The organism is Halomonas qaidamensis, from assembly GCF_025917315.1.
GTDB classification, from domain to species: Bacteria; Pseudomonadota; Gammaproteobacteria; order Pseudomonadales; family Halomonadaceae; genus Vreelandella; species Vreelandella qaidamensis.
The window spans coordinates 115,343-173,013 of record NZ_CP080627.1 but is presented as its reverse complement, the minus strand read 5'-3'; the positions used below and the strand labels follow the sequence as shown (position 1 = coordinate 173,013).

Genomic DNA, 57,671 nt, shown 5'->3' with positions numbered 1-57,671 from the left:
AAGTCGATACCTTTATCAAGCAGTAGCTTAGCAAGCATTTCGCCCTGGAAAGCATCCGATGGCACGGTACGGAAAACTAAGTCGTTGTCATCCAGCTCAGAAACGGCGGGCGCCGTTGACGCAGGTGAGACCATCAACACACCGCCTGGAATTGCTGCGTTATTAGCAGCAGCAATCGTTGCCCCAGTACATAAAGCGCCGACAATCGCGGTGACTTGCTCAGAGTTCACCATACGATCTGCAGCGTTAGAGGCAGCTGATGCATCCGAACAGGTGGTATCCCCAGAAGGCATCTCCAATGTTTGCCCGCCTAAGATACCGCCCTGCTCATTGATCTGCTCGACGGCAAGCTGAGCACCCGCAAAAATAGGTGGTGTCAGGCTTTCAATTCCCCCGGTAAAACCGCCCAAGAAGCCAACTTTGACCTCCGCCTGGGCCATGCCCGCTAAAGCAAGAGATGAGGCCGCAACGGCGGTGGCTAATGCGCGCTTATTAATCATATTATTTGTCGCTCCCAGTATGTTGAGTGCCCCGACGGTCCAGCGCGGGACTTCTCTTAATCTGGAACCGGAACGCTAAAAACACAAGCAACGCTTTCTAACGTTCTTCCGTCTCATCAGCATTTTGGCGACGCTCAGCCAGCTGTTTTTGGTAACGCTTATTGCGGTACAGCCTTATTAACGCGATCGTCAGTGCGGCAGCAACCATGACAGCCAGCACACCCCCTTGCCAGAGGCGAGCTGCATCGCCCATTACAGTTTCCAAAGTAATAATCAGCATTAAACCCAGCGCCTGCGACCCAATGGCCAGCGCCCGCAGCATGTCGAAAGCGGGTTGAGGCATAGACATCTCCGTAATTTTTAACGTGCGTGGTATGGTTTACCAGTGTACCTGTTTAACGGAAAAATCATGAATGCGATTGCCATTGGCCCACTGCTGATCTCCACCCCTCGGCTATATGCCTTAGGCTGCGCGCTACTGTTATTACTGGTTAGCCGCTACCTGCTGGGGTTAACGCCTTCACAGCATGGGCGCTGGTTCAACGGGCTAATGGTGATATGGCTGCTGGGAGCGCGGATTGTTTTTGTAGCGCTCAATTGGGAAAGCTACAGCGCAGCACCGCTGGAAGCACTGAAAGTATGGCAACCCGGCTACAATGCGCTGGGTGGCTTAATTGCAGGGTTAATTTGGACAGCCTGGGCGCTACGTAAGCGACTATTGGCGCTCATCGGCGGCCTTGCCATGTTGGTCGGCACGACAAGTCTGTGGCTGGTCTTGGTAACGCTTGCCCCCTTAGGCAATGACTTCGCCATTGACGCACTACCAGAGATCACCCTGGAAGATATGGACGGCAATGCGGTGAATCTCTCTTCGCTGACTGAAAGCGGCGACCTGATTATCGTTAACTTATGGGCTACCTGGTGTCCTCCTTGCCTGCGCGAAATGCCGTTGCTCGAAGAAGCAGCAAAGCGTGAGGGCGTGAGCGTGGTAGTCGCTAACCAAGGCGAAGACTTACTGCCGATAGTGCGCTATCTAGACGAGCAGAGGCTGGATTTTCGCTACGCACTGCGTGATCCGAGCCAAACGCTAATGGCACAATTTCAAGCTCCAGGCCTGCCCACTACAGTGCTTTTTGACCGACAAGGCAACACGTTGGATGTACACGTAGGAGAATTAACCCGCGCACAGCTGGAACAATGGTTGGAAGATTGACCACGATAGACCTTAATCCCCCCGCTCCTTTGCGTTAGAATCCCTCGCCCTGTTGCCACCGGCGACCTGCCCCGGTGGCGTACAACCTGTTTCTGTAGACTTCCTCGAGGCATCATGAGCGATTTTTCTCCCGGCCAGCGCTGGATTAGCGACGGCGAGGCTGAGCTTGGACTCGGCACCGTGCTTAACTGCGACGCCCGTAGCGTTACCATTTTGTTCAGTGCCAGCCAGGAAACCCGTACCTACAACACCCGCCAAGCGCCCTTGACCCGCGTCATGTTTGGCAGCGGCGACCGCGTAATTTCTGCTGATGGCTGGCAGATGATCGTAGACGATAGCAAAGAGACCAATGGCTTAATCACCTACATTGGTGAAGATAGCAGCGGCCTTCCTCGTGAGCTCTCTGAAGCAAAGCTTGCCGACACCATGCAGTTTGATCAGGCGCGCGATCGACTGTTGACCGGCCAAGTTGACCGCAATGACTGGTTTGACCTGCGCTTTCGCACGCTGCACCACTATCAGCGCATCGAGCAGCACAGCGCTCTGGGCTTTGCGGGGCCGCGCATCGACCTGATTCCTCACCAGCTGTATATCGCTGACGAAGTGGCAGGTCGCCATGCCCCGCGCGTACTGCTTGCAGACGAAGTTGGGCTGGGTAAAACGATTGAGGCGGGCCTGATTCTGCACCGTCTGCTTCTGGCTGGCCGAGTAGAACGCGCGTTGATATTGGTGCCAGACAGCCTTACCCACCAATGGCTGGTCGAGCTGTTACGCCGTTTCTCACTCAATGTTAGCCTGCTGGATGAGCACCAAAGTCTCGCCCACGGCAGTGCCAATCCATTTGAAAGCGCCCAAATTGTATTGGCTAGCCAAGGTTGGCTGTTCGCCAATATTCACCGCCAAGAGCAGGCCCAGGCGAGCCAGTTTGATTTATTGATCGTCGATGAAGCCCATCATCTTGACTGGAGCCCTGATGGCAGCGGCCCAGGCTATCAGTGTGTTGAGCAGCTTGCTGCTGATATTCCTGGCTTATTGCTGCTGACGGCTACGCCAGAACAGATGGGTGTTGAGAGTCATTTCGCTCGCTTGCGCTTGCTAGATGCCGAGCGTTACCACGATATCGAACGCTTTAAAGACGAAGAACATCATTACATCGCTGTCGCTCAAGCCATTGATGCCTTGGATGAGCTACCCGATAACGGCGAGGCGCGTAAACGGGTCGATAATGTAGCGGACGACCGTGACAGCCAGGCGTTGCTAGCAACGTTGTGCAACCCTGAGGCAAGTGCTGAACAGCAAGATGCTGCCCGCGCTCAGTTGCGCGATGCGCTGCTTGATCGTCACGGTACTGGACGAGTCATGTTCCGCAACAGCCGCCGGCATGTGGGAGGGTTCCCGGAACGTCGTTTGCACCTTGCCCAGCTGGAACTGCCATCGGCCTACCGGCGCGTGCTGCGCCGCTTAGAACGCGATGATGATTACCTGGATGAACTGCTGATTGAAACGGGCATGGATCATCCCGACGTGTTGATTTATCCAGACAGTATGTATCGCGAGCTCAGCAATGATCCGCTTAACACCGAATCCTGGTGGCATATCGACCCACGGGTAAACTGGCTACTGGAAAAGCTGAGTGACGATAGCGAAAGTGGCTTCGCCAACGATAAAGTACTGATTATTGCTCACCATAGAGAAACCGCTGAAGGACTTGCCGAAGGACTGCGCGTCCTAGGCGGCTATCACGCACCGGTGTTCCACGAAGGATTATCGCTGGTGGAGCGTGACCGTGCCGCAGCGGCATTTGCTGATGAAGAAGACGGCTGCCAAGTGCTGGTATGCTCTGAAATCGGCTCAGAAGGCCGCAACTTTCAGTTCTGCCGCCACTTGGTGATGTTTGATATGCCCCAGCACCCCGACCAGCTGGAGCAGCGCATTGGCCGCCTCGACCGGATAGGGCAGCGCCACGCCATTGAACTTCATGTCCCCACCTTCACTGGCAGCCCAGGCGAACGGCTACTGCGCTGGTATCATGAGGGCATGGACGCGTTCAGTGCTCCTCACGGCATTGGCAGCGATCTGTATGATGCCTTTGGTGATGCTTTGGCTGATGCCCTACTCGACGATGAAATGCTTGATGAAATCATCGACGAAACCCGCCAAATGTTCACCGCGAAACTGGCTGAGCGGGATGCTGGCCGTAACCGGCTGTTAGAGCTAAACGCCTGTCGCCCTGCCCGTGCTCAGCAGGTCATTGAGGCGGTGCGTGAGTTGGACGAAGATCCAGCGTTGCCACGTTTTGTAGAGCGCGCCCTGGATATTTTTGGGGTAGATAGCCAAGACATTGGCAATGGCCTACTTTATTTGCAGCCTAGTCAACACATGCTGGACGGCTTACCAGGGCTGGTGAAGGGGGAAGAGGGCTTTTCAGCCACTTATAGCCGCGCACTGGCACTTGCACGAGACGATATTCAGCGGCTCTCTTGGGAGCACCCGCTGCTGCGCGAAATGATGGAGCGTATATTAGATGGCACTATGGGTAATACGGCGCTTGCGCTACTGCGCCATCCAGCGATTCCCAGTGGCCGCTTAATGGCTGAGTTGGTGTTCCGCACCCACTGCCCTGCCCCCAAATCACTCCACCTCAACCGCTTCTTGCCGCCTACTGCTGTGCGTGTCCTGCTTGATGAATCAGGCGCAAACCTAACTAGCAAGATCTCCTTCACCGGACTTGGCAAAAACCTGCAGAAAGTGAACAAGTCGCTGGCAAGGGACTTGATCAAAAGCCGCCATGACCAACTGCGCGGCTTGCTTATTCAGGGTGAAGGTGAAGCTGAACGTGAGTTACCCAGCATCGTAGAAAGCGCTGAAACACGCATGCGTGCCCAACTTGATGCAGAACTTGCTCGCTTAACCGCCCTGGCAGAGCACAATCCAGCGGTTCGTAGTGAAGAACTGGAGGCATTGAAGCAAGAACGTAAAGCACTTAGCGACGCAATAGAAAACACCCGCCTGCGGCTCGATTCCGTGCGGGTGATTATCACTGTCGACCCCAATGCCTGACCCTGAAAAACTAAAGAATGGCCTCTAACGCCTTATCGAGTGTCGGGTATTGAAAGGTAAACCCGGCCTCGATCAGACGTGCAGGTCGCATATCAGCCCCAGTCAGCAACAGCTGTGACATCTCTCCAAAGCCCGCTTTTAGTACGAAAGCGGGTACGGGGAAAACTGCCGGCCGGTGAAGCTGCTTAGCCAACGTTTTCGTGAACTCAGCATTTGTTACCGGATGCGGCGCACTGCCATTAAACGCGCCTGAAAGCGTTGATTCGTTCATCAAAAACATAATCGCTGCCACCAGATCGTCACGATGAATCCAGGGCATAAACTGTTTGCCGCTTCCAAAACGCCCACCGAGTCCGAGCTTGAATGGTGGCAGCATTTTCTGCAGCGTACCGCCCCCTGCTTCAAGCACTAACCCAATACGCAGTATCGCTAAGCGAACGCCCATCGCCTCGATCGGTTTTGCCGCCGCTTCCCACTGCGCACAAAGACGATGAGCGAACTCATCGTTTGGCGACGTTGTTTCATCCACCACCTTGTCGCCTTGATCTCCGTAATACCCCATCGCAGAGCCGCTAATCATCACGCTGGGTAACGCTTGTCCGTTAGCTTCCAGCTGCTCACAGAGCGTAATTAGCTGCTGAGTGCTGTCGACCCGAGAACGGATCAGTGTCTCTTTTTGGCTATCACTCCAGCGCTTTGCCGCAATTGACTCACCGGCAAGGTTAATCAACGCCTCCGGTGGCGTGTCCATAAATGCCTGGGCACTATCACGTATGTCGCAGGCCTTAGGCAACCGATCACGCACTTGGTGGGGCGTTCGGGAAACGACTTGTACCTCGTGCCCTTGAGCGAGAAGTTGTTGGCAGAGTCGCTGGCCAACAAAGCCGCTACCTCCGGTGATTAATACCCGCATGATGTCACTCCTATGGCCTGACTGAGAGGGGTAGCGCGTGCCTGTGCCGACGTTAAACTGCCCTCTTGGGGATAACCGCAGTTTAAATGATCATTGCATAGCGTTTTATTGTACGATATCTATACACAAGCACTACACCTTGATCATTACACATTTAATTAGCCGCTGCGAGTTCCTATGTCTGAACGATTACCTGTGCCTTCAATGCTCTCTGATGCCCATACAGTAGCGATTATTGGTGCAGGTTTATCTGGCCTGGCCTGTGGTCACCAGCTTGCCAGTCAAGGAATCAATGTGACGCTATTTGATAAAGCACGCGGACCAGGCGGCCGTATGTCAAGTAAACAACGTCCTGGAGCGACACTAGACCTGGGCGCACAAGCTTTTACCACTCGCGATAAACGGTTTGCCGAAAAAGTCGCCGAGTGGCAAGCCGTCGGCTGCGTTGCTATTTGGCCAACGTTACGTTATCAGGCTAGCGCATCCGGCTGGCAAACACACAATGACGATCAGCTGCGTTACACCGGCGCACCACGTATGAGTGCCTTAACCCGTTACCTAGCCGATACGCTTAGTGCTCTTCCTAATGCAGCTATTACGCTTGAAACCCACATTACTGGGTTAGATAAAACGGCTGCTGGCTGGAAGTTACACGATAGCCACGGGTCAATACATGGGCCTTTTGACCTGGTGGTTATTAGCGCTCCGCCGCCACAAGCCAACACATTATTAGCCGCGTGGGAACCAACATTAGCCGCTGCCTGCGAAGCAAAGCCACAACGAGGATGCTGGGCAGGTTGGGCTATTTTTGAAGAACCACTACCGACAATAGAAAAAGTGGCCTCGGCTTGGCATACCGTTCACACTCATCACCCTGCACTGCGGCTAGTGTCGCGCAATCACACTAAGCCAGGTCGTGAGCTACAGCCAGAAAGTATCAGCCTACTTGCCCAGTTAGACTGGAGCGATAACCATATCGAGAGTGACAACGACACCGTTGCCCAACAGCTGCTGGAAGCTTTCATGTCGCTGCTGCCAGAACAAACCGCACTGCCTAAGATCGTTGAGATAGGCGCGCATCGCTGGCGTTATGCCCAACCAGCCCAGGCAGGCCAACAATCATACTTGTACAGCACACGTGGATTAGCACTTTGCGGGGATAGCTTCAGGGGCAGTCGTGTAGAAGATGCTTGGTTATCTGGCGACGAATTAGGAAGAGCCCTATTAGGCCAGTCGGTCTAAAATTAGAAAGAAAGCTTAACGTTTATGAGCACGTGGGAAAGGTTGTACCCAGAAGCCACAAGTTGTACAAAGGTGGCTATAATAGCGTGACGCTATCTACATGATTAATACTACATGCTTAGTAGCTTCCCAACTATGTGGCAGATCGCCGGTTAGGCGCTGATACAACGCCACGGTAATTATTGACAGACCCCTGCAGCAATTGCTGCAGGCAACCAAGAGGCAATGGCGCCCATGAGTAATAAGGCGACCCACCCACCCGACACCCCACTTTATCCTATCAGGGAAGTTTCCCGTTTAACGGGTGTTAACTCGGTCACACTACGTGCCTGGGAGCGTCGCTACGGTTTAATCCGCCCACAGCGCACCCCAAAGGGACATCGGTTATATGCGCAAGATGATATCACCCGTATTGAGCGAATTTTACAATGGCTGAACCGCGGTGTACCGGTTAGCCAGGTAGCCGATTTACTTGATCAACCAGAAACCGTGGAAACGCCCACCCAGGATGCAGGCGACTGGGCCAGCCAACGTCAACAGCTTCAACTAACCATTGAAGCGGTTGATCTCCCAAAATTGGAGACGCTTTATCATCAAAGCTTAGCGTTATATCCATTAAGTATTGCTATTAACGAACTTTGGCAGCCGGTGATTCTATCGTTGGAGGCCAAATGGGCAGACCAGCCTGATGAGCTTGTGCGCCGCACCTTTGAGGCTTTTTTGCGGAGCCAGGTAGGCATCCGCTTGCATTATGCTAATCAGGCAACGCGCGGGCCGCTCATTTTGTTAAGCGCCATGCCCGAAGACCCCGGCCTATTGTGGGTGTTGATGTGTGCATTAATGGCTAGCGAACAAGGCTATCGCGTACAAATGTTTGATCGTTCGTTGGCGCTGAAGGAACTACCTAACGCGGTGTCTCGACTGCACTCATCAATGGTATTACTTTCCAGCGGCCAGCGTGAAAGCGATGACTACATTCGCCAAACACTTCCCAAGGCAGCAGAAACGTTAAATGTGCCGATTGGCGTTTGCGGTGAAGTAGCAAAGCTCAGAAAGAACGACTTACGTGACGGCCCTGTACATATGCTGGGCGATGATTTACCGCAAGCCATCGCACGGCTTCGCCCCCTGCTTCGCGAGTCGGGGATCCTTTGAGGCATTGCCCTTTTGAACACCGAAGATTGAGCGCTATTGAATATCACCGCGGGTAAGGATATAGCATGAATTTGCAGCTTGTTTGGCTGCGTAGTGACTTACGCATTCACGATAACTCCGCGCTTGCCGCTGCTGCTGCCAAAGGCCCCGTGGTAGCCGTATTCCTGCGCAGCGTAGCTCAGTGGCAAGAACATGGACATGGTGCTAACAAACTCGACTTCTGGTCTCGCGGCGTGGCTGCGGTTAAAGCATCGCTGAATGGGCTGAACATTCCACTCCTACACCGCGACATCGACCATTACGATGAAGCGGCTAGCACACTAGTGGATATCGCCCGCACGTATCAGATAACCCAGCTTCATTTTAATTACGAATATGCATTGAATGAGCAGCGCCGCGATCATGCTGTGCTTGAGGCGTTTGAAAAAGAAGGGATAACCGCCCAAGGCCACCACGATGCCGTTGCTTTTGCACCTGGCAGCTTGCTAACGGGAAAAGGCGACTATTACGGCGTATTTACTCCGTTCTCAAAAGCGTGGCATAAGCAGGTGACTGCGGAACAACTAGCGCTTCGCGACACGCCGAAGGTGCAATCGCCACTAGAGATTGACAGCGACTCACTTCCCGCACTGCCTAATCTTGACGATACTGCCGTGGATGGCCGCTTATGGCCGGCTGGCGAAAATGCGGCTAGCGACAATCTTGAACGCTTTTTACGCTTTCGCGGTCGGCACTATCAGCAGCAGCGGGACTTCCCTAAGGTACGCGGCACCAGTGAACTTTCACCCTATCTGGCACTAGGCATGATCTCTCACCGCCAATGTCTCCAGGCAGTGATGAGCGAAAATGGGGGACATTTAGCTGACGGTGATGCCGGACTGACAACATGGGTCAATGAACTTATTTGGCGTGAGTTTTATCAACATGTTGCAGTAGGTTTCCCCCAAGTTTGCCGCTATCAGCCATTTCAGGAGCACACCAAGCAGCTTCGTTGGCGTGACGACGACAAAGGCTTTAATGCATGGTGTGAAGGCCGCACCGGCTATCCAATTGTGGATGCGGCCATGCGCCAACTAGTGACCACAGGCTGGATGCACAACCGCCTGCGCATGATCACCGCAATGTTTTTAAGTAAGCACCTACTGATCGACTGGCGACGTGGTGAAGCATTTTTTATGCGCCACTTGGTCGATGGTGAGTTTTGCGCGAATAACGGTGGCTGGCAGTGGGCGGCATCAACGGGCACGGATGCAGCGCCTTACTTCCGGATTTTTAACCCTACTACCCAGTCAACGCGCTTTGATCCGGATGGCGAATTTATTGCCCACTGGTTGCCAACTCTTAGCGCATTGCCTGCTAAAGCGCGCCATGCGCCGCCTCAGGATATGCTAAATCCAACGGACTACCCACCGCCTATCGTTGATCATAAAGCTGCGCGCCAGCGTGCTTTGGATGCCTTTAAAGCGCTAACTAAATAGCTACTCTACTTTTTGCATCGTCTGCGCAGCAGCGATGCAAATTGACTGTCATCCCTCTCACTCTTTAAACGTTCTTTTTACCTCCTCTTTATTTTTCAAGTTGCTTAACCACCAAAGGATCGCGTAATGCCTAACGACCAAGCTTTGGCGAATTTTTGCGCCTTCTTCAATAAACTAGACAACACCTGTACAGAAAAACTATACGAGGTATATACTGAAGAAATTGTTTTCAACGATCCACTGCACCACATTGAAGGGCGAGCGGCACTCGAGCGCTATTTCGCAACAATGTATGAAAACGTCGAACGCTGCCAATTCACCTATCACATGCAGCAACAACAGGCTAACCAAGCGTTTGTAACGTGGACAATGGAGTTTGTTCATCCACGCCTGGCCCACGGTAACCCTATCCGTGTTGCCGGGTGCAGCGCGCTAACATTTGCAGACGATGGAAGAGTATCGCGGCATCGTGACTACTTTGATGCAGGGGCGATGTTATACGAACACTTACCATTGATGGGACGCGCCATACGCTGGCTGAAACGGCGCCTTGGCTAACCCTTGACCCGTCATCAGCACGCAGGTTGCGTGCTAACAGGCCGCCACAGGAGAACACGATGAGCACATGGAAAACGCCCCAACGCATTTGGCTAACAGGGGCTACGTCAGGCATTGGCGAAGCGCTTGCCAAAAAGCTCATCGCCCAAGGTCACCACGTCGTGCTTAGCGCTCGTAACCAAGCAGCGTTAGACAGCTTGTGTGCAGGCCACTCCAATGCTTATTCGCTACCCCTTGACGTAAGCGATCGCCAAGCAGTGATTGCAGCGGGTGAGCAGATCAACACTTGGCTCGGCGCACTGGATGTTGCGCTGTTCAATGCAGGCACCTGCGAATACCTCGATGCTCAGCATTTTGACATGGAACTGATTGAGCGAGTCTTTACGCCTAATTTGTTTGGCACCCTCTATGGCGTCGAAGCGGCACTGCCGCTATTGAGAGATGCCCGTAAAGAAGGTAAACCAGCTCGCCTTGCCGCCACCTCCAGTGCCTCTGCCTATTTGCCACTGCCTCGTGCAGAGGCTTATGGCGCTTCAAAAGCAGCTATCAGCTACTTTTTGGAATCATTACGCCTTGACCTTGATCAAGAAGGCATTGACGTTAGCTTGATTCACCCCGGCTTTGTGAAAACACCCTTAACTGATCGTAATGATTTCCCTATGCCCATGCAGGTCACCGCCGATCAAGCAGCTGATGCGATCATTGCAGGCCTCGTTAAAGGGCGACTAGATATACACTTTCCACGCCGTTTTACCTATCTCGTGAAATGTTTAGGAATTTTACCGCCTGCGCTGCGTCGTCACATAGGTCTACGCATGACAAGGCGTCAAGAGGAGCAACAATGAGCGGCATGGCGTCACAACGCATCGCAATTATTGGTAGTGGCATTAGCGGTATGGCTGCCGGGTGGTACCTATCGTCACAGCATGAAGTCACTCTGTTTGAAGCAGACGAGCGTCTTGGCGGCCACACAGCCACCATGGATGTTGAGGTTGGCGGCAACACTTACGCCATCGATACCGGTTTTATTGTTTTCAATGATTGGACCTACCCCCACTTCCAGCGCTTACTAGAAACCCTTGGTGTGCCGAGTCAGGCCACTGAAATGAGTTTTTCAGTGCACGAAACCGATGTCGACTTTGAATACAACGGTCATACATTAGGGTCACTATTTGCTCAGCGGCGTAATTTACTTAGTCCCGCATTTTATCGTCTATTGCGGGATATTTTACGTTTCAATAAACAGGCAACCGCTGATTTAGAGAGCCAGCGGTTAGCAAATGATATGACGCTAGGCGAGTATCTTGACCAAAATGGTTACGGTGATGCCTTTCAACGGCGCTATCTATTGCCCATGGGGGCGGCGATTTGGTCAGCTAGTATCGGTGATTTACGCGCCTTCCCACTGACGTTTTTTGTGCGTTTTTTCCGTAACCATGGGCTGCTATCGGTGAATCACCGCCCACAGTGGTACACCCTAATTGGCGGTTCGAAACGCTACATTCCTAGTATGACGGCGCCTTATGCAGCGCGTATTCATCTCAACACGCCTGTCACTCAGATTACACGCAGCGACACGGGCGTGATGATTACCACAGCGCAAGGCACTCAACGCTTTGATCAGGTGGTACTAGCATGCCATGCCGACCAAGCACTGGCGATGCTCGGCGACCCGACACCCGCCGAGCAAGACATCCTCGCCGCCATGCCTTATCAGGATAACGAGGTCGTACTGCATACCGACACAACGCTGCTGCCACGGCGCAAGCGCGCCTGGGCAAGCTGGAACTACCGGCTCGATGGGCGCGGCTCAGAAGAGCGTGTCTCTGTCACTTACGACATGAACATCCTGCAGCGTTTGACATCCGATACCACATTTTGCGTCACCCTCAATGATTCCGACAGCATTGATCCTGCCAAGGTGTTAGGCCGCTATACCTATGCCCATCCCCAGTTCACCCTAGCAGGTCAAGCGGCACAAGCGCGTCATAGCGAGATTTCGTCGGCCGCGCGTCGTACTCACTTCTGCGGCGCTTACTGGCGCAATGGCTTTCACGAAGATGGGGTATGGAGCGCACTGCGGGTTGCTCAAGCATTAGGGTGTGATGAAGCAGCGGCGCCACCCTCAACGCCCACGTCGCTACCAGCCCATGACCTTATGCCTGCCAACGGCGTAGGGGAGGGGCTAGGATGATTGCTGCACCTCGCTCGCGTATTTATCGCGGCACGCTACGTCATCGTCGCTTTACACCGAAAGCGCACGCGTTTAGCTACCGCATGTGGATGGCATGGCTTGACCTCGATGAGTTGCCAACACTGTTTGATAATGTGCCTTGCTTTAGCGCTCGAAGGCCCGCCCTAGCGCGTTTTAGGCGCGAGGATTATCTCGGCCCTACCGACAAGCCATTACGTACCGCAGTTCGTGAGGAGCTGATTCGTCAGCTAGGTAGTGCACCTGATGGCAAGATTTACGTACTCACCCAGTTACGTACTTTTGGCACTGTCTTCAATCCCGTTTCGATGTACTACGCCTACGACCATGTAGGCAGACTAGCGGCTGTCGTTGGTGAAGTTACCAATATGCCCTGGAAGGAACGTATTTGCTATGCCTGCCAGGTCGACACGGCTCGGCATAGCCACCATGCAAGCTTTGATAAAGCCATGCATGTTTCGCCGTTTAATCCCATGGAAATGACCTATCGCTGGAAGTTCAACTCACCCAGCGACCAGCTCTATCTTCACATGGAAAACTGGCAAAGCGGGCAACGTCATTTCGATGCCACGCTTACCCTTGAAGCAGCGCCCGCCACACGTCGCGTTTTATTAGCAACACTCGCACGGCAACCCTGGATGAGCCTTAAAACAGTCGCGGGAATTCATTTTGAAGCGTTTCGCCTTTGGCTTAAGCGCGTCCCCGTTTATAACCACCCTAAGCGCAAGGAGACTTCAAAATGACGACCCTGCGTTCTACGCCCCCCGAAATACAACCGGTTAACCAGGATCGTTTCACCCGCTGGTTAAAACCCCGCCTGCTGGCTCAGTTAGATGCCTTCCAGGGTGGTCGTATCACCTTAATTGAAGGCAATCAGTGTCATCATCTTGGTCAAGAAGGGCCGCTTCAAGTGACCGTCGTGATACGCCACTCCCGCGCATGGAAAAGGCTCGCGTTTGGCGGCACGGTTGGTGCAGCTGAATCCTATATGGATGGCGACTGGGATGCTGATGACTTAGTGGCCTTGGTGCGTTTGTTTGCGGCCAACCTGGATCATGTAAACGGTAACATGGAAAATGGGAGTGCTCGCTTTACCCGCTGGCTGCTTGGCGCTGCCTATCGTTTCCAACGTAATAGTCTTTCCGGGTCAAAGCGTAATATCTCTGCACATTACGATATTGGAAATGACTTATTTGCCACGTTTCTTGATCAACGTCACTGGATGTACTCAAGCGCTGTTTTCCCCTACCCAGAAGCCAGCCTAGAAGAAGCGTCGACCTACAAACTCGACATCATGCTCGAAAAGCTAGATGTACGCCCAGAACACCGTTTGCTAGAAATTGGTACAGGCTGGGGTGGTCTTGCAATACACGCCGCTAAAACCCGTGGCTGCCATGTTACTACCACCACCATTTCTGAAGAGCAGTACGCCCATACCGCCCGCCGTATCCAAGAAGAGGGACTCGACGATAAAATCACCCTGCTAAAGCAAGATTATCGTGAGTTGACGGGACGCTACGATCGACTGATTTCTGTTGAGATGATTGAAGCCGTCGGCCATCAGTATTTAAACACCTACCTTGCAAAAGTCGACAGCCTACTGACGGATGATGGTCAAGCTATGCTGCAAGCCATCACTATCCGAGACCAACGGTTTGAAGAAGCTAAACGGGATATGGACTTCATTAAGCGCTATATTTTTCCCGGCGGTTTTTTGCCCTCCCATCACGCTATGCTAACCAGCGTGATGCGCAAAACCTCACTGAACGTGGTAGCGCTCGATGAAATCGGCCAGCACTATGCCCGTACATTACGTGAATGGCGGCACCGCTTTGAAGCAAGCTTGGAGCAAGTCCGCCAGCAAGGCTACGACGAGCGTTTCATCCGCATGTGGCGCTACTACCTGTGTTATTGCGAGGGAGGTTTTATTGAGCGCTCTATTGGCACGTGCCACTTGTTGCTGGCGAAACCAGCCGCCAAACCTGAACCGCTAACAGGCGCGCTATAAATGGCTAGCCCACGCTGGCAAGGTTTGCTGTTCAACGCACTGCGCTTTGAAGCGGGCTGGCTACTGTGCGTATTAGGAGGGTCATGGATAGCGGCCATTACCGGGAGCATACTGCTCGGCTGGCATTTTTGGCGCTGTGCCAAACCCGGCGAATGGCGCTTCATTGGTGTATTTGCACTACTTGGGTTGGCGCTAGACGGCGGCCTACATGTCGCGGGAGGATTCGACTTCGGTGAACAACCCCTGGTGGCAGGATTGTTGCCACTATGGCTTTGGATGCTGTGGCCTCTGTTTGCAACGCTGGTATTTCACTCACTTGCCTGGCTGTGGCAATACCCACGTATTGCGGCGCTTTGTGGGGCGGTCAGCGGGCCATTATCGTATGTTGGTGGCGCTGCACTCACCGGCGTTAGCTTGGCCCCCTGGCTATTGCCAGCACAAGCCCTTATTTGGGCAGTGCTCTGTTTTGGCATTAGCCGTTATGCCAATCAAAAAACCACTGTTTTTAACACTCGCTAAGAGGCTTCTTCAGTCAACGTCTGCGGCACCCAACGCTGTTCAAGCTCGGCAGCAGGTAGTGGCCTCGCAAAATAGAAACCTTGTACCAAAGTGCAACCAGCGTTAATAAGAAACTGACACTGCGCTTGGGTTTCGACACCTTCTGCTACCACCTCTAGTCCCATGCCCTCTGCCATCGCCAAGACAGCCGTGACAATAGCAGCGTCGGCTTGATCGTTAGGCAACTCACGGATAAAGGCGCGATCCAGCTTAATCTTATCCACCGGCAGTCGCTTCAAGTAACCAAGCGATGAGTAACCTGTTCCAAAATCATCAATAGCAATGGCATAGCCTTGATCACGTAGCGCCTGCAAACGAGGCCCCATATCGCCTGCACGCTCATCTAATAAAACAGATTCGGTTAACTCTAAGCCAATTTGGGATGTCTTTAACTGGTATCGCTCTAAACAGCTAGATAGCTGGGTTTCGAGATCTCCCTGAAAAAGTTGCAGCGCGGAAATATTAATCCATACCGTCACGTTTGGCATTCCGCTGTGCTGCCAATGCGCTTGCTGAGCACACGCTTTTTCAATCACCCAGCTACCCAACTCAGGCATAAGCCCATGCCGCTCTGCTAGTGGAATAAAATCTCCTGGTGAAATCATCCCATCCTGAGGGTGGCGCCAGCGCAGTAATGCTTCCATGCCTACTAAATCGCCAGTTCCTGGATGATGCTGTGTCTGATAGTGCAGCTCTAGTTGATCGCCTGATATCAGCGCTGCCCGCAAATCGCTCACCAGCGCGAGCTGGGGATTATCTTGTTTATCTAACGCGGGGCGAAACCGCTGGCTATGGTTACGCCCCAGGCGCTTAGCACTATATAAGGCAGACTCTAGCCGCTGAAACAGCACGCCTGAGTCCCGCCCATCTTCTGGAGCACGGCAGCTGCCAATAGTTAATCCTAAGCGCAAAGATTGTTCATTGATTTCAAACGGGCGACTCATATGCTCGCGAAGCATGGCTACCCACTTATCGTGATCATCGAAGGTAGTCGTACGAATCACCATAAACTCATCGCCACCGAGCCTACCTACGACGCTGCCTGCCATATAGCTGGTTAACCGCTGAGCAAAGCGCGCGAGCAGACGATCCCCCTGCTCTACACCTAAGCTATCGTTAACAGACTTGAGTCCATCAATATCAATCAGCGCCGTATCTAAACTTTCACCTGCACGCAAATGGCGCAGCCGAGAAGCCATCAGGTCGTGCAACCGCCGACGGTTTGGCAGACCCGTCAAAGGGTCTTCATACCCGATACGGCGCAAATCACGCTCACGGGTTTTCTGGGCAGAGATATCGGTAAATAAACTAATAAAATGAGTGATGTTGCCACGCTTGTCGGTAACCGCACGGACTTTTAGCCACTCAGGGTATTCATCGCCATGTTTGCGACGATTCCACATCTCGCCTTCCCAACGGCCTGTCGCCTTTAACGTGCTCCAAAATGTTTGATAAAACGCTTTATCATGACGCGCAGCGGCCAACGTTTCGAGCTTACGGCCAATCATTTCCTGGCTTTCATAACCGGTAATTTGGGTAAAAGCAGGATTGACCGTTAATACACGGTTATGTACATCGCTGATCACAATGGCATCACCTGCCAAGCCTATCGCATCTTGCGAAAGACGCAGTCGCAACTGCTGCTGTCGCAGCTGCCTCCAAACATCCCACAAACCACAGGCAACCATACTGGCTGACACCATACGGAGTGCCGTATCAGGTATCCACACACAGGCGGGTAATGCCATTAATGCCATCCAAACCAATGGACGGTTAAGAGAAACAGACAGCCACATGGCGATTAACGATGTCCTGTAAATAAGTTTAACGAGGCATGAAACGTTACTGGCATGCCATCATGCCGCTTAGCAAAAAACTTGGACACATAATATTACGTTTATAAGGCGTTTGTTGTACGAATTCGTAACTTATGGAATAACAGCGGCCATAGAAGGTTATCGGCACATCATAAAAAAGCTGTAGATAACACGATAAATAACCGACAACGTGCATTCAGTGGTTTCGGGAAGTAGACTAGGGTTGGCCTTGTGGACCGTGCCTCGGCGCTCGACTCCTGTGCTATGCTCCGATGCTATGCCTCGGCTCTTGGTGCCGCACGCGGCCAACAACCATTTTGATACTCGGAACGATTCAGTGACCAAGCAACATTCCTTTGATCGCGAAGAACTGCTGGCCTGCTCGCGCGGCGAGCTATTTGGCCCTGGCAACGCCCAGCTTCCAGCTCCCAACATGCTGATGCTTGACCGCATCATGCACATTCACGAAGAAGGTGGTGAGCATGGTAAAGGCGAGTTAATCGCTGAACTGGACATCACCCCGGACCTGTGGTTTTTTGATTGCCACTTCCCAGGTGATCCAGTCATGCCCGGCTGTTTAGGGCTAGATGCCATGTGGCAGCTGGTAGGCTTCTACCTTGGCTGGCTTGGCCATCCAGGCCGTGGGCGTGCACTTGGCTGTGGTGACGTTAAATTCAGCGGCCAAATTTTGCCCGACGCGAAAAAAGTGACGTATCACATTAATGTGAAACGCATTATTACCCGTCGGCTTATCCTAGGCATCGCCGACGGCACCGTGTCCGTCGACGGACGCGATATATACCAGGCTAATGACCTGCGCGTTGGCCTATTCACCTCCACTGCGAATTTCTAACAGGAGGCTTCCATGCGACGAGTGGTAGTCACCGGCCTTGGCATCGTGTCGTGCTTAGGCAACGACCAGCAACAGGTCTTGGACGCGCTTAAAAACGGGCGCAGCGGTATTCGTTTTAAGGAAGAGTATGCTGAACGCGGCTTTCGTAGCCATGTCGCGGGTAGCGTCGATATCGACCTTGATACACTCATTGACCGTAAGCTGCGCCGCTTTATGGGTGACGCAGCTGCCTATGCGTATGTGTCGATGGCACAAGCAATTGAAGACGCAGGGCTTTCTGAGGAGCAGGTATCCAACGAACGTATTGGGCTTATTGCCGGCTCTGGCGGGGCATCTAGCGCCAATCAGGTAGAAGCAGCGGATGTCATGCGCGAGAAAGGCCTGCGCCGTGTGGGGCCTTACCGGGTTACCCGCACCATGGGCAGCACCGTATCGGCATGCTTGGCTACGCCTTTCAAAATCAAAGGCGTCAATTACTCTATCTCATCGGCCTGTGCGACATCAGCCCACTGTATTGGCAGCGCGATGGAGCAGATTCAGCTGGGCAAACAGGATGTCGTGTTTGCTGGTGGTGGTGAAGAAGAGCATTGGACCCTTTCGTGCTTGTTCGATGCCATGGGCGCCCTATCGACCCATTACAACGATACGCCGGAAAAAGCCTCTCGCCCTTATGATCAAGCGCGTGATGGATTTGTCATCGCTGGTGGTGGCGGCATGTTAGTACTTGAAGAGCTCGAACATGCAAAAGCCCGTGGTGCCAAAATATATGGCGAACTGGTTGGTTACGGCGCTACTTCCGATGGCCACGACATGGTTGCTCCTTCTGGTGAAGGTGCAACACGCTGCATGCGTCAGGCGATGGCAACGGTTCAGGGCGATATTGATTACATCAACACCCACGGTACATCCACACCAGTGGGCGATGTTGCAGAGCTAAAGGCAATCCGTGAGGTGTTTGGCAATACCACACCCGCTATGAGTTCGACCAAGTCGCTCACCGGCCACTCATTAGGCGCAACCGGTGTTCAAGAAGCGATTTATTCGCTGCTAATGATGCAAAATGACTTCGTCGCTGCCTCAGCTAACATCGAGCACCTTGATGAACAGGCGGATGGCTTCGATATTGTTAAGGAGCGACGTGATGGCGTTACTATCGATCGCGTACTCTCTAACAGCTTTGGCTTCGGCGGTACGAATGCTTGCTTGGTATTTCAGCGCTTTAACGCCTGATTGCCAGTAATGCGATGCCCTTGCGATGCAAACATAAAAGCGGCGCCTTTTCGGCGCCGTTTTTATGTTAAGCATGAGGTTATTTAGCGCAAAAATGGCTTAACGAGAGATCGGCCGAGGCACTTCTGAAATCTCTTGCAGCTGGCCTTCAATCCAGGCTTCAACATCGACTAACACTTCGTCTGGCGTACGGCCTGCGGTCTCTATAGGTGCTCCGATACGCACTCTCAGAACGCCAGGACGCTTTACCCAATGACGGCCAGGCCAGCGCTCACCAGCATTATGTGCCACTGGCAGCACCGGCACGCCTGCTCGGCAGGCCACTACGCTACCACTCTTGTTGTAGCGCTTTCGAACCCCTGGATCGACCCGCGTTCCCTCTGGAAAAATAAGCACCGATAGCCCTGTCCCCAGTCGCGCGACACCTTGCGTTAGTACCTGTTTCATCGCGCGGGCAGGTTTCGAGCGATCTAGACTAATCGGCCGCAATAGGCGTAACCCCCAGCCAAAAATGGGTAGACGCAGGAGCTCTTGCTTTAACACCGTACAAACGGGTGGTTTCATAACCTGCAGAAACACCGTTTCCCACTCACACTGATGATTCGCTTGAATCACACAAGGGCCAGAAGGAATATTCTCGCGCCCCTGAATGTCATAACGAACACCGCAAGCCACTTTAAACCACATCATCAAAAAATGGTTATAGAGGTTCAATAAGCGATAACGGGCAGCCAACGGCAAAAACGGCGCAATTGGCAAAAAAAGAATGCCAATCAACAGCATGGCAGAAAAATATCCCGCGTAAAAAACCAAGCTGCGTACCAAATTGATCAAGCCAGCTCTCCTGTTTCGTCACCTTGCTGTTGATCACGCGTTAAGCACCAAGCGTCTAGCATTCGTCCTACCTCAAGCCGCCACGGTTTTTGATGTACGCCAAACACATCAAGTACACGTCGACAATTTAATACCCGGCGCAGCTTGGCATCATGGTGATGGTTGAGTGCCTGCACATCGCCAAGCGTCACACTCTCGCCACGCCCTTCCAAATGGGTTGCTAGTTGGGTACGCACCATTGAGGTAAACGTAAATGCACTCACCGGCTCGGTGCCCGCCAAGTGGTAAGCCCCCCAGGCATCTGCTCCGCAAACTTGCTGCTGCAACATACCGATTAATGCCATGGCAACGGCGTCAGCGGACGTTGGGCAAAAAATGACGTCCTCCGCTGCACGAGCGGGTTGTCCTATCATCAAGCTATCGATTATTTCATTTAGCCACGCATGGCTGCCTTCCAGTGCAAACAAGGGGCCTAAACGAACAATTAAATGTCGATGATACTCAGCACGTATCCGGTCGCCTGCTTGCACTAAGCGGCGCAGACTTTCATCCCGAGGAGCAGGCACGACATGCTCATCGATAGGTATTTCAAACCCGTCTTCATAAAGCTGGTCGGAAACACACCATACCAAGGCAATTCCTTGAGCCTGACAAGCATCCATACAGGCATCTACAGCATCAGCGTGAGCTGTCACATCGGCAGGTGCCATACTAAGCGGATGTGCCAACGGCGGAATAACGACCGCGTCAGGTGCTATCGCCTGGAGTTGAGTGGATGTAATTGTGTTGCCTTGCTCAATAACAAGCTCAGTGTCTGTTCGACGACTGGCTTCTCGGGCTAATGCCAAACTCAAACAGTGCCCTGCATCTAGTATCAGCAGCTTCAAGACAGCCCTCCCCCCTCATCGAACCCTAGGACGAGGCGTACCCAGGGTTATGAAAAACTAGTCAGACTAGGCGATCAGAAGGGAATTTCATCGTCAAAATCATCAAAGTTGCCAGGATCAGGGGCACCATAATTGCTGTTTTGGTTAGCAGGGGCTGGCTGATTTTGCTGCGGCCCGCGTGCAGGCTGCTGAGCAGCTCCACCATAGTTACCTTGGGGTGCACCACCTTGGGGAGGATAACCACCCTGCTGAGGCATACCGCCACCTTGCTGGTTCTGAGGAGCCGGGTGCTGCTGAGCAGGAGCACCTTGCCCAGGGTTATTTTGCGCGTACCCCCCCTGAGGAGCGCCGCCACCCTGGAAATCACCGCCACGGCTATCGAGCATTTGCATATCGTTAGCTACGATTTCCGTACTGTAGCGATCCTGGCCATTTTGGTCTTGCCATTTTCGGGTTTGCAGGCGACCTTCAATGTACACCTTAGAACCCTTTTTCAAGTACTGCTGGGCAATCTCAGCAGTTTTATTGAACAACACAATGCGGTGCCATTCGGTACGCTCTTGACGCTGGCCACTCTGGCGATCCATCCAAGTATCAGAGGTTGCCAAATTCAAGTTTGCCACCGCCGTTCCCGAAGGTGTAAACCGTACCTCAGGGTCTTGGCCCAAGTTACCAATCAAAATCACTTTGTTAATACCGCGCGCCATAGCTCGCTCCTTTCAATAATCGGTCATCTATCACTATCAGTGCTGTCAAGGGTATCACTGATACGGCTGCTAGGCCTCGATGCCATACAGCAAATGTGTATAAAAGCGTCGGTAGCTACCCAAAGCCTAGGTGCTTAAACGTTTGCGGTAGCGAAGAATAAAAACACCCTACACGGGTTACGTTTTAGGTGGTGATAACAACCTCGTCAGCGCTGCCTGATCAAGTTCTTGGCGATTCACTTTTAGGTACATCAAGCGCTCTTCCGGCACCACCATCACGTCTTCTACACCAACGACATCCGCCAGATGTTCCATCAACAGATTTAATGCATCAGGCTGAGTATCATGCAATGCAACGACTTCGCTAGAGAGAGGCGGTGGCGACGGCATACGTAACATTGCCAGCCACCACAGCAGCGCTAGCCCTGCACAGCCGAAAAACACTGCATCGAGTCCCCACAAATTCGACAACAAGCCCCCCAGCGTGCCTCCTAAAAAGGCGCCCAAAAACTGGCTGGTAGAGTAAACCCCCATCGCCGTGCCTTTGGCTCCCGCGGGTGCCAGCTTACTGAGCATTGATGGCAGCGTGGCTTCGAGCAAGTTAAATCCTGTAAAAAAAACAAATAGCCATGCAAACAGCCAGCTCTCTTGGGAGAATGGCAGGCCAAGGCTGCCCAAACTAATCACGATAGCGCTGATGGCCAGCAAGCACATTACTTTCATGCGTTGGCGTTTCTCTGCCACGATCACCAGCGGCACCATAGCAATAAACGACAGCGCCATAATCGCCAGGTAAGCCAGTCCGTGATACTCGATGGCGACCCCTGCATTTAACAGCCGAAACGGCACCGCCACAAAAATCGCCATTAACACCAGATGCAGCGAAAAAATCGACAGATCTAGCCGCCATAAATCTGGGCGTGTAATAACGCTTTTAAACTGCTGGCGATCCATCCCCACATCGCGGTGGCGCAAACGGCGTGGTGCAGGAGGCACCCACCGCCACAGCACCACTAAGCCGACGAGCGTTAACAGAGCCGTAAACCAAAAAACCCCCGCCAGGCCCGCCCACGCCGCCAGCCACGGCCCAAGAACCATAGCAACAGCAAATGACACGCCAATGGAGAGCCCAATCGTGGCCATCGCCGCCGTACGCACCTGCTCGCGAGTTTGGTCTGCCAGTAGTGCCATAATTGCTGCGGCAACGGCGCCACAGCCCTGTAGCGCACGACCCACAATAACCCCGCCTATGGAGTCTGCCATGGCAGCGACCACGCTGCCTGCGGCGAAAATCAGTAAGCCCATGGCAATGACGCGCTTACGACCAATACGATCTGAAAGCAGACCAAAGGGTATCTGTAACATTGCCTGGGTTAACCCATAGATACCCAGTGCGACCCCTATTAACAGAGGGGTCGTGCCACTTAAGGTGTCGGCGTAAAGCGCCAACACCGGCAACACCATAAACAACCCCAGCATACGAGACGCATAGAGCCCGGCTAAGCCGCTGATTGCACGGCGTTCAGTGGCCAGCAGCAGTGCGGAAACCTTGCGCATAATACCCTTGTGCTCAATAAAGAGGCCGAACAGCCCGAGATAACCGTCCATTCTAACGCTTTGTATCAACGCTGGAAACGCTAAGCGCAGCCGCCTATCGATATGGAGTTTTGCCGGGAAGGGTACTGCAAACGTATAATTGTACTTTTGCCACGCGATTCGAGGTGTTGATGGACAGCATTCTGGTCAGGGGTGCACGCACCCACAACCTCAAGCAGATCGATGTGGAGCTGCCCCGCGACAAACTTATCGTGATAACTGGCCTTTCCGGCTCGGGTAAGTCGTCGTTGGCGTTCGATACGCTCTACGCTGAGGGGCAACGACGCTATGTGGAGTCGCTTTCCACCTATGCGCGTCAGTTCCTTTCGATGATGGAGAAGCCCGATGTGGATCACATCGAAGGGCTTTCGCCTGCGATCTCTATTGAGCAGAAATCCACTTCCCACAACCCCCGCTCTACCGTCGGCACAATTACCGAGATTTACGACTACCTGCGCCTACTGTTTGCCAGAGCAGGAACACCTCGTTGCCCAGAGCACGGCGAAGAACTGGAAGCGCAAACCATTTCCCAGATGGTCGACCAGGTCATGAACCTGGCCGAAGGCACCAAATTAATGCTTTTGGCGCCGGTGGTGAGAGGTCGTAAAGGTGAGCATCTACAGCTACTGGCAGAACTGCGGGCTCAAGGCTTCGTCAGGGTTCAGATTGATGGACAGGTGCTAGAACTTGACGATATTGCCCCGCTCGATAAGCGCAAAAAACATGATATCAGCGTCGTGGTTGACCGCTTTAAAGTGCGCGATGATATTGCCCAGCGCCTAGCAGAATCGTTTGAAACTGCCATCAACCTCGCTGACGGCACGGCAATGATCCACTTTATGGATGGCGAGCAGGAAGACCTCGCCTTCTCAGCACGTTTTGCCTGCCCAGTGTGCGGCTATTCGCTTTCTGAGCTTGAACCGCGGATGTTTTCGTTCAACAACCCCGCTGGAGCCTGCCCTACCTGTGACGGCTTAGGTGTTCAGCAATATTTTGATCCTGATAAGTTGATCAGCCATCCCGAACTATCGCTAGCAGAAGGCGTGATTAAAGGCTGGGATCGGCGCAACATTTATTACTTTACCCAGCTGCAAGCGCTCGCCAAACATTACCAGTTTGAGCTTGAAACGCCATGGCTCGAGCTTGCCAGTCATGAGCGTGAAATTATTTTAAACGGCAGTGGCAGCGAACAGATTCCCTTTGTGTATGTGGGTGACCGGGGTCGAAAAGTGACGCGCGAGCACGCTTTTGAGGGTGTGCTTCCCAACATGCAACGTCGCTACCGGGAAACCGAATCCAACATGGTGCGTGACGATCTGGCTAAGTACATCGCCGTGCAGCCCTGCGCCACCTGTGGTGGCTCGCGGCTGCGCAAAGAGTCACGCCATGTATTTGTCGATGATCATAACATTGCCGATATAGTGCATTTACCGATTGGCGAAGCGTGGCGCTACTTTGCCGAGCTTTCCCTACCGGGCCGCAAAGGCGAAATTGCCGATAAAATCGTTAACGAAATCCATGCCCGTCTAGAGTTTTTGGTTAATGTAGGGCTCGACTACCTGAACCTGGAGCGCAGTGCTGACACGCTTTCGGGGGGCGAAGCCCAGCGTATCCGTCTCGCCAGTCAAATTGGCGCGGGGCTAGTAGGCGTCATGTACATTCTTGACGAGCCCTCTATTGGTCTTCACCAGCGGGATAACGATCGCTTATTGAAAACCTTGGAGCGCCTGCGGGATTTAGGCAATACGGTGATTGTCGTCGAGCATGATGAAGACGCGATCCGCGCGGCTGACCATGTCCTGGATATTGGCCCAGGAGCCGGTGTCCATGGTGGTGAAATCGTTGCCCAGGGTACGCCTCAAGATGTGATGGACAATCCCAACTCACTGACGGGCCAGTACTTATCGGGAACACGGGAAATTGCCATTCCCCCCTATCGCATTCCTGGTAATCCTGAAAAACAGTTAGTGGTGCGCGGCGCGACCGGCAATAACTTGCAAGACGTCACCCTTAGCCTTCCGCTCGGACTATTTATCGCCATCACCGGCGTGTCAGGCTCGGGTAAATCAACGTTAATTAACGGCACCCTAATGCCCATCGCCGCCCGTGAGCTAAACCGTGCGACCACGCTCACCCCCGCGCCTTATCAAAAAATCGAAGGGCTGGACCAGCTTGATAAAGTGATCGATATCGATCAAAGCCCTATCGGCCGCACGCCGCGTTCAAACCCAGCCACTTACACTGGTATCTTCACGCCGATTCGAGAATTATTTGCTGGCACTCAGGAAGCGCGTTCCCGGGGCTATAAGCCAGGCCGGTTCAGCTTTAACGTTAAAGGCGGCCGCTGCGAAGCATGCCAGGGCGAAGGCATGATCAAGGTAGAGATGCACTTTCTGCCGGATATTTATGTGCCCTGCGATGTGTGTAAAGGCAAGCGCTATAACCGCGAAACGCTGGATATCCACTACAAAGGCAAAACGATTCACGAAGTGCTGGCCATGACGGTAGAGGACGCCCTGGAATTCTTCAGCCCAGTGCCTGCTATTGCTCGTCGGTTGCAGACGCTGTTGGATGTGGGCCTCTCCTATATCCGCCTAGGGCAAAGTGCCACCACCCTTTCTGGTGGTGAAGCGCAGCGTGTCAAACTAGCCCGTGAGTTAGCCAAACGTGATACGGGTAAAACGCTTTATATTCTAGATGAGCCCACCACCGGGCTGCATTTTGAGGATATCCGCCAGCTTCTCACGGTACTCCACCGCCTGCGTGACCACGGCAACACCATTGTGGTCATTGAGCACAACCTGGATGTGATCAAAACAGCGGACTGGATTATTGATCTAGGCCCAGAAGGTGGCTCTGGCGGTGGGCAAATTATTGCCAAAGGAACGCCAGAACAGATTGCCAAACAGGGCGTATCGCACACAGGTCGCTTCCTTGCCCCACTACTCAAACGCGGCAATCGTGCCAAAAAGACATCCTAACACCGCTCCCAGGGCAAGCACGCCTTACCTGGGAACATAAAAACTAGCGAACCCTAACAACAGAGAAAACCAGCGTTACGAAAAGAGCAAGCAACATTGGCTGTCTCTGTTTATATTTACTAGCAAAGCAGCCTTCGTTGCTAACCTTTTAGGAGAAGGAAGCTGTGGATCAGGATAAAAGCTGCATTATTAAGCACTTCAGTCACTATTGCTCGCTAACCGAAGAAGAAAAAGCGCTGTTGAACGAATTGGAAGAGAGCCCTACCGATATAAAAGCGGGAGCGCTGCTATGGGAAGTGGACTCACCCGCGAATGAGTTCTGCACCCTGCGCAGTGGCTGGGCTTATTCTTATCGCCACCTGGAAAACGGCGACCGTCAAATTCTGGAAGTATTTCTACCTGGCGATATCATCGGATTGCGAGAGTTTGCGTTTTCTAAGCGACTGGAAAACGTCCGCATGATTACCGATGGCGTAGTCTGCCACTTTCCCCATAAGCGCATGCTAGACCTGTTTAGGCAGTCACTGACACTCACGTCGGTGATGTTTGCCATTGGCAGTCGCCAGCAGGCCCTGCTAACCGAGCGATTGGTTAACTTAGCAAGACGTAGCGCTAGACAGAAAATGGCCCACTTCCTTCATGAAATGTACCTACGCTTACGCCAAACCAATAAGGACATTGGCGGTCAGTTCCGCCTACCACTCTCCCAAGAACAGTTAGCCGACATTTTAGGCTTAAGCCCTGTTCATGTGAGCCGAACGTTCAGTGCATTAAGTGAAGATGGCTTGGTATACCGTGACCGCCATCACGTCACGATTCCCGACTTAAAAGCGTTAGCTGCCGAAGGTGAATTCGATGACTGCTACCTGACGGATAATGTCAGACCGCTACTTAGCGCCTAAATCAAACGCCGTGCTCCCTCATCTAAACGCACTCCGCCGCATGACCTGAAAAGCCACGCGGCGGTTTTGTTAATATTCGACTTAGTGAGCCTAGCTTAGCCGCATTTAGACCAGCCACAACCGGCATAACAGGTTGGACAGCCATCCATCATAATGAGGTCACCACGACACTCAGGGCAGGTACCCACGGTAGCTGGGCCACTGCCTTCAGGCTTTTTTGCGGTGTTCTCTGTTTCAGTGGCACCGCCAATCGGTTCAACCGCACCAACGTGGCTTTCTGGTTCATCTACCGGCGGTTGCCAAGCATGGCCATGTTGCAAACGGTGCGCATAGCGCGCTACCAGTGTCTCTACCGGCACTTGATTGCCATCTTGGTCCAAGAAACCGCGCCGATAGAGAATTTGCTGGATCGACCAGGCAATTGCCGCTACTTCTGAATCGTGGAACATGGGCTTGTTCCAGCGGTTCATTCCACAGCGCACCAACCCTTTATCCCACGCAACTTTGCGCAGATCAGCCACCGCCTGGGTGACGTACCCCCCACGCGCCGCCAGGGAAAGACTACGCATGGTCGCCGTAATCCATTGGTGCTCACTGGAAAGCTGCCCTGACGGGAAAAAGAACTCAACCGGGCGCTCAATCACCACCCGTCGGCCACCCACCACGCCTTCTACCGGCATAAACGAGACTAGCAGATAAACTTTTTTACGCCCTTCTGCACCTACATAAGAGATCTTTTCAGATACTGCTTCGAGCGTTCCTTCTGGGCGCGAGGGTATCCTTACCGTCAGCGGATCTTCTTCCGGAAGTTCAGGGGCAGGGGCTGCCTGCTCCTGCTGCTTAATACGGTAACCAACTATTTTTGAAGTAATTTCTACAGCCATGATGTTCTCCACTTAGCAAAAGGTATTGGGCAATGTTCTTAACAAAGCGCATCCCATCGTTACCATTTGCCGTAGGTGCCCTCTTTTAAGGCATCAAACAGGTTCGCGGCGTTATGCTCTTCACCGTCGTAGACCACTGTTTCATCGCCGGCTAGCTCTATAGTTTCGCCATTTTCCAGCTCAAACACATAGGTAGTGTTTTTCAAGTCATCTTCACGCACCAGCACGCCCTGGAACGCTTCTGGATTAAAGCGGAAGGTGGTGCAGCCTTTCAGGCGACTCTCATAAGCCTGTAGGTAGAGATCCTGGAATTTCTCGAACGGGAACTCCGTCGGCACGTTGACTGTTTTGGAGATGGCAGAATCAATCCACTGCTGTGCCGCCGCCTGGACAGCCACGTGCTGCTCAGGGGTCACTGAATCAGCGGTAATAAAGTAGTCGGGCAAGTCGCTTTCCACTGCATCGGCGGCAATAAAGTGGCGATAAGCAGCTAGTTCGAACGAAACAACCTCGACCTGCTCTTTGGTTTTCTTTCCCGATTGAATGATATTGCGGAAATAACGGTGTGAGAACGAGGGTTCAATGCCGTTAGAGGCATTATTCCCCATCGACAGCGAAATGGTACCAGTGGGCGCAATAGAGCTGTGGTGAGTAAAGCGCGCGCCATGTTCCGCCAGCTGCGCAACTAACTCAGGCGCTAGCTCGGCAACTTTAGCCATGTACTGGCTATAGCGAGCATGCAGGATACGTCCTGGGACTTTATCGCCCACTTCATAGCCATCAGCCGCTAGCTGAGGGCGCTCACGCATCATCTTCGGTGTAATCGTGTGCTCTTGCTCAAGCACCGGAGCCATGCCTTTTTCTTTAGAGAGTTCAAGCGCTTGCTTCCAGCCTTCCAGTGCAAGATGACGGCTTACTTCTTCGGTAAAGGCCAGTGATGCTTGAGAGCCATAGGGAATTTTGAGCATGGTCATCGTCGAACCCAGTCCCAAAAAGCCCATACCGTGGCGGCGTTTGGCTTCAATTTCGCGCTGCTGCTGCGGCAGTGGCAGGCCAGCGATTTCTACCACGTTATCGAGCATGCGGGTAAAAATAGCGACCACTTCACGGTAGCGTTCCCAGTCAAAGCGCGGCTTGTCGCTAAACGGCTCAATCACAAATTTGGTCAGGTTAACCGAACCCAGCAGACAAGCCCCTTCTGGCGGCAGCGGTTGCTCGCCACACGGGTTGGTCGCGCGAATATCTTCGCAGAACCAGTTATTGTTCATGCGATTGACCTGATCAATCAAAATAAACCCAGGTTCGGCGTAGTCATATGTCGAGGACATAATGGTGTCCCACAGCTCACGGGCCTTAATGACCTCAACCACACGGCAAGCCACGCGACCTTCATCATCTACCGTATAGCCTTCTTCTATAACGGGCCAATCGCGGTAAATCAGATCACCGGCTTTTACATCGTCTTTTTCGCCCGGGTGTAATGGAAACGCTAGCGGCCAGTCGGCATTATGCTTCACCGCTTCCATAAATTCGTCGGTAATCAATAGACTTAGGTTGAACTGACGCAAACGACCAGCTTCCCGCTTCGCTTGAATAAACTCACGAACATCAGGATGACCAACGTCAAAAGTGCCCATCTGAGCACCCCGCCGGCCTCCGGCCGATGCCACGGTGAAGCACATCTTGTCGTAGATATCCATAAACGCTAGCGGCCCGTTAGTACCGGCACCCGCGCCAAACACAAACGCCCCTTTATGGCGCAGGGTCGAAAAGTCGTAGCCAATACCAGCACCCGACTTTAGCGTCATGCCTGCATCAACGACCGAGTCGAGGATATCGCGCATAGAATCACGAATAGTGCGTGAGACTGTACAGTTAATTAGACTAACAGCAGGTTTGTAGGCTTCAGCACCGGCGTTGGAAAGAATACGCCCAGCGGGAATGGCACCATTTTCTAATGCCCAACGAAATTTTGGCAGCCATTCATTGGCCTTGTCTCCTTCAACCGCCGCAAGCGCTCGCGCGACCCGTTCAAAGGTGGCATCCACATCCTGGTCAACAGGCTGGCTATGGCGATCTTTTAATCGATATTTAGCGTCCCAGATATCTTTTGAGGGAACCTGTAGCGGGACGTCATTCGAGGTTTTCATAGCCTTTGTTGCGGTGCTCATCTTGCGAAACTCCTTCACGACGGGGTGAATATAGCGCTCAAAACGGTGCGATTATACGGCCTGTGGCTATGAAGTATAGACATGACTTCACACTATATGCGGCACTCTTATTGTTAACGACTACTACATATAGGAAAATCAGCGCGTTACCTTTTGCTTATCTTCAACAAACGATAGGCTAATATTTTTCTTGTGCGATGCCACCCTTATGCCTACTTTAAAGCCTTTTGCGTTAGCGGCCTTTAGCGCCACCTTGCTCAGTACCGCCGTGTCTGGTGTTGCGGCCACGTTTAATAGTGACGCGATACAGCCCCATGGTCACTGGCAATCAATGATGCTCTCATTAGGAGATGAACGGCATTTTCGCGCCGTGGAAACCCATAGTTATTCGGATGCCACGCTAAGCCTTAACGCAACCCAGGGGGTATGCGACTTACCGTGGTTGGAAATGCGCGTTACCTTGGATAAGCAGCAGGGCGAAAGCCGCGCGGTAAACTTAGTGCCCACCAGAATCCGGGTAGATGACACGCCGATCATAGACACCATGGCGGAATTTATTACCGAGCGTGGGGATGATGGGTTTTATGCTCACTTCTACCTGAACGACTTACCCACGCTGATGGCGCAAATGAGCCAAGGCGAGCAGCTGTTTCTCGGCTTTGACCAACAAGATAGAGATCCGTGGTATATGACCTTTAACCTTGATGGTGCAGATGAGGCCATCGACAGAATGCAGCACTTATGCAGCTCTGCTGATAATTAACACATGTGCAGACAATCAACAAAGCTGCTTGTTATTGCACATTTTTTTCAGCAATTTCAACACGATTACGACCATTACGTTTAGCACGGTACATCGCAGCATCGGCCCGGGCGATGATTGTTTTACAACTATCATCGGGTTGCCATACGGCAACACCAATGCTGACCGTCATCGGTTGGTTCAAACCTGTTACCTGAAGTGTGGCTACTAGGCTACGTAAACGTTCTGCAAGCCCCTCAGCAGCGTCCATACTGGAGTGGGTTGCCAACACCACAAACTCTTCACCGCCCCAGCGCCCTAAGTGGTCACAGCCGCGTAGGGAGCTTTCCACCATGCGCGCCAACGATATCAACACATCATCACCCACACTGTGACCAAGAGTGTCATTAATCTGCTTAAAATGATCAACATCGAATAATAGCAGGGCGAACGCCGCTCCATAACGCTTTGCCGCCACCAGCTCCGCATCAATGGCTTGCTCAATGCGGTAGCGGTTCCACACTTGAGTGAGTGGGTCAAAGTGCGCCAGCTGTTCTAAGCGTTGATTCGCCTCTGCCAGCGCCTTACGCTCACGCTCTAAGTGCATGTTAAGCGTACTAATTTCGTAAGCGGAAATAGCCAGCGTTAAATCTTCGCCTAAATCCATTGCAGCCAAACGTTCCACCCGCTGCCACGCTTCGCTTTTACCCGTGACTTCTTCGCACCATGCAGCAGAAGGCAGCATCATCATCGGTGTCAGTGGCGCTGAAGGGGGCTGCATTGCCCAGTAAAGGGTTTCTACTTGCTCAGGACGAAAAAATATCAGCCAGCCACGCTGAGAAGGGTCAGTAGGCAAAGGCACTGCCAACACACCACTTTGCTCTGACATGCCTAATGAGGACGTTAATGGCTCTTTAGCGGTCTCTTGGGTGCACCACGGACCACTATGAACATGTGCTTTTTCAATCCGCGTCACTAGCTGGCTAATGGCCTCAGGCTTAGGCGTATTGCCTGCTTGATAGACACTGCCTTTTACCCACAGTGCAACGCCATGGGCACGAAAGAGCGATTGCCATGTCTCCGCGTGTTCCGTAAACAGCTGATAAGGACTCTGTGGCTTTAACCGATTATTAGATGAAAGCACCAAGCTATCTTGTACCCGCTGCAAATAGCGTGCTTCCTGGCGGGCTCTCAGTAACAACAACCGTTGTGTAGCCATTTGTACTAAGGTACGCACTGCATCGCGTACCGGGGGTGTTACCGGATAGGCAGATGCCGAATGGCAGAATAGCAGGCCCCATAGGCCAGTATCGCCCTGCATAGCAACGCTTAGCGCACCGCGTACCCCTAGGCGCTGCAAATACTGCTGCCGTTCAGGAGCAGGAGCACGTAAGAAGCAATCACTCAGGTCTACGACGGCTCCCCTTGGCAGCAAGTGCTCACAGGGTGCTGCAACGTCTTGAATAAGCCGTACCGGATGTCGCTCGTAGGCACGCCGCAGCGCAACCGGAAAGTCCTTGGCGGGAAAACGCTGACCCAGCAAGGCAGGTAAGCGGCCTAGTGGCACGTCTCTACCTGGACTAACGCTACCCGGTTTAACACTGCCTGTCGCCAACGATTCCGCGACAATTAAGCCATGCCAATCACTATCGAAATGGCACACTGACACCCGGTCATGCCCCGTTAGCTCCTGCACAGCCATCACTAGATAGTCGAGCAACTCTTCTTGATGGGTGGCTTCCGCTAGGCGCATCAAGCGTTCATTCACCGTGCCGAGTAAACGCTGTTTGCCTAACGTGTGAAGAGGTTCTATCTCAATCACCACATGCATCCCTGAACGGTAAGCATGGAGTTGAAAACGCTGAGAGCGGGTGGGGCATTTAAACGTCAGCGGCCCGGACAAGCGCTGCTTTCCCTGTAGTTCATAGCGTACGCGCTGGCTTAAGCGCTTGCCCAGCACGCTCGTTAACGTTTGGGTACGCACGTCAGGGATAGGTATATTTAACAGCGATGACAAATTGCTACTAACGGCCTGGATACGTCGACTATCAGCGTCGAGAACCAGTAAGGCGCCGAACGCCTGCAGTAGCGGATGATGCTTCGACACAAAAATAGCCTCAAGAAATCTATTTACCCCTCAGCCTGCTGCCGTAGCAACAACTCAACGCGCCGGTTGGCAGACCTGCCTTCCAGCGTTGCGTTACTTTCCATGGGTTGGGTATCGGCATAGCCGACTGCCCGCATGCGTGAAACAGCCACTCCCTGACGCTCAAGGTGACGGACAACGGCAATCGCACGCCCAACCGACAGTTCCCAGTTTGAGGGGAAACGCGATGTGGCAATAGGAATGTTATCCGTATGGCCTTCTACCGAAATTTGACCATCAAAGGAATCTAATACAGTCAGAAGGCTTTCTAACACATCTTGCCCTTGTGGCGTTAATACAGCGTCTCCACTAGGAAAAAGCAAACTATCGTCAATGCGCAGCGTAACACCTTCTTGTCCCTGAGAGACACTTACCCCTGGGATATTAACATCTGCCATCTGTGGCTTTAGTCCGCTGTAGCGAGGATGGATACCCGTTGCCAAGCTGGCCAATGGAAGCGAGGTAATAGCAGTGGCTGAGCGCATCCGGTCATTATCAGAGGCTTCGCCACCGCCCGGTGGCGTTAAGGCAAGCAGCAACACAAACAGCGTGATTAACAGCGTCAACACGTCTAGGTAGCTGGTAAGCCAGCTTTCATCTCCTTCACCGGAAACAGGGGGTAGCTCTAATGCATGCCGTGAATCCCGATCAAGCATCGCGCTATCCTTTTGCCGCAGGGCTAGCCGTTGGTCGCGGCTTTACCGTGGCATCGCGAATTTCGTCATGATAATTGACGATAAAGGAGTTAAGCGTTTCTTCAATAAATGAGGGTAGGCGTCGTTTGGTAATCAGGGAAATGCCTTCCAACACCATGTTCATGGTGATGAGTCGCTCTTCCGTTCGCCGCTCTAGCTTGACGGCAATGGGCTTGAACACTAGGTTAGCCAGCAAAATACCATAGAACGTTGTCAGCAGGGCTACTGCCATACGCGGGCCAATAACATCAAGATCTCCCGCATCCATTACTTCCAGCATATTGACCAACCCCACCAATGTGCCAATCATACCGAAGGCGGGCGCGTAGGTGGCCATGGTACGAAATATCTGCGCCTCAGCATGCTCTCGCGCTTTTAATCGTGCGATGCGCCAGCGCAACATATCGAAAATTTCGTCTTCTTTTGTATTCGCAATTACTAATTGAATGCCGGTGCGCAAAAAGGGGTTTCGAGTATGCTCTAGCTCCTTTTCAACCGCCCTGACATCTCCTTTAAACCATAGCCGCGCCATGGAAACCAGCTCGTTAATGTCATCGCGCACATAGGTATTTTCACGCCGAAAGACTAGGCCTACTAAGCGCACTACACGGAGCACTTCCTTCAGTGGATAACTGATAAAGGTCGCTGCCAAGGTACCCGTCACTACAATGGCTAACCCCGGTAAATTCAGAAAACTCTCAGGTGACTCTGCGGTAAAAAACAGCACGCTTACTAGCAATACCATGCTGGCAAAAATGCCGATCAACGTAGATGGATTCATCAACGGCTCCTCGCCGGTTATTAGCGATTTAAATAGGTCTTAGGCGGCATCATACAAACGAGCACGAAGCCTGCTAATTGCTTGGCTGTGGAGCTGGGAGACGCGAGACTCAGTCACGCCCAGTACTGCACCCACTTCTTTAAGGTTCAGCTCTTCTTGGTAATACAACGCCATTAACAGCTTTTCGCGCTCGGGCAACGCCTCAATAGCATCAATTAACGACTGGCGCTGCTGGTGGTCTAACAGCTGATCGAAGGGCAAATTGTTTGCATCTTCTTTTGCTGGCTCACTCCCTTCGGCCACTAGCTCTTCAAAGGGCAGTAATTGACCACTATTAGTATCATTGAGTAATTGTTGATACTCATTCAGAGGCATTGCTAAATCTCGCGCAATTTCGCTCTCTTCTGGCGGGCGTCCTAACTGTTGTTCAAGGCGTCTCACTGTATTATCGACGGCCCTAGCGGAGCGACGAACGCTACGAGGCAACCAGTCACGCGTGCGCAACTCATCCATCATAGCGCCGCGAATACGCTGGCTTGCAAACGTGGCAAATGTTGCCCCCTGGGAAGCATCAAAACGCCCCAACGCTTCTAATAAACCCACCATGCCCGCCTGAATAAGATCATCTAACTCAATACTCGCGGGTAATCTTACCTGCAGCGTTAAGGCCTGACGCCTTACCAGTGGCATGTATTGAGTTAACAGCTCGCTCTGTTTAATCCTGCCTTGTGCTGTATACATCCTGATGCCTCACGGCTAAACACTGTTCACTGGTAGTTCACGATCACTTGCAATTTCTGCACTCGCACTGGGCGCTGGCCCGGTGCTAATGAGAAACGAAAGTGCAGCGGCCCATCCACCTGTTTACCGGCTAATGCTGAAGTCATCCCCCGCATTGCCGTTAAGGGAACGCACTGTTCAGGATGACATAGCCACGCATTCACTGGCGTATTGGCTGGCATTTGAAAGCGCCAATGAATACGCCCTATCACAGCACCTTCTACCTGTGCCTCCGTTGGTGGTTCAATAGGCTGGCTACTGATTGCGCGGTCACTCATCGTGACAAACACACTGGGTACCTCTGTACTCCAACTTCCAGTCGCGGCATAGACACTCCCGCTGACAACGCTTAGTGCCACCATCGCTATGCTTTTGAGCAGTCGGGCAGGCGTTGGGCCAACGGCTAACCAACCGATTTTAAAGCTAACATTTTTCGGGCTAGCATTTTTGAAACAAATCATTAGGTGAAAACTTCTTGCGTCACATGTGTGTTGCGGCGGTGCTTCTTGAAACTGGTAGGCAGGTGCATTGTTATTCCTTATAAAAGCACTGGATACCGCAGTTAAGACGCGGCCACATTGCGTCAGGCTAGCGTTATCGCGCAAGCAGTAAAAGCTCTATATCCAGATAGTAACGGGCTGCTTCTCGTAAGTTATCGAGCAGGCCTCTGCGCGACAAATGAGGCTCATGCAATGCTAACAACTGCCTTGGGCCACCGTTTTCATGCACGTGTCGAAGAACACGATACATCTGTGCGAAGGCATCAGCATCGCTATTAATCCACAAGGCCCAGCGCGAGTAGCGAGCTTTTAGTTGGCTAAGGTCGTCGGCTTCAGCATTAACGATGCGAATGTTCCAATCATCCGGATCACCAGCCCAGCGACGGCCTAATACCGACCACTGCGCCAAGCGACCTTTTACTTTTGCCACCTGCTGCTCTCCACCGTTAAGCAGACCAACCACAATAAGCGGCTTTTGCGGAACTGGCGTTGGCGTTGGCGTTGGCGTTGGCGTTGGCGTTGGCGTTGGCGTTGGCGTTGGCGTTGGCGTTGGCGCAGCGATTAACGGCGACATTATATGATCTGTCGTATTGTCCCGTGGCTCAACCGCCAACTTCTCTTCCACAGGCTCGCCCCCAGCAGGTTCGCCCTCTACTGATGGCACTTGGCGCTGCTGGCGCTGTAAATCTGCCCACTTGCGAAGGCCCGCCGCCTGATCGTCGGCGCTCATACCAGCCCCTCTCGGCTAACGCTGCTAAGTTGGCGAATAGCATCACGCGCCATAAACGCGTGGACAAGCGCATCTAACATCGCTGTATCGCGCCGTTTGCGCGCGGTGCCCAGTAGTCTTAATAGATCGGAACGCAGCGCTACCGACGCCTCATCGCTAGCAGCATCTAGGTGCCCCACTGTTGCAGCGATACCACTGGCCATCAACAAGCGCACTTCGGTACTTACCTCACCGTTATCCGCCTCTTTCAACTGCTGCCAAGCACGTTTGGTTAGGCTCGATAACCCTTCGCTTTGAAGCTGGATAACCAGCAGCGAAAGTACGTCTGCGCCTAATCGGGCAGGCGTTAGCCAGTAACGACGCGCGATACGTTTGCCATTTTCCGGATCACGAACATCACCAACCCATGCCAATAGCGGAGTGCCAGCGGCATCTTCCACCTTGATATAAGTACTCCATAGCTGCATCGTTTGGCCACGAAAGCGCAGATCAGTGTGATGTGAAAGCGGGCTATCTGTGAATAGCTGGCGCTGGGTATAACGTTCGCCCTGACAGTATACCCGCTGGGCAGCCGTTACTAGTGTGATCCAAGTCAGGTGTTGGTCTTCTAGCCACGCTAACGTGGTAGGGTCAGGGAATACAGGTAGCAAATGTACTGCCGCTCCCATCGCTTCACCCTGGTGTAACAGCCGTGTGTGCCAACCCGCTGGTTGACGATGCTGCAAGCTGGTTAACGCAAGCCAACCACCGTCTGCATCTATTCCGACATCAGGCATCGTCCAGTCACAGCCGCGTTCGTTTCGGCGGGGAAACCATGCCATGCCTAGCCCCTTTCCCGCACAAGGCACGCTTACTAATAGCGCATCGAGACGTTTATCTTGCAGCACGCCAGGCAAAGAGGCGATATCCCAGACAGACTCTAACGCTGAGAAGCCGACCACCCTGTCACGTAGCCGCGTCAGTACAGAGCTAAGGCGTCGGCCTTGGCCAAGCACGTCGCGGGACCAGCGTGGCAAAGTTACCGACTGAGCACCCATTGAATTCCCTGCAGCAGGGAAGCTGCGTGACTCTTTCCCTTGGTTTGGATGAGCGGTAAGCGCTTGGTCAATTAATGCAGCAGGGTCAGCAACCGCCATATCCTCAGGAACCTGCTGTCCGTAAGAACCGAATAGCACGCGCATGCCATGGCGCATGACGATATCAAGCACGGGCGCTAAACGTCCGGCTTCGTCCTGCTTGGTAATAATACAATCATCTAACTCAGCGCCTGCTGCCCGCGCCGCTTGGCGATAGCGCAATACGACCTCTTCCAGCGTTTCAGGCTGGCTGGCGGCATTCAGCAACAGCACTAATCGCACGGAGGCTTTCCCGCCTTGCAACTGAGCAATTTGCTCAATCACACGCTGGTCCCGCTGGCTCATACCAACGGTGTCGATAATCACCCATTGCTTACCTTGCAAACGACCTACTAGCTCATCTATCGGTTGTTCGGTATCTAAGGCGTACATGGGGGTATCAAGCAACCGGGCATAGATTCGCAGCTGCTCGTGGGCACCAATGCGGAAGCTGTCGGTGGTGACAAGCGCCACGGGACGCGTCCCATGGCGCATCACAAAACGTGCTGCTAACTTAGCCGTGGTAGTCGTTTTACCCACCCCCGTTGGCCCCACCAGCGCCACAATACCCGCCTGATCAAAAAAGCCGTTCTCCTCTTTTAATACAGGCAATCGCGCCATTAGCTGGTCACGAAGCCATGCCATAACAAGCGTGCTATCAGCCTCTGGCTGAGCCAGTGCCGCTGGCAGTTCAGCGAGCACTTCGTCACTTAGCTCTTCGCTAAAACCAATGCTCAACAGCTGCTGGCGTAATCGAGCTTGAGGGGCGATGTAACCCTCTGTAGCAGGCAGCTCGGCAGCTGGCTGCCGCTGAGAAAGCAGCTCACGCATCTCCTGCATCTCACGCAGTAAGCGCTCACTCATCACTTGAAGCGGATCAGAATCGCGTGGTGGGAATGCCACCTGAGAAACAGAAGTAGACGGTGGGAGCGCTGAGGGGGAAGGCTCGAAATGATCGACGGCTTCATCTGCCATCGCCAAAATTTCAACACCGCCCTCGGTACGACGATTGGCCACAATTAAAGCGTCCTCGCCCAATGCTTCACGCACTTGGCGCATCACATCACGACTGTTTGCTCCAACAAACCGTCTTACGCTCATGCTTTATCTGTGCCTCTATTTGATGGCTTAAAACCAATGCTATGTATCACTCTCATGTCCGCCCTCCGACTACCGTGGTGACTCGCAACGTGCGGTCATCTGGCACTTCCGCCTGGGACATTACTACCAAATGACGCATACGACGACGTAAGAAACGCGATAAAACAGCACGCAGCGAGTGCTGCACCACCAGCACCGGCGCTTCACCGCTACCTTCATGACGCTCTAGTGCTTGCTGCGCCTGGGTCATTAGCGTATCAGCAAGTCCTGGCTCCATCGCACCATTACCGTTCATTGCCTGCATCAGCACTTGCTCTAACTGAGCATCTAGTCCCATCACGTTGAGCATTTCCTGGCCAGCAAACCACTGTTGGGTAATTGCTCGACCCAAGGCAATGCGCACTAAGGCGGTCAGCTCATTGGCGTCTTTCTGCTGTCCTGCATGCTCTGCCAGGGTATCTAGCACGGAACGCATATCACGAATCGAGACATCTTCATCCAGCAAGTTTTGCAAAATGCGTTGCAGCACGGTGAGCGAAATAGCTTTGGGTACGACCTCTTCGACGAGCGATTTTTGATCTTCCCCCAGCTTGTCGAGCAGTTTTTGTACTTCTTGACGCCCCAGCATTTCAGGCGAATGACGATGGAGCAGGTGGTTTAAGTGAGTGGCAATCACCGTGCTAGCATCTACGACGGTGTAGCCGTACACCTGGGCATGTTCACGCTGATTGGCATCAATCCAAACAGCAGGCAAACCAAAGGCTGGATCTTGAGTAGGCGTGCCCTGCAGTTCCCCAGAAACCTGGCCTGGATCGATTGCTAACCACTTGCCTGGCTGCGCTTCTGCTCGCCCGATTTCGGCCCCCTTCATAGAAAGGACGTAGGTATTAGGCGGTAGCTCCAAGTTATCGCGTATATGCACTACTGGCGGCAAGAAACCAACTTCTTGAGCAAATTTCTTACGCACACTTTTTATACGCCCGAGTAGCTCTCCTTTCTGGCGGGAATCCACCAAGGGAATAAGACGGTGCCCTACTTCAAGGCCTAGCGTGTCAACCAGTTGCACATCCTCCCAGCTGGCTTCTGGGGTTTCCTGTTGGGGAAGCGGTGTGGCCGTTATTTCTTCTTTTACTAGTGCCTGCTCTTTTTGGCGAATGAGGAACCACGCTAATCCCCCCAGCAGCGCTGTGAAAATAAGAAATACTAGGTTCGGCATACCGGGTACCAAACCTAACAGCCCCATCACCATAGCAGACAAGATCATGACCTGTGGGTTTACGAACAACTGGCTGATCATTTGCTGACCAACATCTTGATCAGTATTGACGCGCGAGACAGTGACACCCGCGGCGGTAGAGATAACTAGCGCAGGTATCTGGGCCACCAGGCCATCACCAATAGTTAATAACGTATAGGTACGCGCTGCATCCGCAAAGCCCATATCGTGCTGCATCATGCCGATCAATAACCCGCCGATAATATTGACCACCATAATGACCAAACCGGCCATGGCATCACCACGCACAAACTTACTGGCACCGTCCATAGAGCCGTAGAAATCGGCCTCTTGAGCGACCTCAGCGCGGCGCTTTTTAGCATCTTCTTCGCCGATTAAACCGGCGTTGAGGTCCGCATCAATGGCCATCTGCTTACCGGGCATCGCATCCAGCATAAAGCGCGCGCCCACTTCGGCAATACGCCCAGCGCCCTTGGTAATAACCATGAAGTTGATGATCACAAGGATCAAAAAGACTACCAGGCCAACGGCGAAATTCCCGCCGACCAGGAAAGTACCAAACGCCTCAATCACCTTACCGGCCGCATCGCCCCCTTCGTGGCCTTCCATAAGTACGACACGAGTCGACGCTACATTAAGCGATAGACGTAAGAGTGTTGTGAACAAGAGAACAGCAGGAAATGCCGCAAAATCGAGCGGTTTTTGCGCAAACATACTGACCAGTAACACCATAATGGCCAGCGCGATATTAAACGTGAACAGCAAATCGAGCGCAAAGGGCGGCAAGGGCAGAATCATCATGCCCAAAATCATCAAAATCAGCAGCGGCCCTGCGAGCAACTTCATGCGCACATCGCCCATCCAATCGCGCTGATTGATCAATTGGGTTAAGCCTTTCATGATTGCGCCTCACTGCCACCGGTGTCCCGCTTGGAACGTTCCATGTCGGGGGGAACCGGTAAGTTGTCTGGGGTTGGGGGCACCTCGCCTCCTTGTTGTGCAACCTGTTTCAGGCGGTAGGCCCAGGCCATCACTTCAGCAACCGCAGTATATAGCTCTGCAGGCACTTCAGCGTCTAAGTCCACGTAATGATACAGGGCACGCGCTAAGGGCGCTGCTTCCAATAGCGGCACACCAGCCTCTCGCCCTATTTCACGGATACGCGCGGCCACTGCATCGGCCCCTTTGGCCACCATCCGCGGCGCACCCATGCTACCTTCCTGATACTTCAGGGCCACCGCATAGTGGGTAGGGTTGGTGATGATAACGTCGGCGTCAGGCACTTTGCTCATCATTCGTCCCCTCGCCATGGCTTGCTGCTGCTGGCGAATACGGCCTTTAACGTGGGGATCGCCTTCCGACTCTTTGTGCTCTCGCTTAACCTCTTCCTTGCTCATACGCAGCTTTTTCGCATTGCTCCAAAGCTGAAATGGCACGTCAATCAGAATAACCACAATTAACGACAAAACGATCAGACCCGCAGCAAGGGCCGACATATTCAATGCCGTGGCCAACGCTTGTTGGATGGGCTGATTCATTAGCCCCATAAATTTGCCGAGGTTGGCATACAGAAATGCTGACGCAATGCCGCCGACCAGAATTGATTTGGCAATCGCCTTGGCTAACTCAATCAATGCCTGCGTCGAAAAAATACGCTTTAACCCTTTAATTGGATTTAACTTTGACAGTTTAGGCTGCATCGACTTTGCGGAAACTAACCATCCTCCCAATAGGGCGGGGGCGACCAGCGCAATCACTGTCAACAGTAAGAACAGCGGCAGCATTGCAATCAGTGTGCGCTGGCCTAGATCCAACGCATTAACCAGCATCGGCATGCTCTCCATGGCGTGACGACGCTCGAATAAGAAAGCCTGCTCCATCACCATGCCTAACTGGTCATAGAGCATTTGTCCCATACTCCATAGTCCAATGACGCCGCCTAATAGCAGCAAAAAGGTCGCCAGTTCCCGAGACCGGGGGACTTGACCTTCCTCACGCGCTTTGTCTAAGCGTCGGGGCGTGGCCTCTTCTGTTTTTTCCTGATCGCTATCGTCATCTGCCATGCGGCCATCCGGCGGTATCTTGCGTGGCTTATCATAAATTCAGCCGCCCCGAAGGACGGCTGAATGGAAGCCTATACTGCCATAGGTAGGGCGTTACAATGTCTTAATAACCACCCATTAAAAGCCCAATTCGTCCAATAAGTCGTCTACTTGGTCCTGACCGGTAACAATATCAGGAGAATTTTCCTTCACCTGAGGACCGTTCAACAGCTCTTCATTGCGACGCGCATTATCATTTTTCCACTGATCTTCTGCTTTGCGCTGCATCGACTCTCTTGCCTGAGCACCAGGCACATTATCGATTAATACCTGCACAAGCTGATGCTCAATCTCACGAATGACATCCATCATCTTCTTGATAACTTGGCCGGTAAGATCCTGGAAATCCTGCGCCATCATAATATCGAGCAGCTCTTTGTTCGTGGCGGCAGCGATAGTGGGTACGTCACTCAGATACGTTCGTGTCTCTTTTACCAACGCCTTGGCATCATCAAGCTCTTTTGGCGCTTCAAACCACTCAGACCAGCGCTTATCCAACGCTTCAGCACGATCTGAAAGCTGGTCTTGCAAGGGCTGCGCTCGGTCAATAGCATTTAACGCACGATCAGCCGCCTGCTCGGTCATGGTCGCCACATAATGCAATCGATCACGCGCGTCAGGAATAGCTTCCGCTGCTTTTTCGATCTCTTTATCTAGGCCCAACTCGCGCATATTATCGCGCAACATGCGAGTAAGCTTACCGATGCGAAAGATCAAATCTTCCGCAGCATCTTCGGACAGCTGGGTATCGCTAGCCTGCTCATGCTGACTCATCGTGTTATCTCCTCGTTAACCGAGTACTCAGGCGCTGCCGCGTCATTTACCCATTTTCTCGAAAATTTTGTTTAGCTTCTCTTCGAGTGTGGCAGCAGTAAATGGTTTTACGACGTAGCCGTTAGCACCCGCTTGGGCAGCCGCGATGATGTTCTCTTTCTTGGCTTCTGCGGTCACCATTAATACTGGCAAGCCTTTTAACGCCTCATCTTGACGAATTTCTTTAAGCATTTCTAAGCCGTCTAGATTGGGCATATTCCAATCAGATACGACGAACTCGAAGTTTCCAGCGCGCAGCTTATTTAAGGCATCTTGGCCATCTTCCGCTTCATCGACATTGGTAAAACCTAGCTCTTTTAGCAAGCTACGAACAATCCGACGCATGGTGGGAAAGTCGTCAACTACTAAAAAACTCATATTCTTGTCGGCCATCGGTCATCCTCTCGTTCAAAGTATGTCGTCACAATCATTCTTAAAACAGGCTGTTTTAAGCCAGTCGTCAAAGCAACGTTTATAAACAACATCCACAACATTCATAAAACAGCTTTAAAACCAAACCAAAAACCGCCTGCTAATTAACTAATTAAACTATCGATTTAAGCTACTATCGGTGTTGTCCCATTAAAACGCTTCCCAAGCGTCGTGATCGGCAGGTTCAGGCGTGCGGCGCGGCGTAGCCACGTGCTTAGCTGTCGGCTCACGTGATTGTTGAGGGCTGGGTGGCAGCGCTTGGCGCTGTGGTTCACCATGGTCAGTCAACAAAGCAAAGACAGCCACCGCCTCTTCTAGCTTGTTTGCCTGCTCCTCAAGCGACATCGCTGCGGCAGTGGCTTCTTGCACTAATGAGGCATTCTGCTGAGTTGTTTCATCCATCTGCCCCACGGCTTGGCTTACCTGCGTGATGCCGTCGCTTTGTTCCTGAGATGCAGCGGAAATTTCATCCATAATATCGGTCACTCGACGAACGGCAGTCACCACATCAACCATCGTGGTACCCGCTTGTTCTACCAGCGTAGAGCCTTGCTTGATTTGGGAAACAGAGGCCTCAATCAGCGTTTTAATCTCTTTAGCAGCATCTGCACTGCGGCTAGCAAGGTTGCGTACCTCGCCGGCTACGACGGCAAAACCACGCCCTTGCTCTCCGGCACGCGCCGCTTCTACAGAGGCATTAAGTGCTAAGATATTGGTTTGAAAAGCAATAGAGTCAATGACACTGGTAATATCGGCGACCTTCTGGGAACTGGTAGAAATACCGTGCATGGTGTTCACTACTTGCTCTACCACTTGCCCGCCTTGCTCAGCAGTGGTGGAAGCATCTGCTGCCAAGGTGCTTGCCTGGCGGGCATTATCGGCATTCTGCTTAACCGTTGCCGTCATCTGCTCCATGCTGGCAGCCGTTTCTTCAATCGACGCGGCCTGCTGTTCTGTGCGCGCAGACAAGTCTGCGTTGCCTCTCGCGATCTCCTGAGTACCGTGATGAATTTCACTGCTACCTTCACGCACCCGGGTCACAATCGCCGTCAGGTTTTGCTGCATCGTGCCCATTGCTGCAAACAACCGACCGACTTCATTATTGCCTGAGGCGGGGACAGGCTCCGTTAAATCGGCCTGGGAAATTTTGTCTAGACGTCTTACCGCGTCGTTTAGTGGTGCGATGACCGTGCGGCGTAAAGCAACGTAAATTATCAGCGTCACCAAAAGCGCGATGGTGACGGCAAACACGTTGATTAGCATAAACCTATTGCCTTGGATCTCGGCTTCGCTACGAATGCTTTCTACACGTTGAAACCCATACTGCACGAAGGCGGTAACACTATTGGACAACTTGCTGAGTGGTTCAACCAGCTCTCCTCTAAGCCGGTTAAAAGTATTAATGTCCATTGTTTCGAACGTTGCATGCTGCTGTTTAACTAAGCCAATAACCTCACGGAAGTCTGTCTCTAAGGTATTGCCTAGGGCTTCACCCTGGTCAGTCCGAGGAGTTGCAACAAAGCTCTCAAAACGCTCTTCGGCGCGCTCAATTCGATCCAGAGCAATATCGACCTGGGCATTGGATTGACGTGTTTGACCGACCATTAAAAAGTTAGATGCTGTTTCCATGGCCAGCATCGCCTGGTTGAGCAACGAGTCTGCGCGATTAATTTCGTTGAGCTGACCATTACTGATGAGGCTATAGGTTGACAAATTAGCCTGAGCATTGCGATCTGACAGGAAGCTAATACTGGCTAACACCAGGATTAGGATGACAAAGCAAGCAAGCGCGACGATAACCGCGGAATGAATATTGATCTGACGCAGTGAGCGTGTCATTTTTTGTGCCCCTTATAATAATCGTAATGGGGTGGTTATACCCGCTGAGCACGCCCTGAAGCGGCAATTAAGGCCATCAAGCGCGATGGAATATCCTCTAAAGCAACCACATCTACCGCTCCCCCTACTGCGATGGCTTCTCTTGGCATGCCAAATACCACACAGCTTTCTTCGTTTTGGGCAATGGTGGCAGCTCCCGCTTGACGCATTTCTAACAGTCCTGTTGCGCCGTCTTTCCCCATCCCGGTCAAAATCACCCCAATGGCATTTTTCCCTGCATGTTTTGCGGCAGAACGGAATAACACATCCACAGAGGGGCGATGACGATTCACCGGTGGGCCATCATTAAGGCGCGCCACGTAGTTAGCACCGCTACGTACAAGCTCAAGATGTTGGTCACCCGGTGCAATATAGGCATGGCCTGGTAAGACCCGCTCGCCATCGGTGGCTTCTTTTACGCTAATACGGCACAGCCTATCCAGCCGCTCAGCAAAGGAGCGCGTAAAGCCTCCGGGCATGTGCTGAGTAATCAAAATGGCAGGCGCATTCGCAGGAAGCGGCTCAAGAACCGAACGAATCGCCTCGGTACCGCCGGTAGAAGCGCCGATAATAATGAGCTTCTCACTGGAGACCATAGGAGCTTTCAGCTGCGTGGGCGGTGGCGCATTTTTGTGACGGGCTTGGCGTGGACGCGAGCGGGCAGCCGCACGCAGTTTATCGGTAATTTCAGCCGCATATTCCATCATGCCATTACGAATACCCAAGCTTGGCTTGGCGACAAAATCCAACGCTCCTAGCTCTAAGGCACGCAGCGTAATTTCTGAGCCACTTTGGGTTAGCGATGACACCATGAGCACTGGCATAGGGCGGAGTCGCATTAGTCGCTCAAGGAAATCAAGCCCATCCATCCGTGGCATTTCCACGTCAAGTGTCAGTACATCAGGATTGTGCTGCTTGATTAAATCTCTAGCTGCAATGGGGTCAGGCGCCACGGCGACGACTTCCATGTCTGGCTGTGAGTTGATTATCTCAGTCAACAAGTCTCGAATCAGCGCCGAGTCATCGACGCACAACACTTTGATTTTGGCTGCGTTCAAAGCACGCCTCCTTTATACGGTAGCCACCTGTGTGCCAACCCACTCCGATAAGGCGATTGCCAAAAAGGAGTAAACGCACGTAACCGATTTATCTTTTAGCGAGGGTGTAAACCGTCTGCCCACGCAGCTTGAATGCATCACTGATATACGAAAAGTTTTCCGAATGGCCGGCAAACAGTAACGCGTCCGGCTTCATCAACGGAGCAAACCGTTTTAAGATCTTTGCCTGGGTATCTTTATCGAAATAGATCATGATGTTGCGGCAAAAAACGGCATCAAAGGGACCTTTTACCGGCCACTGCGGCGCCAGCAGGTTAAGCGGTAAAAACTCTACCAACGACGACACTTCCGGCCGGATGCGCGCCAAGCCCGCATGGCCGCCGGTGCCTTTCTGAAAAAATCGTTTTACCCGCACTTCGTCTAACTTGCGCACTTGCTCAAGCGGATAAATGCCCGCGCGCGCTTTGCTAAGCGCGTCGGTATCAATATCGGTGGCAATCACCTTCGCCTGTGCAGCTTTTGGCCCTAGCGTTTCTAAGAGCGTCATCGCAATTGAGTACGGCTCCTCCCCGGTAGATGCTGCCGAACACCATATGGTGACAGGTGTTTGCTGCTGCTTAATATGCTCAGCTAATAGGGGGAAGTGGTGCGCCTCACGAAAAAAAGCGGTGAGGTTAGTGGTTAGCGCGTTAGTAAATGCTTCCCACTCTTTAGCGTCAGGCTGACGCTCTAAGCGCGTCAAATAGTCGGTAAACCTAGTGATGCCGTAATGGCGCAACCGCTTTGCTAAACGGCTATAGACCATTTCACGCTTATGCTCAGCCAGCACGATGCCAGCGCGCAGATAAATAAGCTCTCTTATCCGCGCAAAGTCGGCATCCGTTAGCACTAGGTCGCGCTCAATACCTCCCGATGTCCACTGACCGGCGTCAACTCCTCGCTCGCGATGGTCTGTCAAAATTCTTCCCACTCCTCTGCTGAGGCCAGCTGCCGCGTGGTTGACAACGAAGATGCTTTGTTCGGGCGTTCAATAGGTTGAACTGCATTAATACTGCGAACAGCAGCAGATATTGGTTTCAACTCGCCCTGTTCACACCGGTTATTTAAGCGGAAGGCTTCGACAGAGAGAGCCAGTAAACCGGCCTGTTGTTCTAATGCCACGGCGGCGCGTGCCGTTTCCTGAACACGTAAGGCGTTTTGTTGTGTTGCTTGATCCATTTCGGTAACGGCTTGGTTTACTTCCGCAATACCATGACTCTGCTCCTCAGATGCTGACGAAATATCGTGCATAATCTGTGTAACGCTGCGCGCCGCTTCGGCAACTTCACCAATGGCTTTTTCGGCTTTTTTAACTAGTCCAGCACCGGCATTGACTTCTTTGTTAGAGCCATCAATCAGCCCGCGAATCTCTTGCGACGCATTAGCACTGCGGCCCGCCAACTTACGCACTTCATCAGCCACTACTGCAAAGCCACGGCCATGCTCGCCCGCTCTGGCAGCTTCTACTGAGGCATTAAGTGCCAGAATATTGGTTTGGAAAGCAATCGAGTCAATGACGTTAATGATATCCGTCATTTGTTGTGAGCTTTGCGTAATCCGTTGCATATTCTCAACTAACTGCGCCATGAGCTCCCCAGTCTGCGTCACTTGCGTAGTATTGTTATCGGCAAGACGACGTGCTTCTTGAGCGTTATCGCTATTTTGACGCACCGTGGTGGTCATTTCTTCCATGCTGGAGGCCGTTTGCTGTAATGATGCGGCCTGCTGTTCGGTGCGCGACGATAGAGCCTCATTGCCGCTGGCAATCTCTTTAGCCGCAGGAGTGACCACATTGATACCGTCTTTAACTTCGCTGATGAGACTGCTCAAGCTTTTGCGCATCGTATTCAGCGATTCCATGAGTAGCCCCACCTCATCACGTTGATGCGGTGGAACTTTCGCCGCTAAGTTCCCTCCTGCTATCTGCAATGTGAAGCGAGACGCACTTTTTAGCGGCCGGACAATGGAACGTAGCATCATCACCCCGAGGAAGATAAGTGCTAACAAACCAACGCCCAGAACAGTGGCTTGAGCATTGAGCATTCGAGCTTGACCTTGCTCGGCATCGGCGGCCATCGCTTCAGCGGCGGCCTGCTTTTGGGCGATGAGCTGGTTCACCAGGGAAGAGAGTTCACGTCCTTCGTTATTCATCACGTTAATCACAGCGTCTAAGCCAGTAAACGCTAGATACGTTTCTTCCGCTTGTAATACATTGGCCGCCTGCAGCATGCCATTGTCTAAAAACGACTGCAGCCGCTCGTTGAACGACGTCGCCAGCGTGTCAGTGTTAACATCACGGGAGTAATACTGCTGCCAGGCTTGCTCAACCGCTGCTGCGTTATCGGCAACCATTTCGCCCATTTCAAAGCGCTGTTTGATCAGCTCCATTCGCTCTGGCTCGATCATGGCTTGGCGGGTTTGAGCGATGGTTTGGTCAATTTGCTGCAGGCGGATAACGTCTTGCAGGCCATCATTATTAAGCACGGCGAGACGCTCTCCGGCCAGATTGAGGCTATATAATCCCAGGCCACCGCTCAGCAACAGTAGCGCACCAGCCACGACAATCATGCCCGTTAACTTAGCTCGCAGGGTATCAAACCGTATCCGTTTTAAGCGCTGTACTAGACCTTTTTTGCGCAGTTGGCCCTTCTCTAAGTAATACAGCTTGTTACGGCCCTCACGTATGTCAGCGTAGACCTGTTCTGCCTGTGCAATAGCCTCCCGCGAAGCCTGCACTCTGACGGAGGCGTAGCCAACCACGTCATCCTCTTCGATGATCGGCGTCACACTGGCATTCACCCAGTAGTGATCACCATTTTTGCAGCGGTTTTTAACCAGCCCTCGCCATGTTTCACCGCTCTCTACGGTTTGCCATAAGTTCTCGAACGCTGCTGGTGGCATATCCGGGTGACGAATCAGATTATGCGGCGCCCCCATCAGCTCTTCATAATCAAAACCACTGATCTGGATAAAGGCGGGGTTCGCATACGTAATACGCCCCTTAAGATCTGTCCGAGAAACAAGGAAGTCGTCACTGCGAAGCTCAACTTCGCGTTGAGTGACTGGCTGGTTATTACGCATTCGCATGCCTTATTGTTAGTAGTAAAGCCAAGGAAATGGTGATGCTCAAACCGCAAGGCTTAAAACGCTTCCCACTCATCTGCTGCTGCATGGCGAGCGGGTATTTTCTTTGTTGTCATGGCTGGGACAACCGCTGTTTGTTGAAGAGCACGAGGGGGATGAGAGTCTCGTGGCACATTAAAGTCTCGTGGTGGATTAGAGTCTTGTGATGTGCTGGACGCAATCTGGAAGCGCTCTACCGCCTCTCTCAGACGCGCTGCCTCACTTTCTAATTCATTGGCACTGCGTGCCGCCTGCTGAACCAGCTGAGCATTTTGCTGCACCACTTGGTCCATCTGAGCAACTGCTTGGTTAACTTGGCCGATACCGTTACTTTGTTCTTCAGAAGCAGCTGCGATTTCATCCATAATGTCATTGACTCGCTGCACTGCAGCGACAAGATCCTGCATGGTTTGGCCCGCATGGTTCACCCGCTGCGTACCTGCATCTACTTTACCTAACGACGCATCAATCAGCGTGCGAATCTCTTTAGCCGCATTGGCGCTTCGGCTAGCAAGACTGCGGACTTCCTGGGCGACGACGGCAAATCCTTTACCATGCTCACCGGCACGGGCTGCTTCTACTGAGGCGTTAAGTGCCAAAATATTAGTTTGAAAAGCGATGTTATCAATCACCGTAATAATGTCAGCGACCTGATGGGAGCTAGCGCTGATGTCTTGCATGGTTTCAATGATGTTGGCCACTTCTTCGCCACTGCGTCTTGCGGTGAGCGTTACTTCATTTGCGAGCTGACTGGCTTGCAACGCATTATCAGCATTATGGCCTACGGTCGAGGCAAGCTGCTCCATGCTAGACGCTGTTTCTTCCAGGGAAGAAGCTTGCTGTTCGGTACGTGAAGAGAGATCGTTATTGCCACTGGCAATATGCTGGGAGCGCTCAAAAATTGACGCTCCGCTTTGGCGCACCACTCCAACAGTCTCAGACAATGAGGACTGCATGTGTGCCATTGCGCTGTACAGCCGGCCAATTTCATTGTTACCTGGCGATACAATGTGTTGACTTAAGTCGCCTTTGGCCATCTTTTCAAAATAACCGACTAAGCGATCCAGCGGACGCAAAACATTAACCGTCACCCCCCAAATCACCACGGCAACCGTCAACCCCGTCATGATGACAACGCCAATTAACACCCAGCGAACACGGGTGGCGAACTCGCTAAATACCACTTGCTGCGCCTGCAGATCGTTGGATGCCTGTACGATGGCAACGCCTTGATTAAGTGCATATAGCCCGATTCCACAGGCGACGACCACCAATAGTGAGAAGGTGGCCAATACTAGCCCCCAGCTCAGGCGCACGGTCATATTGCTCATTATTTGACGCATTAGCGATGTCACACGCGTTACTCCAAATACAGCTGTGTTGGCCGGTGTTGTCCATAACACCAGAGATGGCTGTTGTTTTGGCTGAAAAGGCACACTCCCTGTGCCGGGTAGACAAACGGTTAGCGGTTACTGGTGCTGTCGACTAATGCCATCTCTTCGCTAGTCAGCAATTTATCAATATCCACTAGCACTAACATGCGGTCTTCAAGGCTACCTAGTCCGCTCAGGAAGTCAGAAGAGAGCGTAACGCCAAACTCAGGCGCGGGTTTGATCTGATCGGGTGTTAACGTCATCACATCAGAAACACCATCGACAACGATACCGACGACACGGTCAGCCACATTGACAACAATAACAACCGTTTGACCACCGTACTCAACGTTTTCCAAATTAAATTTAATACGCAAATCAACAATCGGCACAATAACACCGCGCAGATTGGTCACTCCTTTAATAAAGTCAGGCGCATTGGCAATCCGAGTGACATTTTCGTAACCACGTATTTCCTGAACCTTTAAAATATCAATGGCGTACTCTTCTTCTCCTAAAGAGAACACCAAAAATTCGCGATTATCCGCCTCTGCGGCGGCTAAAACCGCTCCATTGTTTGCTTGACTCATGACGGCTCAGCCTCCTGGTAATAAGAGAGATGTGGATGATTCACCTTTTTTCCCGCTTCTTTCTTAGCACGGCTTAACCGGTGTAAGCCTGTGATGTCTAAAATGAGTGCCACGCTTCCATCGCCTAAAATAGTAGCCGCCGAAACGCCAGGCACTTTGCGATAGTTGTCTTCCAAGTTTTTTACGACGACTTGCTGCTGACCGACAAGCTCATCAACCAGCATGGCGTAACGACGCCCCTCGCCCTGAACAATCACGGCAATGCTTTTAGTTGGATCAGTGATCGCATTTTTGACGTCAAACACTTCATGAATAGCGATTACCGGTAGATACTCATCGCGCACCTTGAGCACCACATCGTCTCCTGCCATGGCATACATATCGCCCTCGGCAGGCTGTAACGACTCAAGCACGGTGGAAAGTGGCAAAATAAAGGTCTCACCCCCCACTTTGATGGACATGCCGTCAAGAATGGCTAGCGTCAGCGGCAACACAATACGTGTATTAGTGCCCTCACCTTTCTTAGACTGAATTTCAACCCGGCCACCCATGCCTTGGATATTACGCTTCACGACATCCATGCCAACGCCACGGCCAGAGACATCGGTGACTTCTTTTGCGGTAGAAAAACCAGGCGCAAAAATCAGCTGGAAAACTTCTTCGTCAGAGACGGTGTCAGGCACATTCAGACCGTTTTCACGCGCTTTCGCCAATAGCCTGTCACGGTCCATACCAGCGCCGTCATCACGGACTTCTATCAGAATATTGCCACCCTGGTGACGCGCCGAGAGCACCAGCTTGCCAACCCGTGGCTTGCCTAACGCCTCACGCTCGTCGGGCATCTCAATGCCATGATCCAAGCTGTTACGCACCAAGTGCGTGAGGGGGTCAGTAATGCGCTCAACCAAGCTTTTATCCAGCTCGGTAGATTTACCTTCAGTAATCAGCTCAATTTCTTTATTCAGTTTACTGGCGGTGTCACGCACAACTCGGGGAAAACGGCTGAAGACAAACTCCATGGGGATCATGCGGATTGACATCACCGCTTCTTGAAGATCCCGTGCGTTACGCTGTAGCAGGCTCATACCATTTTGTAGCGAGCTGTTACCCACAGACGAGTCGTCAAGATCGCTAACGGTTTGGTCGAGCATCGACTGAGTAATAATGAGCTCACCGACTAAGTTAATAATCTGGTCAACTTTATCGACTGATACGCGAATAGAGGAGGATTCTGCAACGGCTTTTTTAGCAGCGGGTTTAGCCGGCTTGGCGGTGGCTGGGGTGCTATTAGCAGGCTTAACGGGCGCCGCTGGGGTCTCCGCGACGCCATTGGATGTGTCTGCCGACGGCGCTGGTGCCTCTGCCTTGAGACTAGCGCTTTCGTCATTAACAGCATCCACCACACTAATCTCGATTTGTTCAGGCTCAATAATGAAGCACATCACTGCTTCGATATCATCAGCACTGACCTCTCCGGCCAGCATGACATCGTAGCGCTTCTCATCACCCGAGTGGGACTGTACATCGCCCAGCTGTCCAAGCTCTTCAACCAGTAAAAGCCGGTCTTTTTCGCTGACATTTAACAGCGCAACATTAAGGTGGCGCTCACTATCAGAGGAAGGCGCCGTCGTGGCAGCGTCAGATGGCGCTTGTTTCTCAACCACAGGTGACGGTGCGGGAGGTGCATCCAACGTCTGGCCAATTTCTTCTAGCGCAATTTGCTGCAGAGTATGACAAATACGCTCATAGGCTTCTTGGTTGGGTTCTTCCTCGTTGCGATAGGCATCGAGTTGCTCGTGCATGATGTCTTTTGCCTCTAAAAAGGTATCAACGAGGTCAGCTCGCAACGTCAATTCACCTTTGCGAGCATGATCTAGCAGGTTTTCAAAGATATGCGTGGTTTTTTGCAGCACACTAAAGCCAAAGGTTCCCGCGCCGCCCTTAATAGAATGAGCAGCGCGGAAAATAGCATTGAGTTGCTCGCTATCCGGATCATCGACATCCAGCTCCAACAGGTGCTGTTCCATATCGGCCAACAGTTCGTCAGCCTCTTCAAAAAAGGTGTCAAAAAAGTCCGCTATATCCATGCACCGCTCCACATAAACGTCTTAGTGTTGTGATAAGCCCTGCTCATTCGTCTTCACCGCTCTGTGGCGTGCTTAGTGGCAACGCCTCTAGAGGCGCATCGTCATCGGGCAATGGGTTCTCAAGATTCATAATGCCTGGGTTGCGTATCGTCTCGGCAATTTCTGGCAGCAAGACAACAAGCTCAATACGCCGATTGATAGGATCAGTCGGCGAAGTGTCAGGCAACTTAGCACGATCAGCAAAGCCCGATACGCGTAGCAGTTGATCTGGGTCAAGCCCGCCGGTAACTAATTCACGCCGAGAAGCATTAGCCCGATCGTTGGAAAGTTCCCAGTTGCTATAGCCGCGGTAGCCACCAGCATAAGGCACGCTGTCGGTATGGCCGCTGATACTTAGATCGTTGGGTAACTCATTCAATAACGGTGCCATGGTGCGTAATAAATTACGCATGTAAGGTGCGACTTGATCGCTACCAAGTTCGAACATTGGCCGCTGCTCTGTATCTAATAGCTGGATACGCAACCCTTCGCGGGTTAAATCAAAGCGCATTTGATTACGTAACTGGCGCAGCTCTGGGTCTAGCTCAATGGCACGCTCAATGCGCGCCTGCACATCGTTAAAGAAGCGCCGTTCCTGAGCGCTGGGGCGACTATACTGCAGCACATCCACGCGGGCGCGTTCGCCATCGCTGTGGGTGGGGTCTGGGCCGCCCCCCGGAATCACTTGAGTGCTGCCCGACCGATCGCCACTGGTCATTGCCGTTATGAGCGGCGTGCTGAAGTACTCAGCAACTCCACGACGTGTTTCATCGTCGGAAACACTTAAAATCCACATCACTAGAAACAGTGCCATTAAAGCGGTCATAAAATCAGCAAGGGCAATTTTCCACGCACCGCCATGGTGAGCATGCACCACTTTTTTGCGCCGAATAATAATCGGACGTTTATCGCCCCCCTTACTCATGCATTACCGCTCTTTTTGGCATCACGAACGTACTCTTCTAACTCTGCAAAACTTGGCCGTTCAGCGGTATGTAGCGCTTTGCGACCAAATTCAACCGCTAGTTGCGGCGCATAGCCGTGTAAACTAGCCAGTAAGGTGACACGTATGCACTGCAGCATCTTCTCTGCTTCTTTAGCTTGCCGCTCGGCGTAGCTAGCCACGGGGCTAATAAAACCATATCCCATTAAAATACCAAGGAAGGTACCGACCAACGCGAGGGCAATCATCTCCCCCATTTGGGCAGGACTAGCATCAGCGTAAGTCAGTGCTTTAATAACCCCCATGACGGCAGCAACGATGCCAAAGGCAGGCATTGCATCGCCCACTTTGGCAATGGCATCGATAGGGATATGTGCCTCTTGCTCGAAGGCTTCAATTTCATGGAGCATCAGCTCGTCAATTTCCATCGGCTCCATACCGCCACTCACCATCAAACGCAGATAGTCAGTTAAAAAGTCCATAATATGCGGATCAGCAAGTACGGTCGGGTGCTCTTGAAAAAGCGGGCTTTCTTGGGGGTTATCAATATCGCGCTCTATCCCCAACATTCCTTCGCGGCGAATTTTAGAGAGCAGCTTGTACTGCAGTGCCATCAGCTCCATATACAACGCTTTGTTATACTTTTTGGCGCGTTTGAGTCTGGGAAAGATTTTGAATGTTGCCTTAATGGCTTTGCCATTGTTCGCGGCAATAAATGCGCCTATGCCAGCGCCCCCAATCATAAGCAGCTCTGTTGGCTGATAGAGAGGGCCTAAGCTACCGCCTGCCAACACATAACCGCCGAAGACAGATAGCAGTACGACCAAATAACCCAGAGGAATCAGCACAAGCAGTATCCTTGCGATATCAGTTTTTGTATCAGTGGAGCGCTATTCCTGTGTTTCAAAAAGAGAACACAGAGCGTTGGTTCCACGCGTTTCTTAGCCATAGCTTACTCAGGCGCTGGCGGTGTTAATGAAAAAGTACCAACCCCTTTTGGTGCTATCTATACGTTAAAGACGCATTTTATTGGCTATATACCTGACCGCACCGGGCAAGATAATTTTTGTAGTTCAACACCGCGCTTTACGCGTCTTCCCAGCCCGCGAAGGCGGCTGACAAATGCCACAGACATACTCGTGGGTTGGACTATGAGCATGGGCAACAAAGTGCCCACCACAGCGGGTACACGTATTAAGCTGCAGTAAATCGCTTTCAAAAAATCGTACTAGCGTCCATGCGCGGGTTAGGCCCAACACCGGCTCAACGCCTTCTAAATTTATCTGCTCTTCATACAAGCGATAGGCTTTGACAAAGGCATCAATACGTTCACAACGGGTGTTGTTTTGTACGCTGTGATAAATGTTATAAAACAGCGACGAATGTACGTTAGGCAACCATGTCACGAACCAGTCAGCAGAGAAGGGCAGCATCCCTTTGGGTGGCGACATACCGCGTACTTCCTTGTACAGCTTGATCAGGCGCGTGCGACTTAGCTCTGTTTCTGTCTCCAATACTTGTAACCGTGCACCTAATTCAATCAGCTCTATGGCCAGCTGTACTTGGTGCATTTCATCAACCAAGCTTTTCTGGCTCACTCTGACTCTCCTACAGGCAGTGTTTCAAACGCCTCACCAGCTGACAACAATGACGCATGTAAGCCTGAAAGCCCTTGATCCCGAGGGTTTTCGGTGATTTTTCGCAGCTGATGGGCACTGGTTTGGCTCAGACGACATATTAGCTGATTGTTACGTGCCAACTTTGTCAGCTGTCGAGCGTTAAGAGACACGAGCAAATCTGCAAGCTCGCTATCTACTTTTAGGCGAAACATTGCCGCCTCACGGTCTTCGACCAATAATCGCTGCGCAAGAAGTAAATACGCTAAATTAATTTCCTGAATTTCATCGAGAAAGCTTGTTTGACTCATAGTGTTCCATCGAACGACATGGGCGTTTCATTATGACTTTATACTGACGCCTTAAAAGTTGTTTACATTTCTCAGCACATGGTTGCATACAACGTTGGTATTGGCTACCGACGCCCCTGTCGAGGAGTTAACCCCTCTTCGGATAACTCAAATACCCATACCAGCAGTTCTGCCACCACCTGATATAAACTGGTAGGGATCTCGGCATCGAGATCTAACTGCATCAGCAGTGCCACAAGTTCAGGGGCATCGTGTACATAAATTCCTTGGCGTTGAGCCTCAGCCATGATTCTTTCCGCCAATTCTCCGTAACCTTTTGCCACGACACGCGGTGCTTGCTCCTTATTCTGGTAGGCAAGCGCGACAGCTTGGCGACGGTGATCAGCCGACGTCGCCATGATGACTCTCCACGGTGATATGACGGGCGTTTACCTGAACACTACGAAAATCTAACGCCGCCAGACGGCTTTCTAAACGCCCAATTCCTTGTTCTAGGCGGGCATGGGTTGAAGCATCATCCGTAGTTAAGTCAATACTCAGTGTTGACTGATAAAGCCTTAGCGACGCGCTGAAGGCGCCTAAATTAGGCACATCAAGCTGCATATCCGAACGCCAGCCCTCTTCCGCATCAGCATCCTTTTGAGCATTTTCTTGTTCACCTTCGCGTGAGGGCAGGTTAACCACTAACGCCATAAAAATCCCCGCCCAAACGTCGCCCTCCCAACGAATGGTAGGCATCACCAGTAGCTCAAGCTGCTGGCGCACTAGCCCCTGTAAGCTTTCATGGACAATATCGCGGCCACCGCGCAGAACCGCACTCTCGTCCAGTGCTCGTGCACTGGTCATATCAACGCTGGCCGACGCTAGGTCACGCGCAGCCCCTACCGGCAGAGTGGTATTCGCAAGCATTGGGGTGCCAGATCCCGTTACGCCATTTTGATGACTGGCCACAGGTAGCAACAGCGAATTCGGCAGTATGGCAACGTTTGCATTGCTGGCATTCAGCGCGGCATTAGACGCGAAAGGTGGCATTGCAAACGTTGCAACACTGGCTGGCAACATCATAGGGCGTGGCCCTGGCTGCATTTGCGGCTCTCGCAGCAGTTGCTGACGAGAAGCGTCGCCTTGAAACCAACGTTTTAGATGAGCTTCGTAAAAAAGACCGCTATCACGAATGCTGCCTTCTAAGCGATTTGCCAACGCTGGTGCAGAAGGCGCTTCTTGCTGCCCCATCAATGGCGTTTGTGGGCGTATCACGGCGGGAGGCGCGGGAAAACGTAACAAGACATCCGCAATGGTCCGGGCAGCTGGGCTAAAATGGGTTTGGGTAGAACCTGGAGGCGCATTGGAGGCATCTCCCGAAAGAGGCTGCCGCTGCTGGCCATCAAGCGATGGTGGTAGCCGCCTAAGATCGCCTAAGGGCGATGATAAAGGTCGCCCATCAAGGCTTGAGTCTCCTTGCAGTGCACGCGGGCCGTCACCTGACGGAACCGGTTGCACGGGAGCATTAAGCGGTCGCTGGGATAGCTCGCCCTGACGCCCAAGCACTTGATGCATGAGCGTATCAATAAGCGGCGTAATGCCACTCACGTTAACCCCTTCTCCTGATCGCTAGGCACGTCGAAGCCCGCCACTTCGCCTTGTTGAGGCGCATAAGCACGATGTAAATTACGTTGGCGCT

General features: G+C 52.4%; 51 protein-coding genes (2 of these 51 running past the window's edge). 16 read left to right on the top strand and 35 right to left on the bottom strand.

Going from position 1 to position 57,671, the window contains the following annotated elements; genetic code table 11:
- Both K1Y77_RS00780 and K1Y77_RS00775 read right to left on the bottom strand, forming a co-directional pair.
- A protein-coding gene (locus K1Y77_RS00780; RefSeq protein WP_030074227.1) for an ABC transporter substrate-binding protein crosses the window boundary here: on the bottom strand, positions 1 to 500 show its 5' end (the start). It extends 709 nt beyond the left edge of the window; 500 of the gene's 1,209 nt are visible here — the first part of the coding sequence; it begins with the start codon at positions 498 to 500; its stop codon lies beyond the left edge, outside the window.
- A gap of 97 nt (positions 501 to 597) precedes the next feature.
- Entirely contained in the window at positions 598 to 843 is a 246-nt protein-coding gene (locus K1Y77_RS00775) for a hypothetical protein (RefSeq protein WP_030074228.1), read from the bottom strand.
- Between the two features lie 66 nt (positions 844 to 909).
- Between K1Y77_RS00775 and K1Y77_RS00770 the strand changes: the two genes are divergently transcribed.
- A complete protein-coding gene (locus K1Y77_RS00770) occupies positions 910 to 1,713 on the top strand; it encodes a TlpA disulfide reductase family protein (protein WP_264019006.1) in 804 nt (267 codons plus the stop codon).
- Between the two features lie 114 nt (positions 1,714 to 1,827).
- A complete protein-coding gene (gene rapA, locus K1Y77_RS00765; RefSeq protein WP_264429808.1) occupies positions 1,828 to 4,773 on the top strand; it encodes an RNA polymerase-associated protein RapA in 2,946 nt (981 codons plus the stop codon).
- Positions 4,774 to 4,783: 10 nt separating this feature from the next.
- On the opposite strand, the gene K1Y77_RS00760 is transcribed toward rapA, so the two are convergent.
- Positions 4,784 to 5,686, bottom strand: coding sequence for a TIGR01777 family oxidoreductase (locus K1Y77_RS00760; protein ID WP_030074231.1), 903 nt, complete (start codon positions 5,684 to 5,686; stop codon positions 4,784 to 4,786).
- A 177-nt stretch (positions 5,687 to 5,863) separates the two neighbouring features.
- On the opposite strand from K1Y77_RS00760, the gene K1Y77_RS00755 reads away from it, so the two are divergent.
- The 9 genes from K1Y77_RS00755 to K1Y77_RS00715 all read left to right on the top strand — a co-directional run bounded on the left by K1Y77_RS00755 (position 5,864) and on the right by K1Y77_RS00715 (position 14,858).
- Positions 5,864 to 6,928, top strand: a complete 1,065-nt coding sequence (locus K1Y77_RS00755; RefSeq protein WP_264429807.1) for an NAD(P)/FAD-dependent oxidoreductase — start codon at positions 5,864 to 5,866, stop codon at positions 6,926 to 6,928.
- A gap of 234 nt (positions 6,929 to 7,162) precedes the next feature.
- Positions 7,163 to 8,083, top strand: coding sequence for a MerR family transcriptional regulator (locus tag K1Y77_RS00750; RefSeq protein WP_264429805.1), 921 nt, complete (start codon positions 7,163 to 7,165; stop codon positions 8,081 to 8,083).
- A 65-nt stretch (positions 8,084 to 8,148) separates the two neighbouring features.
- Positions 8,149 to 9,561, top strand: a complete 1,413-nt coding sequence (gene phrB, locus K1Y77_RS00745; RefSeq protein WP_264429804.1) for a deoxyribodipyrimidine photo-lyase — start codon at positions 8,149 to 8,151, stop codon at positions 9,559 to 9,561.
- 126 nt (positions 9,562 to 9,687) lie between these two features.
- A complete protein-coding gene (locus K1Y77_RS00740) occupies positions 9,688 to 10,119 on the top strand; it encodes a nuclear transport factor 2 family protein (protein ID WP_030074235.1) in 432 nt (143 codons plus the stop codon).
- Between the two features lie 59 nt (positions 10,120 to 10,178).
- Positions 10,179 to 10,964: an SDR family NAD(P)-dependent oxidoreductase gene (locus K1Y77_RS00735; RefSeq protein WP_264429802.1), complete on the top strand. Its 786-nt coding sequence runs from the start codon at positions 10,179 to 10,181 to the stop codon at positions 10,962 to 10,964.
- Complete coding sequence (locus K1Y77_RS00730) at positions 10,961 to 12,313, top strand: NAD(P)/FAD-dependent oxidoreductase (RefSeq protein ID WP_030074237.1); 1,353 nt, start codon at positions 10,961 to 10,963, stop codon at positions 12,311 to 12,313. Before K1Y77_RS00735 ends, K1Y77_RS00730 begins: the two co-directional genes overlap by 4 nt.
- On the top strand, positions 12,310 to 13,074 hold the full coding sequence (locus tag K1Y77_RS00725) for a DUF1365 domain-containing protein (protein ID WP_264429801.1): 765 nt from the start codon (positions 12,310 to 12,312) through the stop codon (positions 13,072 to 13,074). The genes K1Y77_RS00730 and K1Y77_RS00725 overlap by 4 nt, the downstream gene beginning before the upstream one ends.
- Positions 13,071 to 14,339 carry an SAM-dependent methyltransferase gene (locus K1Y77_RS00720; protein WP_030074239.1) on the top strand — a complete coding sequence of 423 codons (1,269 nt, stop codon included), beginning with the start codon at positions 13,071 to 13,073 and terminating at the stop codon, positions 14,337 to 14,339. Before K1Y77_RS00725 ends, K1Y77_RS00720 begins: the two co-directional genes overlap by 4 nt.
- Positions 14,340 to 14,858 (top strand): DUF2878 family protein, encoded by a 519-nt coding sequence (locus K1Y77_RS00715; protein ID WP_030074240.1) that lies wholly within the window; start codon positions 14,340 to 14,342, stop codon positions 14,856 to 14,858.
- Here the strand turns inward: K1Y77_RS00715 and K1Y77_RS00710 are convergent.
- Entirely contained in the window at positions 14,855 to 16,693 is a 1,839-nt protein-coding gene (locus K1Y77_RS00710; protein WP_264429799.1) for a putative bifunctional diguanylate cyclase/phosphodiesterase, read from the bottom strand. The two genes, K1Y77_RS00715 and K1Y77_RS00710, sit on opposite strands and share 4 nt — an antisense overlap.
- Positions 16,694 to 17,051: 358 nt before the next feature.
- On the opposite strand from K1Y77_RS00710, the gene fabA reads away from it, so the two are divergent.
- A complete protein-coding gene (gene fabA, locus K1Y77_RS00705; protein WP_009723939.1) occupies positions 17,052 to 17,567 on the top strand; it encodes a 3-hydroxyacyl-[acyl-carrier-protein] dehydratase FabA in 516 nt (171 codons plus the stop codon).
- Between the two features lie 12 nt (positions 17,568 to 17,579).
- Positions 17,580 to 18,797, top strand: coding sequence for a beta-ketoacyl-ACP synthase I (gene fabB, locus K1Y77_RS00700; RefSeq protein ID WP_264429793.1), 1,218 nt, complete (start codon positions 17,580 to 17,582; stop codon positions 18,795 to 18,797).
- A 99-nt stretch (positions 18,798 to 18,896) separates the two neighbouring features.
- On the opposite strand, the gene K1Y77_RS00695 is transcribed toward fabB, so the two are convergent.
- From K1Y77_RS00695 to K1Y77_RS00680, 4 genes are all read right to left on the bottom strand, one after another.
- Positions 18,897 to 19,631, bottom strand: a complete 735-nt coding sequence (locus K1Y77_RS00695) for a lysophospholipid acyltransferase family protein (protein WP_030074243.1) — start codon at positions 19,629 to 19,631, stop codon at positions 18,897 to 18,899.
- A complete protein-coding gene (locus K1Y77_RS00690; RefSeq protein ID WP_030074244.1) occupies positions 19,628 to 20,518 on the bottom strand; it encodes a sugar nucleotide-binding protein in 891 nt (296 codons plus the stop codon). The genes K1Y77_RS00695 and K1Y77_RS00690 overlap by 4 nt, the downstream gene beginning before the upstream one ends.
- Positions 20,519 to 20,592: 74 nt before the next feature.
- The gene (locus tag K1Y77_RS00685) at positions 20,593 to 21,225 is read right to left on the bottom strand and encodes a single-stranded DNA-binding protein (protein WP_030074245.1); all 633 of its coding nucleotides are present in this window, start codon (positions 21,223 to 21,225) and stop codon (positions 20,593 to 20,595) included.
- A gap of 177 nt (positions 21,226 to 21,402) precedes the next feature.
- Positions 21,403 to 22,782, bottom strand: a complete 1,380-nt coding sequence (locus tag K1Y77_RS00680) for an MFS transporter (protein ID WP_264019202.1) — start codon at positions 22,780 to 22,782, stop codon at positions 21,403 to 21,405.
- A gap of 170 nt (positions 22,783 to 22,952) precedes the next feature.
- Between K1Y77_RS00680 and uvrA the strand changes: the two genes are divergently transcribed.
- Together uvrA and K1Y77_RS00670 are read left to right on the top strand one after the other, a co-directional pair.
- On the top strand, positions 22,953 to 25,802 hold the full coding sequence (gene uvrA / locus K1Y77_RS00675) for an excinuclease ABC subunit UvrA (RefSeq protein WP_264429789.1): 2,850 nt from the start codon (positions 22,953 to 22,955) through the stop codon (positions 25,800 to 25,802).
- Between the two features lie 164 nt (positions 25,803 to 25,966).
- Positions 25,967 to 26,704 carry a Crp/Fnr family transcriptional regulator gene (locus K1Y77_RS00670; protein WP_030074248.1) on the top strand — a complete coding sequence of 246 codons (738 nt, stop codon included), beginning with the start codon at positions 25,967 to 25,969 and terminating at the stop codon, positions 26,702 to 26,704.
- A 95-nt stretch (positions 26,705 to 26,799) separates the two neighbouring features.
- Here K1Y77_RS00670 and K1Y77_RS00665 read toward each other — a convergent pair whose 3' ends face one another.
- Positions 26,800 to 27,588 (bottom strand): hypothetical protein, encoded by a 789-nt coding sequence (locus K1Y77_RS00665; RefSeq protein ID WP_030074249.1) that lies wholly within the window; start codon positions 27,586 to 27,588, stop codon positions 26,800 to 26,802.
- Positions 27,589 to 27,647: 59 nt separating this feature from the next.
- Positions 27,648 to 29,759 (bottom strand): adenosylcobalamin-dependent ribonucleoside-diphosphate reductase, encoded by a 2,112-nt coding sequence (locus K1Y77_RS00660; protein ID WP_264429786.1) that lies wholly within the window; start codon positions 29,757 to 29,759, stop codon positions 27,648 to 27,650.
- A gap of 208 nt (positions 29,760 to 29,967) precedes the next feature.
- Between K1Y77_RS00660 and K1Y77_RS00655 the strand changes: the two genes are divergently transcribed.
- Positions 29,968 to 30,522, top strand: coding sequence for a hypothetical protein (locus K1Y77_RS00655; RefSeq protein WP_035536863.1), 555 nt, complete (start codon positions 29,968 to 29,970; stop codon positions 30,520 to 30,522).
- A gap of 31 nt (positions 30,523 to 30,553) precedes the next feature.
- Here K1Y77_RS00655 and K1Y77_RS00650 read toward each other — a convergent pair whose 3' ends face one another.
- The 25 genes from K1Y77_RS00650 to fliT all read right to left on the bottom strand — a co-directional run.
- Complete coding sequence (locus K1Y77_RS00650) at positions 30,554 to 32,608, bottom strand: sensor domain-containing diguanylate cyclase (RefSeq protein ID WP_264429785.1); 2,055 nt, start codon at positions 32,606 to 32,608, stop codon at positions 30,554 to 30,556.
- A gap of 23 nt (positions 32,609 to 32,631) precedes the next feature.
- Positions 32,632 to 33,303, bottom strand: coding sequence for an OmpA/MotB family protein (locus K1Y77_RS00645; protein WP_030074253.1), 672 nt, complete (start codon positions 33,301 to 33,303; stop codon positions 32,632 to 32,634).
- A gap of 4 nt (positions 33,304 to 33,307) precedes the next feature.
- A complete protein-coding gene (locus K1Y77_RS00640) occupies positions 33,308 to 34,123 on the bottom strand; it encodes a motility protein A (RefSeq protein WP_030074254.1) in 816 nt (271 codons plus the stop codon).
- Between the two features lie 39 nt (positions 34,124 to 34,162).
- On the bottom strand, positions 34,163 to 34,864 hold the full coding sequence (locus tag K1Y77_RS00635; protein WP_030074255.1) for an RNA polymerase sigma factor FliA: 702 nt from the start codon (positions 34,862 to 34,864) through the stop codon (positions 34,163 to 34,165).
- 26 nt (positions 34,865 to 34,890) lie between these two features.
- Positions 34,891 to 35,364, bottom strand: coding sequence for a flagellar protein FlhE (locus K1Y77_RS00630; RefSeq protein ID WP_198023738.1), 474 nt, complete (start codon positions 35,362 to 35,364; stop codon positions 34,891 to 34,893).
- Between the two features lie 133 nt (positions 35,365 to 35,497).
- Complete coding sequence (locus K1Y77_RS00625) at positions 35,498 to 36,133, bottom strand: hypothetical protein (protein ID WP_264429781.1); 636 nt, start codon at positions 36,131 to 36,133, stop codon at positions 35,498 to 35,500.
- Complete coding sequence (gene flhF, locus K1Y77_RS00620; RefSeq protein ID WP_264429780.1) at positions 36,130 to 38,349, bottom strand: flagellar biosynthesis protein FlhF; 2,220 nt, start codon at positions 38,347 to 38,349, stop codon at positions 36,130 to 36,132. The genes K1Y77_RS00625 and flhF overlap by 4 nt, the downstream gene beginning before the upstream one ends.
- 52 nt (positions 38,350 to 38,401) lie before the next feature.
- Entirely contained in the window at positions 38,402 to 40,486 is a 2,085-nt protein-coding gene (flhA, locus tag K1Y77_RS00615) for a flagellar biosynthesis protein FlhA (protein WP_264019020.1), read from the bottom strand.
- Positions 40,483 to 41,649 (bottom strand): flagellar biosynthesis protein FlhB, encoded by a 1,167-nt coding sequence (gene flhB / locus K1Y77_RS00610; protein ID WP_264429778.1) that lies wholly within the window; start codon positions 41,647 to 41,649, stop codon positions 40,483 to 40,485. The genes flhA and flhB overlap by 4 nt, the downstream gene beginning before the upstream one ends.
- A 117-nt stretch (positions 41,650 to 41,766) precedes the next feature.
- A complete protein-coding gene (cheZ, locus tag K1Y77_RS00605; protein ID WP_030074261.1) occupies positions 41,767 to 42,462 on the bottom strand; it encodes a protein phosphatase CheZ in 696 nt (231 codons plus the stop codon).
- A gap of 42 nt (positions 42,463 to 42,504) precedes the next feature.
- Positions 42,505 to 42,894, bottom strand: coding sequence for a chemotaxis response regulator CheY (cheY, locus tag K1Y77_RS00600; RefSeq protein ID WP_030074262.1), 390 nt, complete (start codon positions 42,892 to 42,894; stop codon positions 42,505 to 42,507).
- Positions 42,895 to 43,083: 189 nt separating this feature from the next.
- The gene (locus K1Y77_RS00595) at positions 43,084 to 44,772 is read right to left on the bottom strand and encodes a methyl-accepting chemotaxis protein (RefSeq protein ID WP_264429777.1); all 1,689 of its coding nucleotides are present in this window, start codon (positions 44,770 to 44,772) and stop codon (positions 43,084 to 43,086) included.
- A gap of 35 nt (positions 44,773 to 44,807) precedes the next feature.
- Positions 44,808 to 45,869 (bottom strand): protein-glutamate methylesterase/protein-glutamine glutaminase, encoded by a 1,062-nt coding sequence (locus K1Y77_RS00590; RefSeq protein ID WP_030074264.1) that lies wholly within the window; start codon positions 45,867 to 45,869, stop codon positions 44,808 to 44,810.
- A gap of 88 nt (positions 45,870 to 45,957) precedes the next feature.
- Positions 45,958 to 46,827 (bottom strand): CheR family methyltransferase, encoded by an 870-nt coding sequence (locus K1Y77_RS00585; protein WP_030074265.1) that lies wholly within the window; start codon positions 46,825 to 46,827, stop codon positions 45,958 to 45,960.
- Positions 46,824 to 48,989, bottom strand: coding sequence for a methyl-accepting chemotaxis protein (locus K1Y77_RS00580; RefSeq protein ID WP_264429776.1), 2,166 nt, complete (start codon positions 48,987 to 48,989; stop codon positions 46,824 to 46,826). Before K1Y77_RS00580 ends, K1Y77_RS00585 begins: the two co-directional genes overlap by 4 nt.
- A gap of 59 nt (positions 48,990 to 49,048) precedes the next feature.
- On the bottom strand, positions 49,049 to 50,362 hold the full coding sequence (locus tag K1Y77_RS00575; RefSeq protein WP_264429774.1) for a methyl-accepting chemotaxis protein: 1,314 nt from the start codon (positions 50,360 to 50,362) through the stop codon (positions 49,049 to 49,051).
- A gap of 131 nt (positions 50,363 to 50,493) precedes the next feature.
- Entirely contained in the window at positions 50,494 to 50,994 is a 501-nt protein-coding gene (gene cheW, locus K1Y77_RS00570) for a chemotaxis protein CheW (protein ID WP_030074268.1), read from the bottom strand.
- Complete coding sequence (gene cheA, locus K1Y77_RS00565) at positions 50,991 to 53,081, bottom strand: chemotaxis protein CheA (RefSeq protein ID WP_030074269.1); 2,091 nt, start codon at positions 53,079 to 53,081, stop codon at positions 50,991 to 50,993. The genes cheW and cheA overlap by 4 nt, the downstream gene beginning before the upstream one ends.
- A gap of 43 nt (positions 53,082 to 53,124) precedes the next feature.
- Positions 53,125 to 54,045, bottom strand: a complete 921-nt coding sequence (gene motB / locus K1Y77_RS00560; RefSeq protein WP_030074270.1) for a flagellar motor protein MotB — start codon at positions 54,043 to 54,045, stop codon at positions 53,125 to 53,127.
- Complete coding sequence (gene motA, locus K1Y77_RS00555) at positions 54,042 to 54,911, bottom strand: flagellar motor stator protein MotA (RefSeq protein WP_030074271.1); 870 nt, start codon at positions 54,909 to 54,911, stop codon at positions 54,042 to 54,044. The genes motB and motA overlap by 4 nt, the downstream gene beginning before the upstream one ends.
- A gap of 225 nt (positions 54,912 to 55,136) precedes the next feature.
- Complete coding sequence (gene flhC, locus K1Y77_RS00550; RefSeq protein WP_030074272.1) at positions 55,137 to 55,661, bottom strand: flagellar transcriptional regulator FlhC; 525 nt, start codon at positions 55,659 to 55,661, stop codon at positions 55,137 to 55,139.
- Complete coding sequence (gene flhD / locus K1Y77_RS00545; protein WP_264019027.1) at positions 55,658 to 55,990, bottom strand: flagellar transcriptional regulator FlhD; 333 nt, start codon at positions 55,988 to 55,990, stop codon at positions 55,658 to 55,660. Before flhD ends, flhC begins: the two co-directional genes overlap by 4 nt.
- A 104-nt stretch (positions 55,991 to 56,094) precedes the next feature.
- Positions 56,095 to 56,388, bottom strand: a complete 294-nt coding sequence (locus tag K1Y77_RS00540) for an EscU/YscU/HrcU family type III secretion system export apparatus switch protein (protein ID WP_030074274.1) — start codon at positions 56,386 to 56,388, stop codon at positions 56,095 to 56,097.
- A complete protein-coding gene (fliK, locus tag K1Y77_RS00535) occupies positions 56,372 to 57,580 on the bottom strand; it encodes a flagellar hook-length control protein FliK (RefSeq protein WP_030074275.1) in 1,209 nt (402 codons plus the stop codon). The genes K1Y77_RS00540 and fliK overlap by 17 nt, the downstream gene beginning before the upstream one ends.
- On the bottom strand, positions 57,577 to 57,671 hold the end of the coding sequence (gene fliT / locus K1Y77_RS00530) for a flagellar protein FliT (RefSeq protein ID WP_030074276.1). It continues 313 nt past the right edge of the window; 95 of the gene's 408 nt are visible here — the last part of the coding sequence; its start codon lies beyond the right edge, outside the window; its stop codon occupies positions 57,577 to 57,579. Before fliT ends, fliK begins: the two co-directional genes overlap by 4 nt.

Excerpts from the sequence above, each read along its gene's own strand:
- K1Y77_RS00685 (WP_030074245.1), bottom strand. The coding sequence starts at position 21,225 with ATGGCGCGCGGTATTAACAAAGTGATTTTGATTGGTAACTTGGGCCAA.
- K1Y77_RS00715 (WP_030074240.1), top strand. The coding sequence starts at position 14,340 with ATGGCTAGCCCACGCTGGCAAGGTTTGCTGTTCAACGCACTGCGCTTT.
- flhB (WP_264429778.1), bottom strand. The coding sequence starts at position 41,649 with ATGGCAGATGACGATAGCGATCAGGAAAAAACAGAAGAGGCCACGCCC.
- K1Y77_RS00750 (WP_264429805.1), top strand. The coding sequence starts at position 7,163 with ATGAGTAATAAGGCGACCCACCCACCCGACACCCCACTTTATCCTATC.
- rapA (WP_264429808.1), top strand. The coding sequence starts at position 1,828 with ATGAGCGATTTTTCTCCCGGCCAGCGCTGGATTAGCGACGGCGAGGCT.
- cheZ (WP_030074261.1), bottom strand. The coding sequence starts at position 42,462 with ATGAGTCAGCATGAGCAGGCTAGCGATACCCAGCTGTCCGAAGATGCT.
- K1Y77_RS00755 (WP_264429807.1), top strand. The coding sequence starts at position 5,864 with ATGTCTGAACGATTACCTGTGCCTTCAATGCTCTCTGATGCCCATACA.
- K1Y77_RS00595 (WP_264429777.1), bottom strand. The coding sequence starts at position 44,772 with ATGACACGCTCACTGCGTCAGATCAATATTCATTCCGCGGTTATCGTC.
- K1Y77_RS00665 (WP_030074249.1), bottom strand. The coding sequence starts at position 27,588 with ATGGCTGTAGAAATTACTTCAAAAATAGTTGGTTACCGTATTAAGCAG.
- K1Y77_RS00640 (WP_030074254.1), bottom strand. The coding sequence starts at position 34,123 with ATGAATCCATCTACGTTGATCGGCATTTTTGCCAGCATGGTATTGCTA.
- K1Y77_RS00775 (WP_030074228.1), bottom strand. The coding sequence starts at position 843 with ATGCCTCAACCCGCTTTCGACATGCTGCGGGCGCTGGCCATTGGGTCG.
- cheW (WP_030074268.1), bottom strand. The coding sequence starts at position 50,994 with ATGAGTCAAGCAAACAATGGAGCGGTTTTAGCCGCCGCAGAGGCGGAT.
- K1Y77_RS00625 (WP_264429781.1), bottom strand. The coding sequence starts at position 36,133 with ATGAGCGCCGACGATCAGGCGGCGGGCCTTCGCAAGTGGGCAGATTTA.
- K1Y77_RS00660 (WP_264429786.1), bottom strand. The coding sequence starts at position 29,759 with ATGAGCACCGCAACAAAGGCTATGAAAACCTCGAATGACGTCCCGCTA.
- flhD (WP_264019027.1), bottom strand. The coding sequence starts at position 55,990 with ATGAGTCAAACAAGCTTTCTCGATGAAATTCAGGAAATTAATTTAGCG.
- K1Y77_RS00635 (WP_030074255.1), bottom strand. The coding sequence starts at position 34,864 with ATGTATACAGCACAAGGCAGGATTAAACAGAGCGAGCTGTTAACTCAA.
- K1Y77_RS00720 (WP_030074239.1), top strand. The coding sequence starts at position 13,071 with ATGACGACCCTGCGTTCTACGCCCCCCGAAATACAACCGGTTAACCAG.
- uvrA (WP_264429789.1), top strand. The coding sequence starts at position 22,953 with ATGGACAGCATTCTGGTCAGGGGTGCACGCACCCACAACCTCAAGCAG.
- K1Y77_RS00630 (WP_198023738.1), bottom strand. The coding sequence starts at position 35,364 with ATGATTTGTTTCAAAAATGCTAGCCCGAAAAATGTTAGCTTTAAAATC.
- K1Y77_RS00540 (WP_030074274.1), bottom strand. The coding sequence starts at position 56,388 with ATGGCGACGTCGGCTGATCACCGTCGCCAAGCTGTCGCGCTTGCCTAC.
- flhF (WP_264429780.1), bottom strand. The coding sequence starts at position 38,349 with ATGAGCGTAAGACGGTTTGTTGGAGCAAACAGTCGTGATGTGATGCGC.
- cheY (WP_030074262.1), bottom strand. The coding sequence starts at position 42,894 with ATGGCCGACAAGAATATGAGTTTTTTAGTAGTTGACGACTTTCCCACC.
- flhA (WP_264019020.1), bottom strand. The coding sequence starts at position 40,486 with ATGAAAGGCTTAACCCAATTGATCAATCAGCGCGATTGGATGGGCGAT.
- K1Y77_RS00680 (WP_264019202.1), bottom strand. The coding sequence starts at position 22,782 with ATGCGCAAGGTTTCCGCACTGCTGCTGGCCACTGAACGCCGTGCAATC.
- K1Y77_RS00725 (WP_264429801.1), top strand. The coding sequence starts at position 12,310 with ATGATTGCTGCACCTCGCTCGCGTATTTATCGCGGCACGCTACGTCAT.
- K1Y77_RS00740 (WP_030074235.1), top strand. The coding sequence starts at position 9,688 with ATGCCTAACGACCAAGCTTTGGCGAATTTTTGCGCCTTCTTCAATAAA.
- motB (WP_030074270.1), bottom strand. The coding sequence starts at position 54,045 with ATGAGTAAGGGGGGCGATAAACGTCCGATTATTATTCGGCGCAAAAAA.
- K1Y77_RS00575 (WP_264429774.1), bottom strand. The coding sequence starts at position 50,362 with ATGAGCAATATGACCGTGCGCCTGAGCTGGGGGCTAGTATTGGCCACC.
- K1Y77_RS00655 (WP_035536863.1), top strand. The coding sequence starts at position 29,968 with ATGCCTACTTTAAAGCCTTTTGCGTTAGCGGCCTTTAGCGCCACCTTG.
- K1Y77_RS00645 (WP_030074253.1), bottom strand. The coding sequence starts at position 33,303 with ATGCTTGATCGGGATTCACGGCATGCATTAGAGCTACCCCCTGTTTCC.
- phrB (WP_264429804.1), top strand. The coding sequence starts at position 8,149 with ATGAATTTGCAGCTTGTTTGGCTGCGTAGTGACTTACGCATTCACGAT.
- cheA (WP_030074269.1), bottom strand. The coding sequence starts at position 53,081 with ATGGATATAGCGGACTTTTTTGACACCTTTTTTGAAGAGGCTGACGAA.
- K1Y77_RS00710 (WP_264429799.1), bottom strand. The coding sequence starts at position 16,693 with ATGTGGCTGTCTGTTTCTCTTAACCGTCCATTGGTTTGGATGGCATTA.
- K1Y77_RS00735 (WP_264429802.1), top strand. The coding sequence starts at position 10,179 with ATGAGCACATGGAAAACGCCCCAACGCATTTGGCTAACAGGGGCTACG.
- K1Y77_RS00730 (WP_030074237.1), top strand. The coding sequence starts at position 10,961 with ATGAGCGGCATGGCGTCACAACGCATCGCAATTATTGGTAGTGGCATT.
- fabB (WP_264429793.1), top strand. The coding sequence starts at position 17,580 with ATGCGACGAGTGGTAGTCACCGGCCTTGGCATCGTGTCGTGCTTAGGC.
- K1Y77_RS00760 (WP_030074231.1), bottom strand. The coding sequence starts at position 5,686 with ATGCGGGTATTAATCACCGGAGGTAGCGGCTTTGTTGGCCAGCGACTC.
- K1Y77_RS00770 (WP_264019006.1), top strand. The coding sequence starts at position 910 with ATGAATGCGATTGCCATTGGCCCACTGCTGATCTCCACCCCTCGGCTA.
- K1Y77_RS00580 (WP_264429776.1), bottom strand. The coding sequence starts at position 48,989 with ATGCGTAATAACCAGCCAGTCACTCAACGCGAAGTTGAGCTTCGCAGT.